The organism is Nocardia sp. NPDC055050 (genome assembly GCF_053608345.1).
The window spans coordinates 1-56,581 of the sequence record NZ_JBSGVG010000006.1 but is presented as its reverse complement, the minus strand read 5'-3'; the positions used below and the strand labels follow the sequence as shown (position 1 = coordinate 56,581).

Genomic DNA, 56,581 nt, shown 5'->3' with positions numbered 1-56,581 from the left:
GGCGCGCGGGATGTGTATTCGCCGAGGACGAGGCCGCGCTGCTGATCGAGGCGGCCGACGGCGATCCTGGACGCCTCGATGCGTTGGTCGGACAGCGGGTCTCGGGGACCCCGCTCGAATATCTGCTCGGCTGGGTGGAATTCCGGGGGCAGCGGGTGGGGGTGCGTCCTGGCGTTTTCGTACCGCGTCAGCGCACGGCGTTCCTGGTGGAACAGGCGGTCGACGGCGTGGCGCCGGACACGACGCGAGCCTGCGTGGTCGACCTGTGTTGTGGCTGTGGGGCACTGGGGCTGAGCGCGGCGACCGAGCTCACCGCACGTGGATGCGACGTCGAGCTCGTCGCCGCTGATATCGACCCCGTCGCCGTCGCCTGCGCGCGCGAAAATCTCGCGCCGATCAGCGCGCCGGTCTTCGGCGGTGATCTGTTCGACGCGCTGCCGGTCGACCTGCGCGGGCGCATCGACATCCTGCTCGCGAACACACCGTACGTGCCGAGTGCCCGAGTCGCGGATCTGCCACCGGAGGCACGCGAGCACGAGCCGCTCGCCGCGCTCGACGGTGGAGCGGACGGGCTCGACGTGTTCCGCCGGGTCGCCGAAGGGGCGGCCACCTGGCTGGCGCCGGGCGGCACGGTATTGGTGGAAACCGGGGCGGGGCAGGTCGACACCGCGTGTTCGGTGCTCACCGCGCACGGTCTCGCGCCACGCGTCGCCGAGTCCGGGGAGCACTACGCCACGGTGGTTCTCGGCACCCGGGATCGCTGATCGCGTGGACACCACGACCGTCGAGACCGGTCAGTAGCCCGTCGACGAGGCCGCGCGCACTGCCGACGGACGCGGCGATGCCCCCGTCGACCGATCGCCTGCGCGACCCGTCGACGGGGGCACCCGTCCCGAATGCCTACTTGCGTCCGGTGAACTGATCCATCGAGTGGTACACGCCCACCGCGTTCAGGTAGAAGTCGCGAACCTTGATCGGCAGTAGACCGGTCAGTGCCCGGTTCATCCGCGAGGTCCACGGGAGCACCACCAGGGCGCCGCCCTTCTTCATCTCCGACCACGAGGTGTCGACGACCTCGTGCTGCTCGAGCATCGGCGTGAACAGAATGCCCTTCGCTCCGTCGAACATGCCGGTGTTGATGTAGGTCGGGCAGACCGTGGTGACCTTCACGTGGTCGTGGCCCGCCTGCTCGAGCTCGAGGCGCACCGAATCCGACCAGCCCAGCGCCGCCCACTTCGACCCCGCGTACACGGCCATGCGCGGATTGGCGACCAGACCGGCCGACGACGCGATATTGAGCACGCGCCCCTCGCCGGCACCGGCCACCATGCCGGGCAGGAACTCCAGGGTGACGTACATGGGGGCCAAGGAGTTGATCGCCATCGTCTTGTCGATGTCGGCGCGGTTCTCGGTTTCCCAGAAGTAGGTGTTGCCACGCACGATGCCCGCGTTGTTGACGAGGATGTCGATGCCGCCGACCTCCTTGCGCACCGCCTCGCCCGCCTCACGGATCGAGTCCTGCGACGACACGTCCACCACGTAGTGGTGCACCTTGCCGCCCGCGGCGGTCAGCTGCGCCGCGGTCTCGCGCAGCGCCAACTCGTTGATATCCCACAGCACCACCGCGTCGGCGCCCTCGGCAACGGCCTTCTCGGCGAACAACTTGCCGAGTCCCATGGCGGCACCGGTGATGAGGACCCGCTTGCCTGCGACCGTTTCCAACTTCATTCTCGCTACCTACCCCTGCTCGTGTTGCTACTTCTGCCGCGTCTACTTCTGACGCAGCGTCTTCATGACTCCGAAAACCACCGTCATCGTCTTGGCCCACATCTGCTCGGACATGCCGGGCAGCGGCGCGATCGGCAGCACTCGCTGGACCGCGATGGTCTGGGTGTCGATGTACTTCAGCAAGCCTTCGGGGCCGTGGCGACGCCCCTGGCCGGAGATGCCGAGACCACCCGAGGGCGCGTCGACGCTGCCCCAGGCGGCGCTGAAGCCCTCGTTCACATTCACCGAGCCGGCGTTGATCCGGGCGGCGATCTCCTTGCCGCGGTTCACGTCCCGGCTCCACACGCTGGCGTTGAGGCCGTAGGCGGTGTCGTTGGCCGCCTCGACGGCGGCTTCGTCGGAGTCGACCTTGTACACCGACACGACGGGGCCGAAGGTCTCTTCGCGGTAGACCGTCATACCGGGCGCCACGTCGGCGAGCACGGTGGGCTCGTAGAAGTACGGGCCGAGATCCGGGCGGGCACGGCCACCGGCGAGCACCTTGGCGCCCTTGGCGACCGCGTCGTCGACGTGCCCGCTGACGGTGTCGAGCTGACGCTGGAAGGTCAGCGAACCCATGTCCCGGCTGTAGTCGAGCTCGCCGCCGAGCGACATGTTCTTGACGTTGCCGACGAATTCCGCGACGAACTGGTCGTACACGGTGGCGTCGACGTAGATGCGCTCCATCGACTCACACAGCTGACCGGCCGACGAGAAGCACGCGCGCACAGCCAGTTTCGCGGCCTTGGAGACATCGGCGTCGGCCAGTACGAGCAGCGGGTTCTTGCCGCCGAGCTCGAGGGAGTAGCCGATCAGGCGCTCGCCGGCCTGCTGGGCGATGGTTCGGCCGGTGGCGCTGGAACCGGTGTAGTCGACGTAGTCGGCGCGCGCGATCACCTCGCCACCGATCTCCCGGCCGCGGCCGAGCACCGCCTGCCACAGACCGCGCGGCAGCCCGGCCCGCTCGGCGGCGTCGATGGCCCACAGCGCGGTGAGCGCGGTCTGGTTGTCGGGGCGCGCGATGACCGCGTTGCCCGCGATCAGAGCGGGCAGCGCGTCGGAGGCCGCCAGCGCGAGGGGGTAGTTCCACGGCGAGATGACCGCGACGACGCCCTTGGGCCGGTTGTGCACCTCGACCGAGGTGAGTACCGGCAGCACGCCGCGCGGCTTGCGGTCGGCGAGCAGTTTGGGCGCGACAGTGGCGTAGTAGCGCGCGTTCAGCGCGACGTCGGCGATCTCGTCGAAGGCATGCGGCCGGGACTTGCCGGTCTCGGTCTGCACGATGTCGAGGATGGTGTCCTGCTCGGCGAGCACGATGTCGTGGAAGCGGCGCACGATCTCGGCACGCTGCTTCACTGCGACCTTGGCCCAGTCGCGCTGCGCGTGCCGGGCGACCGCGAAGGCACGCTCGATATCGGCGACCGAGGACTGCGGCAGGTCGCCGATCTTGTGGCCGGTGGCAGGCGCGAAGACCGCGACCGACGGCGCGCCACCGGCGACGCCGCGCTCGAACAGGGGCTTGACCAGCGCGGCGGGCAGCGCGGTGGGTTCGGCGGTCAGCTCGGGGGCTGTCGTCATTGTCGGCCCTTCTCCTCAACAGATGGATCGCGCGGAACGGGTCGCGCACGTTCAGCTCATTTACTGAACACTAGTGTTAGATTAATGCCAGCGCCCTGGTTCGTGTCAAGCTTTCAGTGTGCGAGGACCGGCTGTGAGGGAGGTGCGATGACCGAGGAAGCGACGACGGTGCGTCGTGGGCGCCCGCCGCAGACCCAGGAGCAGGCCGAGGAAGTCCGCGCCCGGATCATCGAGGCGACCGCCGCGGTGTTCACCCGCAACGGTTCGCGCGGGTTGAGCGTCGCCCAGATCATCGAAGAGGCCGGGCTGGCCAGGCCCACGTTCTACCGCTATTTCGGCAATGCGTCCGAGCCGCTGCACGCGGTGCTCGACGCGTCCAACGACGGCCTCGTCGGCGGCATCCGCGAGGCACTCGCCGGCACCGACGAGCCGGTCCAGCTGGGCATCCGGCTGATCGACGCGTATGTGGACTGGGCGCGCGGGCACGGCCCGATGCTGCGGCCCCTGTTCGCCGAGCTGCACGATCCCGGCTCGGTGGTGTCGGGCTATCGCGAACGCGCCCTCGACGACATTCGCGACCTGGTGCGCAAGACTTTCGGCGAACTCGGGCGGCCGGTCCCCGCACCGCTGGACCTGGACGCGGCGCTGCACGTGTGCGAGTACATCGTCTACCGCCTCACCGCGGGCAGCGAGCCGGGCAGTGATCCCGATCCGGCGCTGGCGTCCGAGGCCAGGGTGACCATGATTCGCGTCCTGCTGGTCACCCTGGGCACCCGCGACGATCTCGCCTACGCGATGGAACTACCCGGCCTGTTCCCTGATCCGTAGCGCTGCGGGGTCCCCGGCCGCGCGTCCCGCGGTGACCAGGGCGAGCGAGAGCAGCGCCGCACCGCACCAGCCGACGAGACCGAGCCGCTCCTCCAGGAACAGCACCGCCAGCAACGTGCCGGTGAGCGGTTCGAGCAGCGCCAGCAGTGCGCCGGTGCCCGCGCCCGCTGCGGTGAGGCCGCGGAAGTAGCGCGTGTACGCGATGGCCGTCGGAAACAGCCCGAGTGCGAGAGCTCCCAGGATGCCGGGCAGATTCGGGTCGATCGCGGTGCTGGTCAGGGCCGCCGGGAGGGCGAGCAGGATCGCGCCCGCGGTGAACCCGGCGCCGGTAGCGGTGACGGGGTCGAGTTCGGGAACCGGAACCGCGGCGATCACCGTGAGCACGGCGAAGGCGGTGGCCGCACCCAGCGCCATGGCCGCGCCCCACAGCGCCCTCGACCCGTCCGCACCGGGTGCGCCGACCAGCAGCGCGAGGCCGGTGAGGGCGAGCGCGATGCCGCAGGCGCGGGTGCGATCGAGAGCTCGCCTGCCGGTGAGGTACTCCGCCAGGGCGACGACGACCGGGGACATCCCGATGGTGATCAGCGTCGCCAGGCTCACCGAGGACAGTGCCACCGCGCCGAAGTAGCAGCCCTGGAACACCGGCGCCAGGACGGCGATCGCGCCGATGCGTCGCCACGCCCGCGCACCACGCGGGATCGCCCGGCGGGTGAGCACGCAGAGTCCCACCAGCAGCAGCCCGCCGACGGCAAGGCGCACGGTGGCGACCGCGATCGGGGACAGACCGGTCGATCGCTGGACGAGGGTGCCGAGCAGGCCGCCGGTCCCCCAGAGGATTCCGGCGACGACGAGATCAGCTGTGCCCGTGCGGGCGGACAGCGAAACAGACATGGATGTGCGCTCCTGCGACAGAAGGTGAGGGGGTCGCGAGAAGCGAGGTGCTGGAGTGAGCAGGCTCGACGGGTCGGCCTGGCGAAACCACGGGCGGCCGATTCGGCCGGGACGCGCTACTGACGAGCGCGGCGGGGCACCTCGCTCAGGAGGCGGGCGGCGGGGTGGAACGGAAGCACTCGTGCACGTCGCGAGTGTACTCCACACAGAATCTCCACATTTGGCGTCGCAACCCTCCACACCCGCTCGCTAGGGTCGCACCATGGACAACAGTGGGGGCGGGACAGGACAGGCGGCACGCCGGATCCTGGTGGTCGACGACGAGGTGACGATCGCCGAGTCCGTGGCCGCGCGGTTGCGGGCCGAAGGGTTCACCGTCGACCTGGCACACGACGGTCCCGCCGCGGTGGCGGCGGCGCTGGCGGGGGAACCCGATCTGGTGGTTCTCGACGTGATGTTGCCGGGGTTCGACGGGCTGGAGGTGTGCCGCCGGATCCAGGCCGAGCGCCACGTGCCCGTCCTCATGCTCACCGCGCGCACCGACGAGACCGACCAGCTCATCGGGCTCGGCGTCGGCGCCGACGACTATCTCACCAAGCCGTTCTCGATGCGGGTGCTCGCCGCCCGGGTGCATGCCCTGTTGCGGCGGGTGGATCGGGCCGCCGAGCGCGGCGACACCAGCATCGTCGTCGGCGATCTGCGGATAGACCTCGCCGAACGGCGGGTATGGCGCGGCGACACCGAAGCACGGCTCACCCCCTTGGAATTCGACCTGCTGACCCGGCTCGCGCAACGTCCGAGGGCGGTGCTGGCCAGGGAACGACTACTCGAGGACATCTGGGACTGGTCCGACGCGGCGGGGACGCGCGCGGTGGATTCGCACGTGAAAGCGCTGCGGCGCAAGCTCGGTGCCGATCTCATCCGCACCGTGCACGGTGTAGGATACGCCCTGGACGCGCGATGATTGCCGCCGACCGCGCCACGAAATTGATGGACCGGATCGCCGACGTGCTGCCGCGGCCGCTGGACCGGCTGCGGTCGATCAAGCTCAAGCTGGCCGTGTTGATGTTGTGCTCGGGCGGTGTCGCGTTCGGGTACTTCCGGCTGAAAATCGGCTGGCTGCCGCCGCGTACCACGGTGGCCGCGATCGGGATCGCACTGCTCACCTCGCAGTTCCTCGCCCACGGGATCACCCGGCCGCTGCGCGAGATGACCGCAGCCGCGCGGCGCATGACCCAGGGCGACTACAGCTTTCGCGTGCGGGCCTCTTCGCGTGACGAAGTGGGGCAGCTCGCGACCGCCTTCAACCAGATGGCCGCCGACCTGGCCGCCGCCGACCGGCAACGGCGCGACCTCATCGCCAATGTGTCCCATGAGCTGCGCACGCCGGTGACCGCGCTGCACGCCGTGCTGGAGAATCTGGTCGACGGGGTGAGCGAACCCGACCCGGCGACGCTGCGCACCGCCCTGGCCCAGACCGAACGCCTCGGCCTGCTCGTCTCGGAACTGCTCGACCTGTCCAGCATCGAGGCGGGCGCGTTCACGCTGGATCGCGAAAACCTGCCGCTGGCACCACTCTTGGCGGAGGTGATCGCCGAAGCCGAGGTGATGACCGCCGCGCTCGGTCGTGGTGTCCGGTTCACCACCGCGATCGAACCCGGCTGCGCCACCGTGTTCGCCGACCGGGCCCGTCTGCACCAGGTGCTGTTCAACCTGCTCGACAATGCCGCCCGGCACGGCCCGTCCGGCGGCGAGGTCCGGGTCTGGGCGTCGACCCACCCCGAGGGGACCGTCCTCGAGATCCAGGACGACGGCCCCGGCATCCCGCAAGCCGAGCGCGCCACCGTCTTCGACCGTTTCACCCGTGGCGGGCGCACCGACGGCGGCGGCACCGGCCTCGGCCTGGCCATCGCCCGCTGGGTGATCGACCTGCACGGCGGCACCATCGCCGTCGCCGACCCCGGCTCCCGCATCCGCGTCGTCCTCCCCACGGACTGACCTCTACGTCGAAACCACCTACCCGGCACTTCGGTCCCGGGACGCATCCGCACACCTCCAGGAGGGGAACCTATGTCCGACAAGCCGATACCCGAGGCGCCGACGCCCGATCAGGGCACTGCCGAGAACCAGCACACCGCGACACAAGCCGCCGACAAGACCGGCGCCGACAAGACCACAACCGCGACCGACCCGGCGAGCGAGGCAGTCGCGAGCGGCGTGCCCGACTCCGGCAGCACCGCAGACCCCCAGGTGGGCGGCGATGCGACAGGCGCCGGTACTCAGGCGACAGCTGTGCTCACCAAGACCTCGCCGGACCCGGCCGCGCCGCCCGCGCCGCCCGTCTCGGTCTCGTTCGCGAAATTGCTGGCCGCACCGCCCGGGACCGCCGACCTACGAACCGCAGCGTGGCCGAGTCTGCCACCGCCCATTCCCCCTGTCCCCCCACGCTGGCAGCGGGTAGCGCGCCCACCCGGTGTCCTCCCGGCCGCGGCACTCGCCGGAATCATCGGCGCCACGGTGATCCCGCTCGACCGTCCCGGCATCGGCTGGCTGATCGCGGGAACCGCCATCGCCGGAGCTCTCTGCGTCGTCGACTATCGCGCCCGGTCCGGCGGTCCGTCATCCGAGCCCACCTCGGATTCCGCACCGACGGCCGAAACATCACCCGCGCCGGCTCCGTCCACGCCGGTGCCGTCTGCGACCGACGAAGTCAGCACGAATGCCGCTGAGCCACTATCACTTTCAGATGCCGGTGCACTCGCACCGTCCGACGCCGACGACGTCGTGGCAGCCTCCCGCGCTGTCTCGATCGGCGATCGGGCCTGGTGGGCGGCAGCCGCGATCGTGCTGCTGGGAGTGGGAACGGTGCGGGCGGCGGGCTGGCTGTTCGTGCTGTGTGTGCTCGCGGCGTGTGTCGCCGGGTCGCTGGCGGTGCTGGGACGACGCAGTGTGCGTGGCATCGCGCACGACATGTTCGCGGTGCCGTTGGCGTCGTTCGGGGCGGTGCCGTGGGCGTTCTCGGGGCTGCGGGAGTCGCGATCGGTGGGGACCTCGAGTGTCCGCCGGTACGGGATCTCGGTGGCCGCGACGGCGGCGTTGCTGGTGGTGTTCGTGCCGCTGCTCGGTGGGGCGGACGCGACCTTCGCCAAGCTGCTGAACGGGTTCGTCCCGACCGTGGACGGCCCGGCGATGTGGCAGTGGATCTTCTTGTTCGCTGTCGTCACGGTAGGTGTGCTCGGAGCGCTGTATGTGCTTGCCGGGCCACCTTCGCGCGCCACGGATTCGGTGCGGCCGCAGCGACTGTGGTCACGCAGTGAGTGGATGCTGCCGGTCGGGGCACTGACCGTGTTGTTCGCGGTATTCGTCGGCGCGCAGTTCGTCGCGCTGTTCGGTGGCGACGATTACGTGCAGCGCACCGCTGGTCTGACCTATGCCGAATACGCTCGCAGCGGTTTCTGGCAGTTGTCGGCGGTGAGCATTCTGACGCTGGCCGTGATCCTGGCGATACTGCACTGGTCGGTGCGGGAAACCGCTGCCGACCGCCGGTCGCTGCGCGTCCTGCTGAGCGCGGTGAGCGTGCTGGCGCTGGTGATCGTGTGCTCCGCGCTGGGCCGGATGTGGACCTACCAGCAGGCTTACGGATTCACCGTGCTGCGCCTGCTGGTGACTACCTGCGAGCTATGGGTCGGCCTCGTCTACGTTCTCGTGCTGGCCGCCATTGCACGACTGCGCTGGAGCTGGGTGCCGCACGCCGCGATCGGCACGGCGCTGGCCACCCTCATCGCCCTCGCGGTGATCAACCCGGAATATCTTGTCGCCGAACGTAATATCGACCGCTGGCAGACCAGCGGCCGCCTGGACGCGGACTACCTGAGCAGTCTCTCCCCCGACATCCTTCCCGCCCTCGATCCGCTGCCCGCACACCTGCGGACACAGATCGAAACCCCCGTTCTCGACGACCTCGAGCCCGACCACTGGTGGTCCTGGAACTGGTCTCGCAGCGCAGCCCGCTGACCACCGCAGGCGCGGTCGCCCGTGACGGGCGACCGCGCGTCATCACTCACTACCCCTGCGGCGCAACAGTTCTGGACAGTCCGCTGGCTCGCAGGACCCGGCGGCCGATCGCGGCGCGGATGGCGTCCTCGGTACCGATGACGCGGACGTGGGAGCGCGCCCTGGTGATGGCCGTGTAGAGGAGTTCCCTGGTGAGCAGCGTGGATTCGGGTTCCGGCAGCACGACCGAGACGGTGTCGTACTGACTGCCCTGGCTACGGTGGATGGTCATGGCGAAAACCGTGACGACAGCGGGGAATTGGGTGGGGTGAACCAGGTAGGGCTCGCTGCCGCGCTGGAGCGCGGCGCGCAGCGAGCCGTCGGGGCGGCGGATGATGACGCCGGTGTCACCGTTGTAGATGCGCGCTTCGTGGTCGTTGGCGGTGACCAGCAGCGGCTGGCCGGGGTACCAGACCGATTGCGGCCCTTCGGGTCCCGCGCCGCCTGCCGCGGCCCACTCGGCTGCCATGCGGTCCCAGCGTTCCACACCGAACGGACCCTGGCGGTGGGCGCAGAGCAGGCGATGCGACTCGAGGGCAGTCAGCGCGCCGATCGCATCACCCGCCTCGGCGGCGGCCGTGACGGCGAGGGCAGCAGTCGTGACGTCCGCCCGCACCGCGCGAACATCGTCGGGGCCGCACAGTGACACATCGTCGCCGCCCGCACGCAGAATCGCCAGCGCCGCATCGGCATCACCCGCGCGAACGGCGACCGCCAGATCGGCGATGTGGCCGCCGAATCGCCGTCCCCTGGTCAACCGGACGATCCCGCCCTGCAACCGCCGCTGTTCGAGTGCCGTCAGCGAGTGTGCCTGCGTCGCGGGTGGATCGGCCGGCGATCCTTCGGGCGTCCCGGGTACCACATCGCCGTGGAGGCCGAGCACCTCGCGCAGCGCGGGATTGGGGGCGCCGCTCACCGGCCCGGCCACGAGGTCGGCCAGCACGGCGCCCGCGTCGACCGAGGCGAGCTGGTCGGGGTCGCCGACGAGCACGAGGCGAGTATCCGGGCGCAGCGCGGAGAACAGGTGGCTCATCATCGTCAGCGACACCATCGAGGTCTCGTCGACCACCACGACGTCGTAGGGCAGACGGTTGTGCTCGTGGTGGCGGAAGCGGGTGGTGCGGCCCCGCTGCCAGCCCAGCAGGCGGTGCAGGGTCGAGGCGGTGAGCTCGGGCAGGCCGAGGACGGCGGCTTGTTCGCGAACCGCTTCCTGCAGGCGGGCCGCCGCTTTACCCGTGGGGGCCGCGAGCGCGATCCGCAAGGCGGGCAGTTTCGGCGAGGCGGCGCGATGGGCGGTGAGCAGGGCCAGGATCCGGGCGATGGTGTGGGTTTTGCCGGTGCCGGGTCCACCGGCGACGACGGTGGTCCAGTGGGTCGCGGCGAGGGCAGCGGCCAGACGTTGCCGGTCGGGACCCGCGCCGAGCGGGTCGGCGAAGAGCCGATCCAGTTGTGCGCGTACCAGTTCGGTCTCGATGACAGGGTGGTCGGCACTGCGCTCGGTGAGCACTCGTCGCAGGGTCTGCTCCTGCTGGTAGTACCGGTCGAGGTAGAGCAGCGCGCCACCCTCGGGATCGGCTTCGACGATCCGCAACGGGCGCAGCGGACCGGACTGCCCACCGCAGATCAGCGGACTGCGACGCAGGGCCGTGAGCACCCGCTCGGTGTCCGGCCACGGCAGGGTCGCTGGGTCGATTCCCGTGACGCTGTCACGGGTTTCGTCGGCATCGATGCCGATCTCGCGCATCCGGGCCAACTCGAGACACACCGATCCCGAGCGCACCGCGCGCACGGCCAGCGCCGCCGCGAACAACACGTCCTCGCTGTCCTCGCGCCCCATACGACCCAACCGCACCGCCACGTGCACGTCCGCCGCCGACAGAACCCCTGCCTCGTTGAAGACCCGCAACAACCCGGTCCCCCGCTGCGCCACCTGGATAGATGTCATGATCGCCCCGCCAGTAGGTCCGACAGCGCGACGACGAGTTCCGCCGAAGGATGCCAATCGAAGACACCGTGTCCCGGTGGGGTCGCCGCGCCGATCATGCCCCGCACGAACAGGTATCTGGCGCCGCCGAGATGGCGAGCGGGGTCGTAACCGGGCAGCCGCCAGCGCAGATACCGGTGCAGCGCCACGGCATACAGCAGCGCTTGCAGTGGATAGTGCGAGCGGATCATCTCCGCGACCATGTGGTCGCGGCGATAGTGCTCGACGGTGAGGTCGCCGGTCCCGAGCCGGTTGGTCTTGTAGTCGATGATCAGATAGCGCAGCTCACCCGTCTCATCGGGCACCCGCAGCACCGCGTCGATACTGCCGGTGAGATAGCCGCGCAGCACCGTATCCGGTAGTGCGGCAACATGATCGGCGTAACCGGCGAGATCGTCGTCGGCGGGCAGGTGGGTACGCAGCAGCGCGGCTACGGCGTGCATCCCGGCCGAGCGCGGTCCGGGTGAATCACCACCGCCGAGCGGGAGCTCGAATTCCAGTTCGTTGAGCCGGTCACGGGTCGCGATCGCGGCCAGGGACCCGAAATCGGCCGGGGTACGCAGAACTTCGAGCAGCGCGGTCGCGAGCAGATCGACATCGAGCTCGGCCATCGTGTGCTCTACCGCCTCGACACAGCGCTGGTGGACCTCGGCGGCGAGATCGGGCACCGAGGTGTCGACCGTTTCGAGAACGCCGTGGACCAGTGTGCCGAACTCGGCGCCGTAGGGCAGGTCGTTCATCAGCGACGGGTCGGCTGTGCTGCCGGTCAGGGCGTCGATCGGCGCCTCGGTCGGCTCGTCGTCCGGGCCGGGACCGTCCTCGGGTTCCTCGTCGGCCACGCGAGGGGCGTCGTGCGCGCCCGCGGTGAGCGCCGAATACGACGTGCGCCGCCACTGCTGGTCGAGCGCGCGCGTGAACCCCGCGGCCGCCAGCTCGCCGGTCGGTAGCTCGGAGCGCACCCGCCGGGGCGCCACATCCTCGGGACGGTCGACCACGGTCACCGAGATCACCTCCGATGCGGACGCGGCCCATTCGGAAATCCGTTGCGCCGCAGCGGTGTCGGCGGGAATCTCGGCCCGGCGCGGTACCTGCGCCGATCCCGGGCGCCTGCCCAGCATCATCCGGTGCAGCGGCGCGGCGCCGGTGGTCACCGCGGGCGCCCACCACGCGACGATCTGGCACATCGCCCGGGTCAGCGCCACATACAGCAGCCGCAGTTCCTCCCCCGATTCCTCGGCCTCACACCGCAACTGGCGCTCGCCGTACCCGGGCGCCTCCTTACCGCCGATATCGAGCACCCTGGTGCCGTTGTCGTCGTGGAACAGCAGCGTCGCCGGATACGGATTCTTGGCGCTGTCCCAGGTGAAAGGCAGGTAGACGATCGGAAACTCGAGGCCTTTGCTGGCATGCACGGTGGCGATCTGCACGGCCGCCGCGTCTCGATCGAGGCGGCGACTGCGGCCGCTGACGCTACCGGCCTCCGGCTCGCGCACACGGTCGGCGAGCCAGCGGGTGAGCGCGGTCAGGCCGAGCCCCTCGGCCAGTGCCACCTCGTCGAGCAGCTGCGCGAGATGGCGCAGGTCGGTGAGTTCGCGTTCGCCGTTGTCCACCGCCAGCAGGCGGGGCGCGAGGTCGGTCTCGGTGGCGAGCTTGTCGAACACAGCGGCGAATCCGGCGCGCGCGAACAAGCGCGCGGCGTCACGCAACTGGGTGGACACCCGGCCGACGAGATCCGCACCGCCCGCGTCGATCTCGGCGGCGCTCACCCCGAGGATCGGTGTGCACGCGGCCAGCCGCACCCGGTCACCACGATGCGGTTGTTCCAGGGCCCGCAGCACCCACAGCCAATCGGTCGCGGCGACGGTCGCGAAGACACTGGTGCCACCGGCGAGGACGGAGGCCACCCCGACCCGGTCCAGCGCCGCGCGCACCACATCGATCTGGGAGCGGGTGCGCACCAGTACCGCGATATCGCCCGGCCCGATCGGCCTGCGCACCCGGCCGTCGCCGACCTCGCGCAGCGATTGATCCCCGCCGCGTACAGGTTTGGCGTCGATGGTGGTACCGGATTCGAGCAGGGTGACGATATCGGCGGCCAGGTCGTCAGCCACCTTGGCCCGCTGCCTGCCCACCGACGGGAACCCCGACCGATTGCGCGGACCGGCCCCCGTCCGTGGGAGCACCCGGAGTCGCAGCGGGGCGATGACGTCCAGCTCACCGTGCAGACGGGTCATCGGCCGCGTCGGCGTGACCGGGTAGACGCTGATCTCGGGATGACCCAATTCCGCACCGCCACACAGGTGGTCGATGGCGCGCAGCAATCCGGCGTCGCTGCGCCAGTTGCGGGTGAGCTCGCTGCGTCGATCGGCCAGCGCCACGGCGTCGAGGTAGCTGAGCACTTCGGCGCCGCGGAAGGCGTAGATGGCCTGTTTCGGGTCGCCGACCAGGACGAGGGTGGCGTGTTGATGGAAGGCCAGGCGCAAAATGTCCCACTGCAACGGATCGGTGTCCTGGAACTCGTCGACCAGCGCGACCCGGTAGCGCTGCCTGATCCGGGCGCGGGCGCGCGGCCCGTGGTCGGCGTCGGCCAGCACGTCGTGCAGCAGGACCAGCAGATCGTCGAAATCACGCAGTCCCGCACGGCGTTTGCGTCGTTCGGTCTCGACCCGCACGGCACTCGCGAAGGCGACCCGCTCCCCCGCCGCACCGTCGGTGCGCGGGGCGAGGTCGGCGTGCCGGTCGTGGACCGCCGCCAGTGCCAGGGTGTGGGCATCACGCAGGGTGAACGGGGCGCGGTCGCGGGCGTAGCGGGCCAGATACAGGTCGTCGGCGACGGTGCCGACCAGTTCGTCCACCGATTCGACCAGCCGAGCGCCGGGATCGTGTTCGCCGGCCAGGCCGAGTTCGTCGAGCATCCGCTGGCAGAACGAGTGGGTGGTGGCGATGGTGCCCGCGTCGAAATCGGCCAGGGCGGTGAGCAATCGGTGCCTGCGCGAGCGCACCGTGGCGGGGTCGGTGTCGGCCAGCGCGCGGACGAGCTCGTCCTGATGGTGCCGTGCGGTATCGGGCTCGGCCAGGGCGGTCGCCACCGTGACGAAACGGTCCCTGGTGCGTTCGCGCAATTCCTGGGTAGCGGCGCGGCTGAACGTGACGAGGAGCAGTTCGGTGATCGCGATGCCCGCCTCGGCGACATAGCGGACCGCGAGCCCGACGATCGCGTGCGTTTTGCCGGTGCCCGCGCTGGCCTCGAGCACCGTGGTGCCCTGCGGCAGCGGACCGGTGGCATCGAAGGCGGTCGGCGCCGAGACGGTTCCCGTCACGGCTGTCCCTGACTTTCGGCGGCGAGCAGCGGCGCCCACCAGCGGCGCGCGACGGCACCGAAGTGGGTGCTCTCCGGCTCGCCCGGCCGGCTGGTTTCGGTGGCGAGACCGGCGAATCGGGGTGCGCGGCCCCAGACGTAGCGCAGGTAGCGGTCGGTGTGGTCGCCGAACTTGTCGGGGCCGTTGGGGCCACCGTCGAAGGCGTGTTCGGCGGCGAGCAGGGCGTCGGCGACGCTGTCCCCGCGGAAGCGGCGCTCGGCGTAGGCCGCGGTGGCGGCGGGCGCGCAGGGCAGCGGTTCGCACAGCCCCTCGTCGCGCAACCGGACCAGATCACGCAGGATCGCCAGTGCCGCAGGCGCTTCGGGTGCGGTGATCACCGATCTGGCCACCGGCCTGCTGCGGAATTGCCCCCGCCCCGTGCTGATCGCCTGCCACGAGCGGTCTTCGGTGGCGGCGAGGGCGAGCAGCGACACCCAGGACGCGAGCCGGTGTTTCGGCGCGAGCCGCGAGTAGGTGGTACGCACCAGCGTTTCGCCGCGAACCTCGGGCACGGTGCCCGCGAGGGTGCGGCCGTTGCCGAGGTCGACGGCGATGTCGACGGCGCGCGGGGGCGCCTCGTAATCGGGCAGCGCGGTCCGCACGAGGGTGTCGACGGTGCCCTCCACTTCGTCGAGCACCCTGGCCCCGAAACCGAAGGGGGGCAGGGTGCCCCGGCGCCATTCGGCGGCCCGCAGCCCGGCCGGGTCGGCGCCGGTGAGGCGCGCCGTCAGCATGCGCTCGCCGAGGTCCCACTTGGCCAGGCCGTCGAGTTCGATCGGGAGCTGATCGGCGATGTCCTCGGATTCCTCGGGTACCCGCAGGCCGAGCCGCTGCCACAGGAACGCGCGCACCGGGTGTTCGGCGAACGAGATCAGTTCCGCCAGTGCGACATCCGCGACGGCAGCAGGTGGCAGCGCCGCCGTGAGCAGCGGGGGACGCGGCCGGGACGGGCGCGCGGCGGCGCGGGCACCGGCCAAGGCGACGGTGTCGAAGCTGCGCGGCTTCTCGGGGGCGAAATTGCGCCGGTCGAAAGCCTGCAGGGGATGGCGAATGTGGACGGTGTCCATGGCCGCCGGACCCACATGGGTGGCGAGCACGTCGAGCAGCTCGGCGACGGGGACAGCGGGCGGACGAGCGGCACCGGTGACCGGGTCCGCACCGGTGTGCAGGATCAGCAGCCTGTCCCCCGCGGCCATGATGGCGTCGAGGAGGAGTTGCCGGTCTTCGCTGCGCGCATCGCGTTCGCCGACCAGCGGGTTCCGGGCCAGCAGATCGTCACCGTCGACGCTGCCGGGACGCGGGAAGACATCATCGTCGAGGCCGAGCAGTACCACCACACGGTGGGGCACCGACCGCATCGGCACGAGCGTGCACACGGTGAGTTCGCCGGTGCGGAAGTTCGCGCGGCCGGGGCCGCCCGCCAGGCGGCTGGTCAGCAGGACCGCCACGTCGGCGAGGCGCAGCGGGGTATCGCCCGCGTGTTCGGTGGCGGCCACGATCTCACGGCGCGCTTCGGTGCGGATCCAGGCGTGCGCGGTGGGCACGTCGGTGAGCAGCTCGACCGCGCGCAGCAGCACCGCGGTCCATTCGGCGGCGGGGCGCGGGCCGCGCAGGTCGCGCAGGCACACCGCGAGGCGGTCGATGAACTCGGCGAAGCGGCCGGCGAGGTCGACGTCGTTGGAGTCGACATCATCGAGCGGCAACGCCAGATCGAGCCAGTCGTCGCCGGATTCGTCGGCGGTGACACCGAGCAGGATGCGGTCCACCGCGGCGTTGAGGGTGTTCTGGGCGAAATCGGCGAGCCCGAACGCCTCGCGTTGACGCTGCCCGATCCCCCATCGCGCGCCTGATTCGGCCGCCCACTCGCGCAGCCGTTCGATGTCGTCGTCGTCGAAACCGCAACGGCGGCGGACGGTTTCGCTCGCCGCCAGGTCGAGCACCTGCGTCACCGTGACGCGTCCGTCGGCCAGTTCGAGCAGTTCGATCACCACCGCCAGCATCGGGTTGGTCACCGCCCGCCCGCGATCGGCGAGCCGCACCCGCAACTGATGCGCCGGGTGTTCACCGTCGACCGGCAGATCCACTCCGGACCCGCGCTGGCCGAACGCCGCCCGCACCAGGGGCGCGAACGCCTCCACGTCCGGGCACATGATCAGCACGTCACGCGGCTCGAGCGCCGGATCCGCCGCGAATGTGCTCAGCAGCAGATCCCGCAGCACTTCCACCTGCCGCGCCGGGCCGTGGCACGCGTGGATCTCGACGCTGCCGTCCGGCACCGCGCCGATCCCGGGGACGCGGTCCGCGCGAACAGCGGTCTGCACGGCACCGAGCAGGGTGGGCGCGGCCATCTCGCCGGCGAGATGGATATCGCTGTCCAGCACCGGGTTCAGGCGCTGCTCCAATTCCCGCACATCCCGGGCCAGCCCCGAGAGCAGCGGGTGGGACACCAGATCCGCGGTGTGGTCGTCCGCGCGCGGACGGACGACCGCGTCGTTCGCACGGCGATCAGCGCGCACGGCGTTGTCGCCCGGGTCGGCCGCGCCGTCGCCTCCGACAGCCCATTCGCCGAGGCGACCCTGCGCGGGTACGGGCGCGGCCTCGTTCACCGCGATGCCGACGGCTACCCGGCCGAGCGCGGCCCACATCGCCGGACTCGGGTGCGCCGACCAGAGGTGAACTTCGCGGTGGGCGGCGAGCGCGGTGACCACGGCCAGCTGATCGGCGGGCAGACGGGTGAGCCCGAACAGGGAGAGCCGCTCGGGCAGGTCGATCGAGGCGGGTTCGGCGCGCAGGTGGGCGCAGGCGTCGGCGAGCCGTTCGGCCGGACTCGGGGCGCCCACGGCGGTGCGCAGGGCGCGCCACAACCGCGGTTGCCAGGCGAGGTCGTCGGGCACCGGTCCGCCCGCGCCGTCGGTGTCCGCGCCCGCAGCCCAGTCGAGCAGGACCTGCGGGCGTTGCGCGGCATAGGAGTCGAAGAGGGACGCGAGGTGGGCGGCCGTGGAGTAGCGCCTACCGAGACGGTGATCGGTACCGGGCAGGCCGAGATGCCGAGCCAGGACGGCCGCCCAGGGCTGGTCGGCGACCTCGTCGATCACCCGCAGCAGCGTCCACACCAGTCGCTGACCCGCCCACGGATCGTCGGTGGGCGCGACCCCACTCGCACCGGCCAGCACCTCGGCCACCAGGGCCGCAGGCGCGGGAAACGCGATATTCGCGGCCACCCCGTCGCCGGCGCCGGCGACTCCGAGCACACCCGACAACCGTTGCGCCAGCCAGCGCTCCACCCCCTTGGCCGGGACCGCGACCACTTCTGTGGCGAAAGGATCGGCGGGAATCTCACCCAGCAAACGCCCCAGTCCGTCGGCCAGCGCGTCGGCGCGTTCGGCGCGATGGAGGTGCAACGGCATCCGTTGTTTATACGCCCAGCGACCGACCCGCAATCGCGCGGCCCCGCGACCACCACTGCACCGGGCTAGTGAAATACGCCACACCGCAAGATGTCCCGGCCCCGCCTGCGGCACCCTCGGCGCCGGGCGTGGGATCGTGGCGGTTCGGGTGGGACAGTACGGCCGCGGGCGAAAGGCTGGTTTCGTTTCATGATCGCGCAGGTGTTTCCCCTGGTTCCCGGTGGCGGCTTCATCGTCCGTCGAGTGGGCGCGCGCTGGGAGCTGATCAATTCCCGGCGCTACGGGCCTGATCAGGTGCTGCATTCGTGGCCGCTGGACCGGCACGGCGAAGCGTTCGAGCACTGCCATCGCCTCAACGGCTGCACCATCGCCACTCCGCACGCCGCACATCACTGACAGCAATTGCGCTGTGCCGCAACAACCCTGAGAGACGGCAACCGTGCGTCTCGGCAGCGTTGTCGCGCCTGATGCCGGATTTGGGGTGAAGTAGTGCATTGCGGCGCCCGGTGTGCGAGTGTGGTCCATCGTGCGTGACCGTTCCCCCTCCACCCGTGTCGTTTCCCGAGTCGCAGCAACTGCCTGCCTCCTCGCCGCCGCGGCCGCCCTCACTCCGGGCGTCCCTGTTCTCACCGGCCCGGCTCATGCCGCGCCGCCCGCGCTGACCCAGGTGTCGGTGCCTGGATTCGACGCCGACCTGAGCTCCCGGATCGCCCGGGCCGACGCCTATCTCGCCGGCCGTCCCGGTGTGGTCGGCTACGTGCTGCGTGACCGCAAGACCGGTGGCATCTACGCCAACGAACACGCCGAGAACCAGGTCTGGACCGCATCCACGATCAAGCTGGCCATCGCCGCCGACCTGCTCAACCGGGCCCGCGTCGGCGCCATCGGCCTGTCCCCCGACGACCGCTTCAACATCGAAGCGATGCTGGCCACCTCCAACGACCACGCCACCGACGTGCTGTGGCAGAAGTACATCGGCTTCGACCGGATGGCCTACAACAACGCGTTCCGCGCCTACGGCATGGTCAGCCTGATCCCGCAGCCGACCACGACCGCGCTGTTCCCGGACTGGTCGTTCCAGAAGTGCACGGCCGCCGACCTGGATCGGCTGATGAACACCATCCTCGACACCATGCACCCCGACGATCTCGCCTACCTGCTCGACCGGATGCGCTCGGTCGACTCCAATCAGCACTGGGGCGTGTGGGGCGCGGGTGCCTCGATGCGGCCCGGCCTGAAGAACGGCTGGTCGGCCGAAGCCGACGGCTGGGTGGTCAACTCGGTCGGCGTCGCGGGCGCCGGTGAGCGGTACACCCTGTCGATCATGAACGCGCTCGGCGGAGCAGGCGGATACACCGACGGCGCCGAGACCGACACCCGGGTCGCCGAGATCCTTCTCGCAGGTCGCTGACTCGGCGCATCCCGTATTGTCGATCGTGTCGTTTCGATGAGATACCGCGTCACACGCCGCGATCGGGTTCTTGTTGCGACGTCACAACCGGAGCCGACTACGGTTACCCCTGTCATTACCACCGCGGGGCCCACCCCAGTCTGTCGAGGAGCGCGACGATGAGCACTGAGTCTGTCGGGAAGCGGCACCACGTAGTGGTGATCGGTTCCGGGTTCGGCGGTTTGTTCGGCACCCGGCACCTGCGCCGAGCCGATGTCGACGTCACGCTCATCTCGAAAACGTCGACCCACCTGTTCCAGCCGCTGCTGTACCAGGTGGCCACCGGCATCCTCTCGACCGGCGAGATCGCCCCGGCCACGCGGCTGGTGCTGCGCAAGCAGAAGAACGCGCAGGTGCTGCTCGGTGACGTCGTCGACGTGGACCTGGCGAACAAGAAGGTCACCTCGCGACTACTCAACCGCGACACCGAAACCACCTACGACAGCCTGATCGTCGCCACCGGCGCCCAGCAGTCGTACTTCGGCAACGACCACTTCGCCACTTACGCGCCCGGCATGAAGACCATCGACGACGCGCTCGAGTTGCGCGCGCGCATCCTCGGCTCCTTCGAACAGGCGGAGCTGGCCACCACCCAGGAAGAGCGTGACCGGCTGATGACGTTCATCGTCGTCGGCGCGGGCCCGACCGGGGTGGAGCTGGCGGGGCAGATCGCCGAGCTCGCCGACCGGACCCTCGACGGCACCTTCCGCACCATCGATCCCCGCGACGCGCGCGTCATCCTGCTCGAGGGCGCCGGCGCGGTGCTCGGCCCGATGGGTCCCAAGCTGGGCGCCAAGGCGGCCAAGCGGCTCGAGAAGATGGGTGTGGAGATCCAGCTCAACGCCATGGTGACCGATGTCGACGCGCACGGCGTGATCGTGAAGGACGCCGACGGCAGCACCCGCCGCATCGAGGCCGTGTGCAAGGTGTGGTCGGCGGGCGTGCAGGCCAGTCCGCTGGGCAAGATGATCGCCGAGCGATCCGAGGGCACCGAGGTGGACCGGGCGGGGCGCGTCATCGTGGAGCCCGACCTCACCGTCAAGGGCCATCCGAACGTGTTCGTGGTCGGCGACCTGATGTCGGTGCCCGGTGTGCCGGGGCAGGCACAGGGGGCCATCCAGGGTTCGACCTACGCGGCCAAGGCGATCAAGGCCGGGCTGCACGGTCAGACGCCGCAGGAGCGCAAGCCGTTCAAGTACTTCAACAAGGGCTCGATGGCCACGATCTCGCGGTTCGACGCCGTCTGCCAGATCGGCAAGCTCGAGTTCAGCGGGTTCCTCGCCTGGCTCGCCTGGCTGGCCCTGCACCTGTATTACCTGGTCGGCTACCGCAGCCGAATCGTCACGGTGATCGGCTGGTTCGTGTCGTTCCTCGGCCGCAACCGCGGTCAGATGGCGGCGACCGAGCAGTGGATCTTCGCGCGGCTCGCGATCGAGGAGGTCAACGCCGATCAGGCGGAGGCCAAGGAACTCGCGGCCGACGTGGGCGCGCCGCCCGCCACCGCCGAACCGCTCACCGCGGAGCAGCGCAAGATCGGCTGACACAGCTCTACGAAGGCCGGGTGGTTCCGTCGAACCACCCGGCCTTTCTCGTGCCAGTTGCCTTTCCCCCGACCGCTGTTGCGGGTTGCCGACGTTTCGGACCCATCCGAGTCGGGCACCGGTCCGAATGTCGGAGGTCATATGTGTGACCAATCCCCAGGATGAAAGGTGATCTATGGCGACGGGGAAACACAGGGCGCCGAACTTGCAGCGACAGAAGGTAGGTTCGGTCGTCGCAGCCGGAGCGGTACCCCTGGTCATGGCCCTGATCGGCACGGGCACCGCGAATGCCGATCCCGCGCAGGCGGCGGTGACCCAGCCCGAGCATCAGGCCGGACCGGAGTTCGACGCGGTGGCGCCCAACGCCACCCCGTACGTGGGGCAGCCGATGCCCGCGAACACCCGCAGCTCGCTGCAGTGGTCGCGGACGGGGCCGGAAATGGATTACCTGTCCCCGGTGGGACCGCTGCACGCACCGACCGCGGTCGCGCCGGTACCGCCGATCCTGCCGCCGCCGGGCCAGTTCCGCTTCGGTGACCAGCAGGTTCCGGTGCCGGACTTCGTGCCGGTGGACACCTCGATCCAGATCAACGACGCCGCGGCCAACACCGAGGCGAACCTGGCGACGTTCCTCGACTCGGTCGGGCTCGAGCGCAGCCGCTCGGACCGGATCGCGTCCGAGACCCTCGGTTCGGCGGCCAGGGGTGCGGCGGTCGGTTCCACCGTGGCGATCCCGTTCGCGATGATGGCGAGCACGGGTGGCGCGTTGGCGGGGCTCGTCGCCGGAATCCCGTTCGTGCCGATCGGTTTGGTCGCGGGTCCGATCCTGGGCGGCATGGCCGCGTACATGGCCGTGTCGATCCCCGTCACGGTCGTCGGCGCCGGTATCGGTGCGGCGGTGGGTGCGGCGAGCGGTTTCCTCGCGCCGCCGCGGGGGATGGCCCCCGAGGCCGCCGACAGCGACGCCGGGCTCGTCAACGCTTGATCGAATTCCCAGCGGTGGGAGTCGGGCTCTTGCTGCCCGGCTCCCACCGCCTTTTCGTGAGCTATCCGGGCGCGAACGCGAGCGCGCGCAGGCGGCTGCTCGTGCGGGTGGCGAGCGAGCCGCCCGCGGCCAGCGGGAGCCGAACCTCGTCCACGCTGCCCGACCAGGCAGGACGATGGTCCGGGTAGACCAATTCGCTGTCGAGCGCACGGGCCCCGCTCAGCCGATCGTCGGTCGACGAACCCGCTCCGAGCTCGAGCCGGTGCCGAAGCAACGGCACCTCGCCCAGGTCGGCCAGCAGATCACCGCGCCACCCACCGCCGTCCTCGCCGCTGCGGCCCACCTGCACCCGTTCCCGCAGCCGCAGCCGCGCGTCGGGCGCCACCTGGACCGTGGTCACCACATGATGGTGTGCGCCACCGGCCACGATCGTGGGTTCCGGATCGAAATCCAGTTCGGCGCCTTCGCCGATGTCGAAACGCCAGTGCGCGTGCGACACCATGGTGCCCGTGCCCGGCAGGGCGATCGTCGCCGCCACCGAACGAACCACCAGCCGCGCGCCGGCCCGCACGACGATGGTGATGTCGAGTTCGTCCCCGCCGAGCGGGGTCGCCGCGGTACCGATCAGGTGCACGGTGTCGATACCGGTGTGCCGCCCGGCCAGGCCGCCGATCGCGTCGATGCGGGGCAGCCTGCCCGGTGCGGCGACGATGCTCAGTTCAGTGCGCAACGCCGGTGGCCGCGTCCTGGTCGGCGGCGACCCGCAGCTGCTCGCGCACCCAGGCCAGGACCGGGGTGGCGGCCGGGTCGTCGGTCAGCGAGACCAGGGCGGTGGGGCGGCCGTCGCGGACCTTGGCGGCGTCGCGCTCCATCACACCGAGGTCGGCGCCGACCAGCGGGGCGAGGTCGGTCTTGTTCACCACGAGCAGGTCGGAGAAGGTGACGCCGGGGCCGCCCTTGCGCGGCACCTTGTCGCCGCCTGCCACGTCGACGACGAAGATCTGCACATCGATCAGACCGGACGAGAAGGTGGCCGTGAGATTGTCGCCGCCGGATTCCACCAGGATCAGGTCCAGCGGCGGATTGGCCGCGACGAGATCGTCGATGGCGTCGAGGTTGGCGGTGATGTCGTCGCGGATGGCGGTGTGCGGGCAGCCACCGGTCTGTACGGCGGTGATCCGCTCATCGGGCAGCACGGCGTGGCGGCGCAGGAAGTCCGCGTCCTCGGTGGTGTAGATGTCGTTGGTCAGCACCGCGAGGGACAGCTCGTCGCGCAGCTGCCTGCACAGGGCCGCCACCAGCGCGGTCTTGCCGGAGCCGACGGGTCCACCGATGCCGATGCGCAGCGCTTCACCGGCCGTGCGGTTGCGCTTGGGCCGGTCGTGGCTGTGATCGTGCGGTTCGCCATCGATCAGATGGGGAGGCATGGGGGCTCCATTCTTCTCGGAATCACGGGGGTCAGGACGCGAACAACGGCATGTCGCGATGGAGGTGACGTTCGGCGAGCGCGTCCTGCAGCGGATCGGACAGGGCGGCGAGGCCGACGGCGGCCTCGGCGGCGATCCGGTCGCACAGCGGCGCCAGGCGCACGGTGCTCGCGGCGATGGCCGCGGGATCGAGGGCGAGCAGTCGTTGCGCGGCGGTGGCGGCGCCGGTGAGCGTCGTGTAGACGACCACGCCCGCCAGCTGTTCGGTGCTCGCTCCGCTCGCGGCGCCGACCATGCCGAACACCGTCGACAGGTGCGGGCGCGGGCCTACCGCGGCCCAATCATGGTGCGGCCACAGCTGTTTGGCCAGGCGGAGCAGCCCACGGCCTTGCGCGCGCGACGCCGTTCGCGCGGCGGGTGACGGCGTACGAGCGTCGGCTTCGAGCTCGGCGCGTTCGGGCGTGAGCACCCCGCCGCACACCGCGGCGGCCAGCGATGCCGTGACCAGTCCCGAGGTGGAGATCCGGCGCCGCAGATACCGCTCCACGCTCGCGTTGTCGCGCAGCAACCCCGACGACACCGCTTCCTCGACGCCGCCGGAGTGCACGTGTCCACCGATGGGCAGGCGCGAATCGGCCAGGGCGAGCAAGGTCGCCAGTCCTGTCGCACCCTCGTTTCGCATCCGCCGATCCTATGCAACGAACCTGGACGTCTGCCCGGTGAGGGCGATCAGCAGGGCACACCGTGGCGGTCATCACCCCGGCCGGTGGTCGTGCTCGCCGATCAGCCGCGGGTGCTTCAGCGCGCCTCGGTGGCCGCCGAGCCGGTGCGGGCAGAGCGCCAGGCCAGTACCGCCATCGCGATCAGCAGCAGTGCGCCGCCCGCGGTCGCGACGTGCATGCCGCTGACGAAGGATTCGCGGGCCGCGTGGATCAGCCCGTCGTCGCCGGCGGACTCCAGGAGAGTGTCGCCCAGGGTCTCGCCGAAGTCGCCGCCGGAACGGAACACCAGCGCGGCCACCGAGCCGAGCAGGGCGAGACCGAGCGCGTTGCCGAGTTCGAAACTCGTTTCGGAGATCCCGACCGCCGAACCCGCCCGCTCGGCGGGCACCGCCGACACCGCGACATCCGACACCAGGGTGAACGAGAAGCCGTACCCGATACCGGCGATCACCGAGCCCGCGATGTACCAGCCGAGGCCGCCGTCGACACCGACGCCGAGCAACATCAGGTTGCCGATCGCCGACAGCAGCAGCGCGAGGGTGAACGTCGCCCGCACGCCGAGCCGCAGCCCCAGGCGCGCGCCGCTCATCGAGCACACGAACACCGCGATCGCCATCGGAATGCCGAGCAGCGCGGCGGCCAGCGGGTCACGCCCGGTGACCGACTGCAGGTAGATGCTGGTCAGGTAGCTCAGCGCGGCGAGCGACATCATGCCCGCCATGCTGGCCCCGATCGCCACCCGGAACAGCGGCCGCGTGAACAACGACAGGTCGAGTAGCGGTTCCGCGAGATGACGCTGCCTGCGCACGAACAGCACGAGCAGCCCGACGCCGATCATCGCGATCACCAGCGACACCGCGTCCAGGCCTTCGGCGGCGATGTGTTTGATGCCGTAGATCAACGGCAGGATGCCGCCGATCGACAGCGCGACGCTGGGCAGATCGATCGGCCCCAGGGCCGCGGAGCGATGTTCGGGCAGCAGGATCGGCCCGAAGATCAGCAGGATCGCCAGGACCGGGATGTTGATCAGGAATACCGAACCCCACCAGAAGTGGTGCAGCAGGACGCCGCCGATGATCGGCCCGACCGCCGAACCACCGGCGAAGAACGCGGTCCAGATCCCGATCGCGGTGGCCCGTTGCCGGGTGTCGGGGAACAGGGTGGAGATCAGCGCCAGGCTCGACGGCAGCAGCGTCGCCCCGCCGATGCCCATGAGTACGCGGGCCGCGATGAGGATCGGCGCGGTGGGGGCGAACGCGGCGAGCACCGACGCGACGCCGAAGATGGCGGCGCCGGCGAGCAGGATGTTGCGTCGGCCGATCCGGTCGCCGAGGTTGCCCATGGTGATGAGCAGACCGGCGAGCATGAACCCGTAGATGTCGAGGATCCAGAGTTGTTGCGACGCGGTGGGATCCAGGTCGGCCGTGAGGGTCGGCATGGCAAGGAAGAGCACCGAGATGTCCATCGACACCAGCAGCACCGGCAGCAGCAGCACGCCCAATCCGAGCCATGCGCGGCGTCCACCGGCGACTGCGGTGGGCACCGCCGGTTCCAGCTTCGTCATTCCGACATCCTTCCGAGGTTGTGCGTACGCCGTACGCGCGAGCTGGGTACAGTGTACGCATGAAGCTTGTATTACGAAAACGAGTCATGGGATGACCGAGACGAAGCTCACCCGCACCGCGATCGTCGACGCCGCGATCGCCCTCGCCGACGCCGACGGACTCGACGCGGTATCGATGCGCCGCATCGCCGACCGCCTCGATGTGGGCACCATGTCGCTGTACCGGCACGTGGCGAACAAGGACGAACTCATCGCGGCCATGACCGACGAGATCGCCGCCCGGCACCCCTACCCCGATCCCGCCGGTCGCGGGTGGACGTGGCGCGACCGGGTGCGCATCGCCGCGGAGATCGATTGGGAGCTCTATCAGCAGCATCCGTGGGTGCTGCTCACTTTCGCGGTCCCCCGCTACAGCTTCGGCCCGCAAGGCCTCAACAGCCTGGCATGGCTGGTCGAAGGCCTGCGCGAACTCGACGTGACCGCCCGCGAGGCCACCACGATGGGATTCTCCGTCTGGAACTACATCTCCGGCGCCAGCTTGCCGGTGGTCGGCGGCGCACTGCTCGCCGAGAAGCGCACCGCCACCGACGACACCAACGGACTGCGCGATCTCCTCGAGGGCACACCCTCCTTCCCCGTCCCGCCGGCGCTGGCCGAGCTCGAGGGCGCCGGGGTGAGCGACCTGACCTCCGAGGACCTGCTGTTCCTCGGCCTCGAAGCGCTGTGCGACGGTTTCGCCGCACGGGCCGCCCGTCGCGCTTGACCTCGAGCACCGTTCAGGTTGAACACTGACGTCATGAATGCGATTCAGCTCCACGAGTTCGGTCCCGCCGAGAACCTGCGCTACGCGTCGATGCCGGATCCGGCACCGGGTCCGGGTCAGGTCCGCATCGACGTGGCGGCCTGCGGGGTCCACCTCGTCGACACCGCGTTACGCCGTGGTGAGCCGGGCCCGTACCCGGTACCCGAGCTACCGACGGTCCCCGGCCGCGAGGTCGCCGGAGTCGTGGACCGTGTCGGCGACGGTGTCGACGGTGCCCTGCTCGGTACGCGTGTCGTCGCCCACCTGGGCACCGCACCCGGCGGCTATGCCGAGCTCGCGGTCACCGAAGCCGAACGCCTCCTTGCCGTTGCGGACGGCGTGAGCTTCAGCGCCGCCGTCGCGATGGTCGGCACCGGTCGCACGGCGCTGGGCATTCTCCAGTTCACCGAACTCGATGCCGACAGCATCGCGGTGGTGACCGCGGCGGCCGGCGGGATCGGCACCCTGCTGGTCCAGTACGCCGTCGCCGCGGGCGCCACAGTGGTCGGGCTCGCGGGTGGACCGGACAAGGTGGCGATGGCGCGAGCCAACGGCGCCGATATCGCAGTCGACTACACACTGCCGGATTGGCCGGCGAAGGTACGCGCCCAGCTGGGCGGCCGAGCCGCGACCGTCGTGTTCGACGGCGTCGGCGGGCCGGTCGCCGAAGCCGCCGTAGACCTGCTCGGCCCCGGCGGCGCCCACCTGGTTTTCGGCTGGTCGGCGGGCGCTCCGGCACAGGTGGACACCGCCGCGCGCGGCATCACCTCCGAAACCGTGCTCGGCCCGCCGATGATCCAGCGGGCGGGCGGTGACCTGCGGGTCCTGTCCGAACGCGCCCTGGCCGGCGCGGGCACCGGCTTGTTCCGTCCCGCAGTGACCGAATTCCCACTGGCCGAGGCCGCCACCGCCCACCACGCTCTCGAATCCCGCTCCACCACAGGCAAAGTCGTGTTGATCCCCTGACAGGTCGAGATCATCGGGCTCCGGCGGTGGTGATCCGGCCGGAATCTCCGGTACCCGGGCCTGATGATCAACCGACCAGCTCACCGGTCGTCGGGCGCGTCCCCGAATGTCGGACGACGGGGCGAGGGTCGGTGGTGAAGACTGGACCTATGACCGACGCGCAGCCGCCCGCCGATCGTCGCCTCGCCGCTCAGTCGCTGGCCGCGAACGATCCGACCGGATGGTTCGAACCGCTCTACGCCGAGGCCGCCGCGGGGACCTCGGTGGTTCCGTGGGATCGCGACGTCCCCAATCCCCTGCTGGTCGACTGGCTCCGCACCGCCACCCTGCCTCAGGGAGCGCGGGCCGTGGTGATCGGCTGCGGATACGGTATCGACGCCGAATTCGTTGCCTCCCAAGGTATCCGAACCACGGCCTTCGACATCTCCCCCACCGCGATCCGTGGCGCCCGTGCCCGATTCCCGCATTCCCCCGTCACCTACAAGGTTGCCGACCTCCTCCACCCGCCGCCGACCTGGCTCCACGCCTTCGACCTGGTCGTCGAGTCGATCACCGTTCAATCCCTGCCCCTGGACGTTCGCACCCACGCCATCACCGGTATCCGAGACCTCCTCGCACCCGGCGCGACCCTGCTCGTGATCGCCGACATCAGCCAGACCCCCGCGACCGCCGGCCCGCCCTGGCCGCTCACTCGCGCCGACATCGACTCTTTCACCGCCTCCGACCTGACCCCGGTCCGGGTAGAAACCGTCTCTCGTGCCGACGCCTCAGGTCTGCACCGCTGGCGGGCGGAGTTCCACCGCCCGCCGCGCACCGCCGACTGACACCGGGCGACGCCAGGCAGGAGCGGTCCGCGGGGGCGGCCGAACGCAGACCGAGCGTGCGAATCGCGATCAAGACCAGGCCCAAGGCCGCGTACAGCGTGAGAATATCGCCGTCCCCCAGACGGTAGAGCGCCGAATCGGCGCCTCAGACGCCGGGCGCAGCGTTCTGTACGGGGCGACGCCACGTTGGGACGGTCAGGTAGGTCGCGGCGCGGAGCAACCACTCCACCGGGCCGTACGAATGACCGCGCAGCCACCAGGCGCTGAACGCGAGCTGGGCGGCGAAGGTGAGCAGGGCGATCGCGATGACGCCCAGGGGTGCGATGTCATCGGCGAGGGCTAGGCCGTATCCGGTGTAGACGAGCATCAGCACCACGGATTGCCCGATGTAGTTGGTGGCGGCCATGCGCCCGGCCGGGGCGAGCAGGGCGGTGCAGCGGCCCAGGCGTGCGGACTGCGCGGCGAGCAGGACAGCGGCGACATAGGCGAACGTCATGAACGGGTTCACCAGCATTTGCAGGCCGTGGATCACCGCGGGGGCGTGCCACCAGGTCATCGACTCGGCGAAGGTCATCGCCGAGATCGGAACACCGATGCCGAAGCCGATCACGAGTGCGCGAAAGGACCAGCGGCGCAGCGTATCCGGATCCGCGAACAGGTTGCGTTTGCCCGCCGCCATGCCGATCAGGAACATCGCCAGGCTCGGTATGCCCTGACTGAACCAGATCAGCAACAGGAACACCGGCGCGATGGCCGTCTGCGCGGAGAACGTCGATGCGAAGTCCGCGGTGTAGTCGGCCGATATCGCGGGCAGGTCGACGAGCTCGCCGAAGGCGAGAAGACCGGTACTGCCGGGCAGGAAGCTCCACGCCGACCACGTCGCGTACAGCACCACACCGGTGATCACCGCGGTCCGCGGCCGCAATTTGCGCAGCGCGATGAGGGTCAGGCACAGGAACGCGTACAGGGTGAGGATGTCGCCGATCCACAGCAGGTAGACGTGGACGAGTCCGATCGCCATCAGCGCGGCACACCGCCGCAGCAACCGCCGCACCGGCGAGGCCCCCGCCCGCTGGGCCGCCGCGATCTGCAACGTGAACGAGTACCCGAACAGAAACGCGAACAGCAGGTAGAACCGCCCGGCGAACAGCGCGTCGACGGTGGCCCGTACCAGCAGATCGACGGTGCCGCCGAAGCGCAGTACCGGATCCTCGCGCGTGCCTACCACCGACCACAGCGAGGTCGCCACGACCACGTTGGTGATCAGGATCCCGAACAGGGCGAACCCACGCAGGATGTCGACCTCGGCGATCCGCGATCCGGATCGCACTGCGGGCGAGCGTGTTCCGAGCGCGTCTGCCATGCACCGAGGGTACGCACGCCACCCGGTCACATTCGTCCACCGTGCGAGCTATTTTCAGGCCCTGTCGGAGTGACCCGCTCTCAGCCCTGCGAGGTATTGACAGCCGGGTCCGACCATGGGCATCCCTGAGCCACCCACGCCCGTCACGGTGCCACAATGGAGCACGATCACGCTCGGCAGGGACTCGCAACCACCACGGAGGCGGACATGCAGGCAGTTGTCATCGATGAATTCGGCGAACCGAAGGATGTGCTCACCGCACAGCAGGCGCCCACCCCCGAGCCCGGGGCGGGTGAGGTGCGGATCGCGATGTCGCTGTCGCCGATCCACAACCACGATCTGGCGATCATCCGCGGCGTCTACGGCTATCGGCCGCCGCTGCCCGCGATCCCCGGAACCGAGGCGGCCGGCGTCGTCGACGCGGTCGGCCCCGGTGTCGACGCACTTCAGGTCGGTCAGCGGGTGGCGATCGCCGGCGTCCGTGGCGCCTGGGCGGATTCCTTCGTCGCCCGCGCCGAACAAGCGGTGCCGATGCCGGATTCCGTGCCCGACGAGACCGCCTGCCAGCTGCTCGCCATGCCGCTGAGCGCCCTGATGCTGCTCGACGATCTCCAGGTGCGGGCCGGTGAGTGGATCGTCGTTAACGCCGCCAACGGCGCGGTCGGTCGCCTGCTCAACCTGTTCGCGAAGGAACGCGGAGTGCGGGTGCTGAGCCTGGTCCGCGGCCAGTCGTCGGTGCAGGCGCTGGAAAAGCTCGGCTACGGTCCCGTGCTCGACACCGAATCGGTGGGCTGGCTCGCCACGGGGGCCGACATCACCGGTGGCGAACCGATCGTGCGCGCCGTCGACCAGGTCAGCGGTCCAGCCGCGGGTGATCTGATGGCGCTGCTCGCCCCGCGCGGTGAACTGATCTCCTTCGGCGCGCTGTCAGGCAAACCGCTGATCATCGACACCGGCGCCGTCATCTTCAAACAGGCTGTGGTGAAAGGATTCTGGGGCCAGCAGCGCAGTTCCGACATCGACCGGGCCGACTACGTGCGGTTGATCACCGAACTCGTCACCCTCGCCGCCGACGGCACCCTGCGACTGGATGTCCAGGCCGATTTCGCGCTCGCGCAGGCCGCCGAGGCCGCGGTGGTGTCCGAAACTCCCGGCCGCAACGGCAAAGTGGTCCTGCACGCCGGAACTCGCTGAACGCTCGGCCGGGCGGGTGAACGCGCCACTCGCCCGGCCGAACTCTTTCCGGACTCCCAACAGCAGGCGAAATTTCCGCGATGGGCTGTTCCCGCGCGCCGTCAGCGGGCAGGATTCGCCGCAGGAGCAGCGGCGACGCCGCGCCGCTGCCGAGCAGAGGACTGAGCCGATGACCGCAGCACAGGCCCCCAATCCCGACTTCGCACAGCTGGTCCCCAGCGTCGTGCTGTCCATGCCCGCCGCCGCGCACCTGGGTTTCCACTTCAGCCGGGTCGAGCCCGGCGACGTCGAGATCGTGCAACCACACCGGCGCGAACTCACCCAGCACGACGGCTATTTCCAGGGCGGCGTTCTCGGCTCGCTCGCCGATTTCGCCGCCGGCTCGGCCGCGGGCACGCTGCTGCCCGCAGGCTGGGTGAACATGACCATCGACTACACCGTGAAGATTCTCGCGCCCGCCAAAGGGCCGAACGTGGTCGCCCGCGGCCGGGTGATCAAGCCGGGCGCACTGCTCACGATCGCCGCCGCCGACGTGTTCTCGGTGGAGGAATCCGGCGAAATCCTGTGTGCCACTGCGCTGGTGACGATGCGCAACGTTCGCCTCGCGGCGGCCTGAGCACCGGCGGCGAGCGACCCCATGCCGATCATCACTCTCGACGATGTTCCGATCTCCTATACCGACACCGGCGCTCCCTCGGGCACACCCGACGCCGCCACCGTGGTCTTCGGCCACGGATTGTTGTTCGGTGGCTGGATGTTTCGCGCCCAGCTCGAGGCCCTGCAAGGCGACTACCGGTGCGTCACCCTCGACTGGCGCGGTCAGGGCGATACCCCACCCACGGCCGGCGGCTATGACATGGACACTCTCGCTGCCGACGCGGTGGGGGTGATCCGCGCTCTCGACGCGGGCCCCGTGCACTGGGTCGGACTGTCCATGGGCGGCTTCGTCGGCCAACGACTGGCCGCCAGGCACGGCGAACTCCTGCGATCGCTCACGCTTCTCGACACCAGCGCTCAGGCCGAGGATCCCGCCAAGATCGGCGAATACCACCGGCTGGCCCTGGCGCTGCGCTGGCTCGGCATCCGCCCCATCGCCGGCCGGGTGGCCACGCACCTGTTCGGCCCCTCGTTTCGGGCTTCCGGCACCGGCAAGGAAGTCGTCCGCGAGTGGTCGCGTCGCCTGGCCGGAATCGATCGTATCGGCACCCGCAACGCCGTCCACGGTGTGACCGAACGCGGCGCCGTCGACGGCGAACTCGCGGCGATCACCGTCCCCACCCAGATCATCGTCGGCGCGGACGACGCCGCCACCCCGCTCCCGCATGCCCGCCAGATCGCCGCGCTCATCCCGCATGCCCGGCTCCACACGATCCCCGCGTGCGGTCACTCGAGTTCCCTCGAACAACCGGAGGCCGTCACCGAACTCCTTCGGGATTTCCTGGCATCGGTCGAGTCGAGCACCTCGACGACGGAGCCACGCACCACCTGATCGCGAATTCGTTTTCGTCACAGGGCTTTCCGTGCTTCCGGTGTGTACGGTCGATGCGCGTTCGGCCCGGCGCGGGTACCGTCGATTCGATGGCCGACCTCACCGCTTCCGCCCCTGTCGAGTCCATCGGCGCCGACTTCTTCGACGATCCGCACGCGCAGTACCGCCGGTGGCGCGCCGAGGGCCCCGTCCATCGGGTTCGCTTCCCCGACGATGTCGTGCGCTGGGTGGTCGTCGGCTATCCCGAAGCCAAGATCGCGCTCGCCGACCCGCGCTTGGGCAAGGACGCCGTGCAGATCAACGCGATCCTGCACACCAAGCGCGACACCACGGCGACGGACCCGAATATCGTCGCGCTCCTGAGCCATATGCTCGGCACCGACCCGCCCGCGCACACCCGCCTGCGCAAGCTCGTGAACAAGGCTTTCACCAGCCGCCAGGTCGCCCTGCTGCGACCACGTATCGAGCAGATCACCGCGTCGCTGCTGGATGCCATGGGTGATCGCGACGAGGTCGATCTGATGAACGATTTCGCCAATCCCCTTCCGGTGACGGTGATCTGCGAGCTGCTCGGTGTCGCGTTCGAGGATCGCGCGGATTTCCAAGCCTGGACCAAGGCCCTGGTCACGGTGGTGGGCGAGGGCGAGCAGGACGAGCGTCCCGCCGCGTCGGCCGCGATGGTCGGTTATCTCGCGAAGCTGGTGCGCACCAAGCAGTCCGCACCCGCCGAGGATCTGCTGTCCCAACTGGTCCTCGCGGACGAGGAGGGCGATCGGCTCACCGATCAGGAACTGGTGTCGATGGCGTTCCTGCTGCTGGTCGCGGGCCACGAGACCACGGTGAACCTCATCGGCAACGGCGTCCTCGCCCTGCTCCGCAACCCCGAGCAGTGGCAGGCCCTGCGCGCCGACCCCACCGGTGTCCCCGCCGCGATCGAGGAATTCCTGCGCTTCGACGGCCCCGTCGACATGGCCACCGCCCGCTATACCGCGGAACCGGTCACACTGGGCGACACCGAGATCCCCGCAGGCGAGATCGTCTACGTCGCCCTCTCGGCCGCCAACCGCGACCCCGCCCGCTTCGCCGCCCCCGACACCCTCGCCACCGACACTCCCACCGCCGGCCACCTCGCCTTCGGCCACGGCATCCACTTCTGCGTCGGCGCCCCCTTGGCCCGCGTAGAAGCCGAAATCGCCTTCACCGCACTCCTGCACCGCTACCCCGACCTGACCCTCGCCCCCACCGCCGACCTCCGCTGGCAAACCAGCACACTCATCCGGGGCCTACTCGAGCTACCGGTCCGGCTGCGCTGAGGCCGCTGACCGCCACCACGATGTAGATCGGCGCCCCGGTGGGGCTTTCCACCATCGGCCGATCACCCGGTGACAGCGTCGCCGAACCCCGCCAACGACTGACGACCACGACGAGCACCGATGGTGCGGTTCGTGGGTCGGTGGGGTCGAGATGATTGGACCGATCGACGTTCACTATCGCCCCGGCGCGGGGGCCGTGGCGGGCTCGACACTGGGCCCATGGCACGACTGCAGATCGAAGCGGTGTCGAAGAAGTTCGATGCCGAGTACGCGGTGCGCGAGGTGAGTCTCGACATCGCCGATGGTGAGTTCATGGTGTTGCTGGGGCCCAGTGGCTGCGGCAAGTCCACGTTGTTGCGGATGATCGCGGGGCTGGAGGAGCCGAGCGAGGGGCGGATTCTGGTGGGCGACGTCGACGTGACGGACGCGGCGCCACAGCGGCGGGATCTGGCGATGGTGTTCCAGAGTTACGCGCTGTATCCGCATCTTTCGGTGGCGCGCAATATCGGGTTCCCGTTGCGGGCCCGGCGCAGGCCACGGGCGGAGATCGCGCAGCGGGTCGCCGAGGTGTCGGCGACGCTGGAGATCTCGGCGCTGCTGGAGCGACGCCCGGTCGCCCTGTCCGGCGGACAGCGGCAACGAGTCGCGCTGGCACGCGCCATGGTGCGCGATCCCGGCGCGTTCCTGATGGACGAACCGCTGTCGAACCTCGACGCGAAACTGCGCAGCGCGACCCGCGCCGAACTGATCGCGCTGCACCAGCGCCTCGGCGCGACCTTCCTCTACGTCACCCACGATCAGGTCGAGGCGATGACGATGGCGACGCGCATCGCGCTGCTCAACCAGGGCCGCATCGAACAGTGCGGCACCCCGGAGGAGCTCTACGACCGCCCGCGCTCGACCTTCGTCGCCGGCTTCCTCGGCTCGCCGCCGATGAACCTGTTCCCCGCCGTCGTCACCGCGAGCGACGGCCATATGACGGTGATGGCCGACGGCATCGATGCCGCCCTGGACATTGCCGAGGATTCCGGCGACGCCACCGCCGTCGTCGCCGGAATCCGCCCGGAACGCCTGCGGATCGACGACACCTCGACCGATGTCCGCGGGCGGGTACGGATGGTCGAGAACCTCGGCAGCGAAGAACTCGTGCACCTCGAGTCCGGCCTCTGCGTGCGCGCGGCGCGACCGGCCGGTGTCCGGGTGGGCGAGGACATCGCCTGCCGCGTCGACCCCGCCGACATCCACCTGTTCGACCCCGATACCGGCCTGCGGCTGACGTGGCAAGCGCCCAGCTCCCCCGCGGAACCGGCCGTCGACGCGGCCGCGATCCCCGTCCCCTGATTTCGGCACCACCCCGATGACAAGGATAGAACCACGATGAAACGCACACTGCCCGCGCTGGGCGTGGTGTTCACCGCCGCCCTCGCCCTCACCGGTTGCGGCCTCGGCACCACCGGGTCCACCGACGCCACCACTACCGCGCAGATTCCCGAACTGGCTGCTGACCAACAGGTTTCGATCGTTTTCGAGTCCTACAGCTACGGTGTGGCGGGCGCCTGGACCGACACCTTCAACGCCCTGATCGCCGACTTCGGCGCCAAGCACCCCAATATCAAGGTCACCGCGCAGAAGCCGCAGGGCAACAGCCCCAACCCGGCCACCGACACCGTCTCCAGCATCCAGAACCAGATGGTGGCGGGCACCCCGCCCGACGTCGCCCAGCTCGGCTTCTCCGACCTGGACTTCACCATCCACCAGCTCAAGGCCAAGCCGCTGGACCAGCTGGTCGGCGCACCGGAAGTGAAGCAGAACTTCGACGGCGCCCGCCACGCGTACGCGCCCCGCGCCCGCACCCTCGACGACTGGGACGGCCACACCTACGGCGTTCCGTTCGTCTTCTCCACGCCCGTCCTGTATCTGAACGCGTCGCTGTTCGCCGAGGCCGGTCTCGATCCCGCCAAGCCGCCCACCACCTGGGACGAGGTCACCACCGCCGCGAAAGCGATCGCCGACCGCACCGGCAAGGGCGGGGTCTACATCGACTGCCTGACCAAGACCGCCAAGGACTGGTGCTTCCAGTCGCTGGTGCGCTCCAACGGCGGCCGCGTGATCTCCGAGGATCGCAACACTCTCACCTTCGCCGACGCGCCCGCCGTCGAGGTCACCAAGATGGCGCAGAACCTCGTGAACAGCGGCAGCATGCCCAAGCTCAATCAGAAGCAGGGCTACGAGGCGTTCGGTCGCGGCGAGATCGGCATGATGCTCGAAACCAGCGCGTTGCAAAGCGTTTTCGTCACCGGGTCCAAGGGCAAGTGGGACCTGCGTTCGGCGCCGATGCCCGGTTTCGGCAGCAAAGCCGCCGTCCCGACGAATTCCGGTGCGGGCCTGCACATCCTGTCCAACGACCCCGCGAAACAGCGGGCCGCGTGGGAACTGATCAAGCACCTGACCAGCGAGGATTCCTACAAGAAGATCGCGCAGAACATCGGCTACCTGCCGCTGCGGACCGGCCTGCTCGAGGAAGCGGGTGGGCTGAAGGAATGGGCCGACCAGAACCCGCTGCTGCGCCCGAATGTCGCGCAGCTGGCGAACATGGAGCCGTGGGTGTCGATGCCGGGCAACAACTATCTGCAGATGCGCGACGGCATGATGGACGCCGTCGAGGCCGTCGTGTTCCAGGGCGCCGACCCGCAGTCGACGCTCACCGCCGCCCGCACTGCGGGCACCGAACTCATGCCGAAGTCATGAGCGGGCTGACGATCGTCCAGATCACCGACACCCACCTGCGGCCCGAGGGCGAACTGCTCCACGGTGTCGACACCGCCGCCAATCTGACCGCGGTGCTCGACCGGCTGCGCGAATTCGGGCAGCGCGTCGACGTGCTGATCTTCTCCGGTGATCTCAGCGACAACGGTTCGCCCGAGGCCTACCGGCGGTTGCGGGCCGCGGTCGAGCCCGTCGCGGCCGATCTCGGCGCCGAGATCGTCTACGCGATGGGCAATCACGACGAACGCACCGCCTTCGGCATCGAACTGCTCGGCCGCGACACCGTGGACCCGGATCTCCCACACGACCAGAGTGTCGAGATCGCGGGCGTGCGGATCATCGTGCTGGACAGCACCACACCGTTCCAGCACGACGGCAAGCTCGAGCCGGAGCAGCTGACCTGGCTGGCCGAGCAGCTGCGCACCCCCGCCCCGCACGGCACCGTGCTGGTGGTGCACCATCCGCCGCTGCGTTCCCCGCTGGCCACCCTGGACTTCCTCCGGCTCAAGGACGCCGAGCAGCTGGCCGAGGTCGTGGCGGGCACCGATGTCCGGATGATCCTGTGCGGACACAACCACCTCACCGGCGCCTCGGCGCTGGCCGGGATTCCGGTGTGGATCGGTCCCGCGACGGCCTACCGGGTGGACCCCATGGCACCGGCGGGCAGGCACCGCGGCTTCGTCGGATTCGGATTCAGCCGCGTCGACGTCACGGAGTCGACAGTGCTGGCCACCGCGATCGACGCCGCTCCGGCGCCGAAGGTCTATGACCGGCCGGAGTCGGAGATGCTCGAGCAGATCGCGGCGATCGTCGCCGCGCGGGCGGCGGTGCGGTAGATGTTCGTCATCGATGCGCCGGCGTCGCCGGTACCGCCGGTCGCGGCGACACCGGTGCGCCGGCGCCTCACCCGCCGCCATGTGGCCCGGTTCGTCGCGCCCTACCTCTATCTGAGCCCGGCGCTGTTCCTACTGGTGGTGTGGACCTATCAACCGCTGGTGCAGGCCCTGCAGCTGTCCACCTACTCGTGGAACCTGCTGCCGACCGCGCCGATGACACCGGTGGGCACCACGAATTACGAACGGCTGCTGGACCTTCCGGCGTTCTGGGGCGCCCTCGGTCGCACCGGGACACTGATCCTGGGCCTGTTGCCGTTCACGGTGGTGCTGCCGGTCGTGATCGCGATGGCGAGCAGACGGGTCACCGGTCGGGCACGCACGATCTATCAGGCACTGGTGTTCGCGCCGTTCCTGGTCGCGCCGGTCGCGGCGGCGGCGGTGTGGCGCTGGTTGCTGCATCCGGGGACGGGCTTCCTCGCCCAGGTGACCGGTTCGGACCGCAACTGGGTGTACGAGACCGCGACCGCGCAGGGCGTGATCATCGCGATCACCGCCTGGCACCTGATCGGCTTCGCGGTGCTCGTGGTGTGGGCGGGCCTGGCCGGAATCAGCGGTGACTACGACGAAGCGGCCAGGGTCGACGGCGCCTCCCCCGGTCAGATCCGGCGCTGGATCACCCTGCCGCTGCTCTCGCCCACCGTGCTGTTCCTCGTCCTCACAACCGTGTTGCTCAGTCCCACACTGACTTTCCCGCTCATCGACTCGATGACCCAGGGCGGTCCCGCGCAGGCCACCACCAATATCTACTACCTGCTCTGGGATTACGCCTTCCACAGTTTCGACGCCGGTTTGAGCGCCGCGGCCGGTGTGCTGCTGTTCTTCGGCTTCGGTCTGGTGGCCGCGCTGCTGGTCTGGATCTCGGAAAAGGTTGCTGTCCATGACGATTGAACGACTGCGCGGGGCGGGCAGCCACCTGCTGCTCGCCGCCACGGCGCTGGTGTGCGTGTTCCCGATCTACTGGCTGTTCGCGACGTCGCTGCGCAGACCCGAGGACGTCACCTCGCTGTCGCCGATCCCGTGGCCCCTGTCGACGGCCAACTATCTCGACGCGGCGCAGAAGGTCGACATCGCCGGTCTGATCGCCAACACGTTCTTCGTCGCGGTGCTCTCGGCGGCGGGCCAGCTGCTCATCGCGTTGCTGGCGTCGTACGCGTTCGCCATCTACACCTTCCCGCTGCAGAAGCTGCTGTATCTGGCGTTCGTCGGGGTGTGGCTGGTGCCGTTCCAGGTGACGATGCTGCCCAACTACATCCTGCTCAACCAGCTGGGCCTGATCAACACCCTGATCGGCGTCGTGCTGCCGACGCTGTGCTCGGCGCTGGCGGTGCTGCTGTTGCGCCAGCACATGTCGGCGTTCCCGAAAGAGCTCATCGCCGCCGCGAAGATCGACGGGCGCTCGTCGTGGTCGATCCTGTGGACCGTGGTGGTCCCGAACCTGCGACCCGCGCTCGCCGCGCTCGGCATCCTGCTGTTCATCAACGCGTGGAACGAGTACTTCTGGCCCGCGGTCGTGCTGCGTCAGTCCAACAGTGTGCTGCAGCTGGGACTGCGTAGTTTCATGGGCACCGAAGGCGATCAGTGGGGGCCGATGATGGCGCTGGCGGGTCTGGCCTGCCTGCCGGTGCTGCTGCTGTATCTGGTGCTGCAGCGCCACATCGTCAATGCGTTCGTGCGGTCGGGACTGAAATGAACGACGACTTCACGCCGTCAAGACCTGGTCGTCGGCCAGGGCAGGTGCCGTGGACGCGAGGCAATCCAGAAACATCGCCACCGCCGGATTCTGTTCGTCGGCCCGCCACACCACGTGCAGATCCAGGGTCGGGACCGGATCGACCAGTTTCACCGCCACCGGGTCGGTGTCCGAGGACCCCATACCCGCCGACACCGCCCGTGGCAGCGAGGCGAATCCGACCAGTGGGCGCACCGAGACGATGTGGGCGGTGGCGCCCGGATCGTCGGCGATCTGGGTGATGTTCAGCGAGATCCGGGTCTGCGCGGCCGACCGCAGGATCGCGTCGTACATCGCCGGACACTGTTCACGGGCGAACAGCACGCAGTCCTGGTCCCGCAGTTCGGCGAACGGCACGTGCGAGCGGTGGGCCCAGCGGTGCTGCCGGCCGACCACCGCCACCAGCGGAATCCGGTGCAGCAGCCGCCGATACCGGAAGTCGGCGGTGCTGGGGTGGCCGTAGACCATGGCCAGGTCGAGGGATCCGTCGGCCAGGGCGGCCAGCTGCGGCCCGGTTCGCTTCTCCCACAGCGACACCGAGATGCCGGGGTGGCGGTCGGTGAGCTGGGCCAGCGCGTCGGGCAGGATGTGCTTGCTGGCGGGCAGGTTGTAGCCGACGTTCAGGCTACCGGCGCGACCGGCGGCGGTCGCCTTCGCGGCCTGGGCGGCCCGGTCGAGCTGGGCGATGATCTGGCGGGCCTGCAGCTCGAACTCCCGGCCCGCCGGCGTCAGCCGCACCTCGTGTGAATTGCGCGCGACCAGCTGCACTTCCAGGGATTTCTCCAGCTTCTGCAACTGAGCGCTCAGGCTCGGCTGCGTCAGATGCAGGCGCTGCGCCGCCCGTCCGAAATGCAGTTCCTCGGCGAGCGCGATGAACGAGACGAGATGACGGAATTCCATGATGGCGGCTCCTGAAGTCGAACAGTCCCACGCTAGCGGCAGCGAACAACCTCCCGATGAATCCCGGACGCCCGGCAATGACCCTGCGCATTGCCGGGCGGTGAAGATCAGGAATTCGGGCCGTTCACCACGGCGTAGGCGAATCCGTCCCACCCTTTCGCGCCGACGGTCTGGATGACGGTCGCGTCGACACTCGGTTCGGCGGCGAGCAATTCGATCAGGTCGCGGCTCGCTCGGGCATTGGGATCCTCGGTCTGCTCGTCGGCCACCGCGCCCGCGCGCACCACGTTGTCGACGATGATCACCGAGCCCGGGTGGGTCAGGCGCAGCGCCCACTGCACGTAGTTGGAGTTGTTGACCTTGTCGGCGTCGATGAAGACCAGGTCGAACGGTTCGGTCAGATCCTCGGCGACACCGGGCAGGGTGTCGAGGGCCGCGCCCACCAGAATCTCGACGCGCTCCCCCACGCCGGCGCGGTCGAGGTTCTCGCGCGCGACCTTGGCGTGGCGGGGTTCGAATTCGAGGGTGACGACGAGACCGCCGTCACCGACCGCGCGCGCCAGCCACTCGGTGCTGTATCCGCCGAGGGTGCCGATCTCGAGGACCCGGCGCGCTTTCGCGGTGCGGGCCAACAGGTTCAGCAGTTTGCCCTGGGGCGGGGAGACGTCGATGGCGGGCAGCCCCGCGTCGGCGTTGGCGGTGAGTGCGGGCGCTCCCTCGTCACCGACGAGCGTGGTGACGAGGTAGCTGTCGACATCGGCCCAATCGTTGATCGTCATAGACGCAGTCTGCCACCGAGCGGGGGTCGGCACCGGCTCCTCGGCCGCTACTTCGCGGTCTCGACCTCGGTCACGCCCTGGATGATCTTCACCGCGCTCTGCGCCAGCATCTTCGTATCGATCAGCGCCTGTGCCAGTTTCACCAGCATCTGCGAGACCGTCACCGTGGCCAGCGAGATGTCGAGCAGCGCCCTGGCGATGAGCGCGGGGGTGGCAGTTCCGGCGGAGGCGATGAGCAGCGCGGTCATCTCGGCGAGCATGCCGGCGAGATTGCTCAGGATCTCGACCACGATCTCGCGCACTGTCTCGACGATGCCCTTCATCGCCGCGTTGCACTCCGACAGCACCTCGGCGACGGCTGCCTTCTCGGCGATCTTGCCGGTCAGCTCGGTCGCCTTGGCCACGTAGGCTTCGGCCGCGGCACCTGCCCATTCACCGATTCCGGTGTCGAGCGCGGTCGCCCACTCCTGCGCGGTGGTCGTCAGACTCTCGGCGATCGCCTTCCACGAATCCGAATACGCCTGGACCATATCCGGGCTGCCGGTGATCGATTCCAGTGATTTGCGCACCGGTTCGACGTGTTCGAGCATCCAGCTCATCAGTTGCGAACCGAGGAAGTTGAACGGGTCGAACTTCGCCAGCGTGGAGGTGCCCTTGATCGCCTTGCCGAACATCGTCGCCGCCGACGCCCAATCACCCGCGGTACCGGCCGCTTTGGAGATGGCGTCGACCTTGGTCATGATCGACCCGTCGCCGGTCATCGCGTTGTAGAGGCCGAGGCCGTTCTCCCAGGTGTCACCCTGGAGTGTGCCCTTCATGATGCCCGCGTCGGGTTCCTCCCCACCCGTCGGCCGGCCCACATTGCTGAACAGGAAGTTGTTCTCCTGGTAATAGGTGTCCCGATAGTCGACGCCGTCTTGGAGCAGGTCGTTCTCGGGAGCTTCGCCGTCGTCGAAGGTGCTCACCGTGCCGGGCAGGACGGTGTGCTCGTTGAGGAACGTGCCCGCCGCGTTGGGTCCGTCGGCCATGGTCAGACGTTCCTTTCGATCTCGGCGGTCTTGCCCGTGAGATCGCCCGCCCGGGTGGTGTCACACGTTTCGAAGGTGTCGGCGGCGGTGCGGAGTTTGCCCGGCATCTCCGCGGCCAGGGTGTCGAGCTGCGCCAGTGCCTCGGTGATGTCGTCGTGGAGCGAGTTGAGGGTGCTCACCGCGTACGGCTTCACGAGCAGGCCGTAGCCGTCGTCGGCGTGGGCGAGATAGTTCGCCGCCTCGAGCGCCTTGGCGACCCCGCCGGACACGCCGTCCACCGAGCAGGCCTGTGACCTGATCGCCTCCAGATTCACATTCACCAGACTGGTCACGCAGAATCCCTCCTCCGGCGAACTCGGTCGAGTCCGCAGCTCTCGATCTAGTTGGACGCGCCCCAGCCCCGTTCGGTTCCCTCGAATGTGTGCCGGGTTGTAGCGGTGGCTACTGCAACCAGGATTTGCGCTGGTAGAACATGTCCTCGTCGGACGGCTCCTCGGGCGCGACAACCCGATCACGGTCGGGTTTGCGAGTGGCGGGAGCCTCGGGCGCGGCCGGCCACGATGCGGCGGGGGCGGCCGGAGCGGCGGGCGGCGACGACGGCGGGACGGGCGCCGACGCGGTCGGGTCCAGGTCGGGGAACCGGTCGCTGTACTGGCCGACGATCGCCTCCCCGGCCTCGTCGGTGCCGACCGTGTCATGGACCAGGCCGGTGACCTGGTCACGCAGGCGCGCCTGGGCGCGATGCGTGCAGGCCATGAGCTCGGCCGCCACGGCGGTGGGATCCATGCCGCGCACGGCGGCCGCCAAAGTGATCGCGGTGGTCGAACCGTTGGCGTCCACGGTGACGCTGATCCGGCCGTCGGCCGAGGTATCGGTGACGCTCACCGCGGTCATCTTGGCGTGCAGCTCCTGGTAGCGCTGCGCCTTCTGTTCCAGGTCCTCCGCCCAGCGCGACAGGTCCGCGGCGGCGTTGTTCAGGTCGTCCATGCTGTGTTCCCCTCCCGCCGGGGTCCCCGGCGCTGTGCGGCGGAAGGCGTGCCGAAACCCGCCCCGCTCGGATCGCGACGAGCCTAATGGACACAGCCGCGACAGCGTTCATCAGCCCGGCACGGACGCAGCGAAGACGGCGGTCAGAAAAGGAAGTAGCGCTGGGCCATCGGGAGTTCGGTGGCGGGTTCCTCTGCCCAGACTTCGCCGTCGATGCGGACAGTGAAGGTATCGGGGTCTACTTCGATGTGGGGCATGGCGTCGTTGTGGGGCATGTCGGCCTTGGTGACGCGGCGAGCGTTCTTCACCGGCACCAGCTTTCGGCGCACGTTCAGACGGTTCGCGAGGCCGTCGTCGATGGCCTGTTCGGAGACGAAGTGCAGGGAGGTCGCCGCGGCGGCCGGGGCCGCGGCGCCGAACATGGGGCGTGGAAGCACGGGCTGCGGGGTGGGGATGGAGGCGTTGGCGTCGCCCATCGCGGCCCAGGCGATCATGCCGCCCTTGAGGACCGCGTGCGGCCGGACACCGAAGAACGCCGGTTCCCACAGCACCAGGTCGGCGAGCTTACCGACCTCGATCGAGCCGATCTCGTCGTCGAGTCCGTGCGAAACCGCCGGGCAGATCGTGTATTTGGCGATGTAGCGCTGCACGCGGGCGTTGTCGGCCGCGCCGTCACCGGGCAGGGCGCCACGGCGGCGTTTCATCACGTGCGCGGTCTGCCAGGTGCGCATCACCACTTCACCGATCCGGCCCATCGCCTGGGAGTCCGAGCCGATCATGGAGATGGCGCCCAGATCGTGCAGGAGGTCTTCGGCGGCGATGGTGGACGGGCGGATCCGCGATTCGGCGAAGGCCAGGTCCTCGGGGATCGACGGGCTCAGGTGATGACACACCATCAGCATGTCGAGGTGCTCGTCGAGGGTGTTGACGGTGTGCGGCCGGGTGGGGTTGGTGGAGCTGGGCAGCACATTGAGATGGGAAGCGACAGTGATGATGTCGGGCGCGTGGCCGCCACCCGCGCCCTCGGTGTGGTAGGCGTGGATGCCGCGGCCCGCGATGGCGGCGAGGGTGTCCTCGACGAAACCGGCCTCGTTCAGCGTGTCCGAGTGCAGTGCCACCTGCACGCCCGCCGCGTCGGCGACGGTGAGGCAGGCATCGATCGCGGCCGGGGTGGAGCCCCAGTCCTCGTGCAGTTTGAAACCCGATGCGCCGCCACGCAATTGCTCCCACATCGATTCCTGGCTCACCGTGTTGCCCTTGCCGAGCAGCACGATGTTCATCGGCCAGTGGTCCAGGGATTCCAGCATCCGCGCCAGGTGCCAGGAGCCCGGTGTCACGGTGGTGGCCTTGGAACCCTCGGCGGGGCCGGTGCCGCCGCCGATGAGCGTGGTGATGCCGCCACCGAGCGCCTCGTCCATCAGCTGCGGACAGATGAAGTGGACGTGGCAGTCGATGGCGCCCGCGGTGAGAATGCGGCCGTTGCCCGCGATGATCTCGGTCGACGGGCCGACAACGAGATCGCGGTGCACGCCCGACATCGTGTCGGGGTTGCCCGCCTTGCCGATACCGCAGATCCGGCCGTCGCGAATGCCCACGTCGGCCTTGATGATGCCCCAGTGGTCGATGATCACGACACCGGTGATGACGGTGTCGGGGGCGCCGTCGGCGCGGGTCGCGCGTGACTGACCCATCGACTCGCGCAGCACCTTGCCGCCGCCGAACACCGCTTCCTCACCGGCGAGTCCCGGTCCGCCACTGCGGTCTTCGGTGATCTCGACGATCAGGTCGGTGTCGGCCAGGCGAATACGGTCGCCGGCGGTCGGCCCGAACAGTTCGGCGTAGCGGGCGCGGCTCAGTTCGGTCATCGGCTCTCTCCCGGACGTCGCGGCGAGAGGCTTGCCGCGCGATGGTTGTCGGTCACCTCAGGCATCCAGGTGCCCGGGCGGGTTCGTGCTGATGCCGTATACCTCGCGGGTACCACCGAGCGGAACCAGCGAAATCCACTGCGGCAGACCGGGTTCGAATCGAACGGCGGTGCCTGCCGGGATATCGAGCCGGTGCCCGTGGGCGGCTTCGCGATCGAACTCCAGCGCGGCGTTGGACTGCGGGAAGTGCACGTGGCTGCCCACCTGAACGGGGCGGTCGCCGGTATTGACCACCTCGAGCTCGACGCGTACCGCGCCCGCGTTCAGTTCGATCGTGCCCTCGGCACAGAGGTATTCGCCGGGAATCATGGGTCTCGCCTATCCGATCGGGTGGTGCACGGTGACGAGCTTGGTGCCATCGGGAAACGTCGCCTCGACCTGCACGTCGTGAATCATCTCCGGCACCCCCTCCATCACATCCTCGCGGGTGAGCACCGATCGCCCCGACGACATCAGTTCCGCCACGGTCCGCCCGTCCCGTGCTCCCTCGAGCACGTGATCGGTGATCAACGCGATCGACTCCGGATGGTTCAGCTTCAACCCCCGCGCCTGCCTGCGGCGCGCCAGCTCGGCCGCATAGCTCAGCAGCAGCCGTTCCTGCTCGTGCGGCGACAGGCGCATACGTTCTCTCCTCGGCGGGTCGTGGTCGGTGAGCGACATTCTGGCACGTCGCCCGGCTGCGCGGCGACCGCCGCCGAGCGCGACCGGGGACGACCCCGAGGCGATTAACGAGATGTTAACGATGGGTCCGGGATCGGCCCGGGAACAGCCAACTCACCGGCCGAGCGGCGGGTGCGCCTGTGCCACGGATCGCCGCGCCACGAATATCACTGGAGCACACCACGACGCGCCCGTACCGTCACACCCATGAACGAGTGGACCGGCCTGCTCAACGTGGTCGACGTGGAAGCCACCTGCTGGGCGGGCGACCCGCCCGCCGGACAGGTCAACGAGATCATCGAGATCGGGATCACGGTGGTCGATCTCGCCACCCGGACCAGGGTGAGCAAACACGACATCATCGTGCGCCCGACCAGGTCCACGGTGAGCGATTTCTGTACCGAGCTCACCACCCTCACCCAGCAGCAGGTCGACAAGGGTGTCGAGTTCGGTGAGGCGTGCCGCCGGCTGGCCGACGAGTTCGCGGCAGGCGAGCGGCCGTGGGCGAGTTGGGGCGATTACGACCGCAAACAGTTCCGCGCCCAGTGCGCGACCACCGGCGTCGACTACCCCTTCGGCCCCGAGCACACCAACGCCAAACAAGTCTTCACCGAGTCCTACGACCTGCGACGACGCCCCGGCATGGACCACGCGCTCCGGATCGCCGACATCCCCCTCGAAGGCACCCATCACCGCGGTGACGACGACGCGTGGAACATCAGCGCGCTGGTCGTCGAGGTACTCGGCCGCGGCGGTTGGCGGATCACCACCATCGACCGATCCGAGGGCTACAGCCTCCGGAACTCGCGGATCACAGCCGAGCCAGCACTCTCACCGTTTCGTCGAAAAGCTTGATAGCCGCCGCGGAGTCGAAGGCAGGCCCCGCGGTGTCGAGCCGTGCGCCCTGCACGATCGCGACCAGTGGCTCCGTCGGCGGTTCATCCAGGACGCCCAGGATCGGACCGACCGCTTGATCGATCGATTGCGCTGTCGCGCGCATCGCCTCGACCCTCACTGCCATCTCCGCGTCATAGTCGCCCGACAGGCCGGTATCGACCACACCGGGGTGCAGCAGGACATAGCGCACGCGCGTCGCGGACGATCGGCGCGCGAACTCGATACCCAGTAGATCGTTGAGCTGTCCACCCTGGGACAGGGCACGCAACCCGTGGTAGTCACGCTCGAAACCCCAATCGTCCCAGCGGATCTCCTCGGTCCCGCTGCCTGGCCCCGCCACGTTCAAGACGACCGGGTCGACCGCGGAGTCGAACAGATCGATCAGTTCGTAGCTCAGCACGAAGCGACTCAGGTAGAACAAGGCGAAGGTGTATTCGAACCCCTCCACCGTGACCAGCCGCTCGGAGCGATAGTGCCGCGCGCACAGCACGAGGGCATCGAGTCGGGTGAAGTGGGCGCGCACGGACTCGATCGCGGTGCGCGTCTCGGCGATCGAACTCAGGTCCGCCCGCACGAAATGCGCACGTCGGTCCGCGCCGATGGCCGCCGCCGCGGCGAGGAGGTCCGCGCCCTTCGCCGGATCGCGCCCGATCACCACGACGGCATCGCCCTTGGCGAGTCGGTCCAGTGCGACCGCCCGCCCCAACCCGTCTGTCCCGCCCGCGACTACAACGTGCTTCACAAAGACCGATGTTATCGATCCCGGTACGCCGATGCCACCGGACTCGTACAGAAAGCTGAACTCACAGGTTCAGACCGGAACGACGCCGAACCCGGCACGGCCGGGGGCTCCCATGGACCGCTAGGCGGCGAGGTTCTGGAGGCGGACCTGGCCGCGGGCGACGGTGCGGCCTTCCGCGTCGGTGATGACGACGACCCAGAGCTGCTGGCTGCGGCCACGGTGGATGGGGGTGGCCTCGCCGGTGAGGACGCCCTCGCGGACCGCACGCAGGAAGTCGGTGTTGTTGTTGACGCCGACGACCGAACCACGCTCGCCGAACCAGACGCCGCCGCCGACGCTCGCGAGAGTTTCGATGATGGTGCAGTAGACGCCACCGTTCTGGATACCCGCGGGCTGATGCAGTTCGGGACGCACCTGCCATTCACCGCGGACCCGGTCGGGGCTGACCTCGGTGTAGCGCAGGCCGATGAGGTCGGTGAAGGTGCCTTCGCTGGCCTTGGTCATCAACTCGGGGGTGACATCGGCCAGGGACAGGGGCGTTTCGCTCATACCGTCCGGTTTACACCATCCGAAACGGCGCTCAACAGCCGGTAAGACGTAGCGGCGGGCTCCGTCTCGAAAACGGAGCCCGCCGCGGCAGGATGGCGGAGTCGACCGCAGCCCTCGGGACCACCGGCTCATCCGTACGCCGAGATCAGCGTAGGTCAGGCTTACCTAAGTCGTCAAGTGCTCGCCGATTTGTCTCATTAATGTCTCATAATTCGTCTCACAATTAGTCTTTGAGATACCGATACACGGTTGCTCGCGAGACGCCGAGCGTGGCGGCGATCTCCGCGGCGCTGCGGTGCTCTACCCGGCTCATCCTGCGCGCCGCGGCTACTCCCGCTTCGTCGAGCAGTGCGGGCCTACCACGGTGCACCGCAGCAGCATTCATGTCGTCGGGGTACAGCAGATCCACCCCGGCCAGCACTTCCGCACGCAGAGCCGTCGGCGATTCGTCCGCGAACAACACCACCGGGTCGCTGAGCACGCCCAATGCCTGCACGGCGCGCACGCGATCGGACAGCGTCGGATTCGGTCCCGCTACCAGCACATTCGCGGCCAATACCAAGTCGCGGAACCGTTCGAAGATGCTGCCCGACGCGGCGAGCGCGAGATCGTTGACGTTGAGGCGCAGCAGATATCGATGCTCGATGTAGACCTCGAGAATGCCTTCGAGCGCCTGCCTGCGGGCGACCCGCGGATCGGGGTCGGCCGCTGCGGCCAAGGCGGCGGCGAGGGCGACGAGCAGCGGCTCGGCCAGTCCGGCGAGAATGTCGTACTTGCTCGGAAAGTGGTAGAGGACACCAGCCTTGGAGATGTCGAGCTGGTCGGCGATCGCCCGCACCGTCGTGCGGTGGTAACCGTGCGCGCTGAACAGATCCATCGCGACGGCAAGAATGCGCTCCCTGGTGCCGACCGCTGCGTCATCACTCATCGGCGCATTCTATCCCTTGACTGACCATCGGTCAGGAGCCTACGGTGAAAACTGACCAACGGTCAGTCACTGAGGAGTCGTCATGTCGACCAATTCCCGCATTCTCATCTCCGGCGCCAGCATCGCCGGGCCCACTCTCGCCTACTGGCTCGTCCGCCAGGGGTTCCGTCCCACCGTCGTCGAACAGGCTCCGGAGCTGCGCGCGGGCGGCAACGGCGTCGATCTGCGCGGCGCCGCGGTCGGTATCGCCGAATCCATGGGGGTGCTGCCCGCGTTGCGCGACCTCGCCACCGATATCCGGGCGCTCACCTTCGTCGATGCCCAGGGACGACGAGTCGCCGGTATGCCGACCAGCACCTTCGACGAGCCCGGCGATATCGAGGTGATGCGCGGCGACCTCGCCCGCGTTCTCTACGACGCCACCGCGCACGATGTCGACTACCGCTTCGGCGACACCGTCGACACCATCACCCAGGACGGCGACACGGTCCAGGTGAGTTTCGCCGGTGGCACCAGCGCGGAATTCGACCTGGTCGTCGGCGCCGACGGATTGCATTCGCGCGTGCGCAATCTCGCGGTGCTGAGCGAGGCCGAGGCGGCGCACCCGCTCGGCATCGGCTTCGCGACCGCCACGGTGGATGTGAGCTTCGGCGCGCGGCGAGAGGTGACGCTGCACAATACGGCGGGCCGCGTCGCCGGGGTGTATCGATCCGGCAATCACCGAGACGCGCAAGCGTTCTTCGCGTTCCGCACATCGCGCGAGTTCGACTTCCCGCGCGACCGGGAATCACAGATCCAGCTGTTGCGCGAGCAATTCGCCACCGCCGGCTGGGAAATCCCCACTCTGCTCGACACCGCCACCGCCGATCCGACGTTCTATCTCGACGCGATGACACAGATCCGGATGCCGACCTGGTCGCACGGCCGCGTCGGCTTGGTCGGCGATGCCGCCTACTGCGCCACCGCGTTCTCGGGTTCGGGCGCCGCCCTCGCCATCGAAGGCGCGCATCTTCTCGCCACCGCCCTCGCCGAGAGCGACGGCCACACCGCTGCCTTCGCTCGCTACGAACACGCCTTCCGCCCGATCGTCCGCACTCGCCAGCGCTCGGTCGGCACCGGCAGCGCCATGCTCGTCCCCGCCACGAACACCCGGATCTGGCTGCGCAACCAGCTCACCCGGCTGATGGTGTTGCCACCGTTGGCCGCCCGTGTGTTCCGGGCGGACCCTCCCGCGGCGGCCCCGGTAGATCCGCTGCGGCGCGTGACGCGCCGGTAGCCCGGCCCTGGGCTTGCTCAACACGATCGTAATACTCCATGATCGCTGTACCTCTATGTTTCCGAGGCTTGTGTCGATGGTGAAAGCTCATGTTCTGGGCGTACGACGACCAGGGGTGGGCGCGGCGAGAGAGGCAAGATTTCGTGAGTAGTAGTCGTATTCCCCGATGGGCCGTGCAGGCGGTGATGTGCGCGGCGGTGGTCGGGGCCGCGGTCACAGCACCTGTTCAGGCCGAACCACTGTGGCCCGGCGGGCCCGATGTGCCCGGCGTGCCCGCCATCATTCCCGCCCCGCCGCCGGAGCCCGTGGTGGCTCCGTGCAGCGAGAAAGCCCGTGCGTGCCTGCAGTTGTCGACCAACAACGCGTGGTTGATGGACAACGGCAAGGTCACCTTCGGGCCGAGCCCGATGTCACACGGCCGCCCCGGTTACGAAACGCCGCCCGGAGTCTTCAAGGTGGCCTTCAAGAAGCCGTTCCACTGGAGCACGCTGCACAACGCCCCCATGGAGTACGCGGTCTTCTTCAACGGTGACATCGCCTACCACATCGGACCCACCGAGGAGCAGTCCCACGGCTGCATCCGCCTGACCCCGGAAGGCGCCAAGGCGCATTACGAGTGGCTGGAACCGGGCGACATCGTCGAAGTCGTTCCCTGAGTTCTGCGTCGTGACAAGGGGAGGCCGGTCAGTCGCCGGCCTCCCCTTGTCACGTCACCGACGTGGTCAGGGCGTCGAAGAGCCAGAGTTGGGTGGTGCCGGACGTGGCGGTTTCGCCGGTGAGAGTTGTTGTGAGGTGCCAGTATCGGCGGACTGGGTGGTCTGCGCCCGCGGCGTCGACGAGGAGTTGGCGGCGGAACGACGGGGTGTCGTGGCGGTCGCGGGCGGTGGCGTGGATCGCGACGTAATGGTCCAGTTCAGGGCCGGAGTGGGGTGGGTGGCCCGCGGTGACGAGGGGCGCGACCGCGACGCAGGCATCGGCTACGTCGAACAGGAGGCGCCGTTCGTCGCGGATGCCGGGGGTGCTGCGGTGCCGGATGGTGTCGTACACGGCGGTGGCGATATCCGGATTCGAGGCCACGGCAATCAGTTCCGCGTAGGCGAGGAGGTGTTCGGGGTGGGCGCCGGGTGCCAGTTCGGGGACGTTCATTCTCAGGAAACCGTCGATGGCCGCGGCCGGTAGCGGGGTGAGTTGGCGGCGCCAGAACGTGACGAGGACATCGTGGGCCGCTCGCGGATCGACCACGGCGGCAAGCAGATTCAGGCGTTCGTCATGCCGGTCGGGAGCGGCCGATTCGACGGCGCGCAGGAGCGCCCGACGACGATTCAACGCGTCGAGTTCGTCGTCGACGGCGACGCGTTCGGCCGCGATCACCTCGGCGAGCGAGCGAGTGCCGTCGAGCACGTCCTCGATCGCCGCCAGTCCGATGCCGAAGGAGCGCAGCCGGCGTAGCAGCACCAGCCGGTCGACCGCGCCGGGTTCGAACACTCGGTGGCCGGTGGGGGTGCGCGCCGCGTCCAGCAGGCCCGCGTCGCAGTAGTACCGGACCGTTCGCACCGCGACGCCGGTCCTGGTGGCGAGCTCGCCGATCGTCAGATATGTGATGTGAGTCACTTTCGCTGGCACCTCCACCTCGGTGGAACTCCTACGGTACCGAGGACGCCCACGCGAAGGAGAACCGACGATGACCCGACCGGACACGAGGAACGACACGATCTGGCAGGCGGTGGCCGACGAACGCACCACCCTGGTCGAATTGCTGCGCGGCCTGCCCGCATCGGCGTGGGACACCGCGTCCCTGTGCGAGGGGTGGCGGATTCGGGATGTTGTGGCGCACCTGGTGCTGGCCACCCGCGTCACGGTCGCGGCCTTGCTGGTGAACCTGATCCGCGCGCGCGGCAACACCGACCGCCTCATCCATGACACCGCTGTCCGCCACGCCGACCGGACACCGACCGCCGAGTTGCTCGCCGAACTGCGCGCCACGATCGACTCCAGGGCCATCCCGATCGGCACCACACCGGTCGATCGGCTGATGGATCTGCTGGTGCACGGGCAGGACATCGCCGTCCCGCTCGGCATCGACCGGGTGATGCCACCTGCGCCAGCGCAACTCGCACTGGACCGGGTATGGACGATGGGCGCCCCTTTCCACGCGCAGAATCGGCTGGCCGGATACTCGTTGCGAGCCACCGACAGCTCCTGGACCGCGGGCAACGGCGCACCGATCACCGGCACGGCGGCAGAACTACTGATGGTGGTCACCGGCCGCACCTCCCCCGATGAACGAGTCGACCGGCGGTAACCGCCGACGCGCAACTCCGGAATCCCCGACAGATTTCACGTAATACTCTGCAGGGCAATGGATACAGCGATCCGCAGCACCCGGCGAACTGGGGCTGCGGATCGCTCTCGGTCGACGAGATCGCGCGACCGTCAGACAGCGACGGTGGGTCGCTCGGCGACACCGCCTGCCGCCGAAACCTCCTTTGTCTCCACATTTTCCGGCACCGAGGTCGCCCCGGCCGGGATCCGGCGCAGCAACGCCACCGCCAGCACCGCACCGGCGGCCGAGAGCACAGCAGCGGTCCACGCGGCGGCGTTCAGTCCGTTGGTGAACGCTTCCCGAGCAGCCAGTACGAGCGAATCGGCGAGGTCGGCGGGCAGCGACTCGGCCGAACTCAGCGCTGCCGGAAGGGTTTCCGAGGCGGCTCCCTCCGCCTCGGACATGTCGGCGCGGTAGATGGCCGCGCCCACGCTGCCGAGCAGCGCGACGCCCAATGCCACGCCCAGGTCGCTGGCGGTGCTGTTCACGGCCGAGGCCGCGCCTGCCTTCTCCGCCGGGGCCGCACCGATGACCAGGCCCGGGATCAGTGCCATCGCCGGGGCGATGCCCGGGTAGAGGACGTAGAAACCCACGATGAGCAGCGGTAGCCCGGCAACACTATCGACCTGGGTGAGCACCAGGTAGCCGACCGCCGAGACCGCCAGGCCCGCGGCGATGAGAGAGGCGGGACGAATGCGGCGAGCGAGCGCGGGGGTGACGGTGGAAACGATGACCAGGCCGATGGCGGCGGGCAGAATCCACAGCCCCGCCTGCAGCGGCGACTGGGCCGCGACCAACTGCAAGTACTGGGTGAACAGCAGGTATACCCCGCCCAGGGCGACGGCGGCCAGCATGTACACGCCGAGCGACCCACTGAACGTGCGATTCGCGAACAGTCGCACGTCGAGCAGCGGATCGGCCAGGCGCAGCTGCCTGCGGACGAAGACCACCGCGAACACCACACCGGCGAGCAGCGTGAGCAGCGATTCGGCGGCGAATCCGGTCTCGGCCAGCTTCTTCACGCCGTAGACGAACGGCAGCAGCGCGGCCAGCGACAACGCGACACTGATCGGATCGAGTCGACCCGCGCTCGGCGCACGGTATTCGGGAATCAGCACCGGTACCGCGGCAACGACGACCAGCATGACCGGCACACCGATGAGCATCGACGCACCCCACCACAGCGAAGCGAGCATCAGACCACCCAGCAGCGGCCCGAGCGCCACACCCGCCGACACCGACGCGGCCCAGAGACCGATGGCGGTGGCGCGCTGCCTGTCGTCCCGGAACATGGTCGTGATCAGCGACAACGTGGCGGGCATGACGGCGGCCGCACCGAAGCCCATCACCGCTCGGGCGGCGATCAGCAGTTCCGGGCCCGGCGCGAACGCGGCCAGGATCGAGGCGGCGCCGAACAGCACGGCCCCGGCCAGCAGCAGTCGGCGACGGCCGAGCCGGTCACCGAGGGTGCCCATGGTGACGAGGAAACCGGCCATCACGAAACCGTAGATGTCGTTGATCCACAGCAGCTCACCGCTGCTCGGCGACAGATCGGCGGCGATATACGGGGTAGCGAGGAACAACACGGTCATGGTCAGGAACAACAGGACTGTCGGCAGGAGCAGGACCGCGAGTCCCAGCCATTGGCGGGTACCTGCCCGCTCGGGGACATCGGTGAACTCGGACATCAGGAGTTTCCCTTCGAGGACGATTCGAACTGCGACCGACAGTGCCGGGCCGTGCTGCAGGAACCCTTCGGGTCGACTCCAGACGACCTCGAGCGGTTACGTGAGGCGATGATCGAGGCGCGGCGGGGCTCGCCGTGCGTGGTCGGCTCGGCGGCCGGGCCGTTTAGGGTGGGTGACATGCGTTTCGGAGTGCTCGGTCCCTTGGCGGTCTGGACCGACGAGGGACGATCCGTGCGGGTTCCAGAGCTCAAGGTGCGGGTTCTGCTCGGCGCGCTGCTGGTCGAACCGGGCCGGATAGTGCCTACCGACCGGCTCGTCGAGCATCTGTGGGATACGGCCCTGCCCGCCAACCCCGCTGGTTCGTTGCAGACGCGAGCCTCACAGTTGCGCCGGGTTCTCGGCGACGCCGAGGCGGGCGGGCGCGAGCTGCTGGTCTCGCGCTCCCCCGGCTACCTGCTCGAGGTCGCCGACGGCTCGGTGGACTCCCAGACCTTCCAGCGTGTGCTCCATCGGGCGCGTGCCACCGACGACACCGCCACTCGGGCAACACTTCTCACCGAAGCACTGGCGTTGTGGCGGGGCGAGGTCCTGGCCGACCTCGCCGATCACGAGTTCGCGCGGATCCCGGTGCTGCGGTGGGAGGAACAGCGCCTCACCGCGGTCGAGGAACTCGCGCAGACCCGGATCACCCTCGGCGAGCACGATCAGGTCGCCGACGAACTCGGCGAACTCACCGAGCTCCATCCGCTGCGGGAACGGTTGCGCTCGGCCCACATGCTGGCGCTGTACCGATCGGAGCGGCACGGCGAAGCCCTGGAAACCTACCGTCGGCTGCGCGAACACCTCGCCGAAGAGCTCGGACTCGATCCCAGTCCCGAGCTCACCGCATTGCATCGTGCTGTGCTGGAACAGGATCCGGCTCTCGGCGCGCCCGCGCGGCCCGCACCCGCGACACCGGTGACACCACGCCGGAACCTGCCCGTCGCGCCCACCTCCCTGATCGGGCGCGCGGACGATCTCGCCGCGGTCGAGGCGCTGGTCACTGCCGAACGACTGGTGACGCTCACCGGGCCGGGCGGTGTCGGCAAGACCCGCCTGGCACTGGCCACCGCGGCCGCGCATCCGGCGCGCGACGGCGTGCTGTTCGTCGAGCTCGCCGGACTGTGCCTGGGCACCGACACCGACAGCGCGCTGACGACGATCACCGAAGTCGTGGCGGGCGCCTTCGATGTCCGTGACGATTCGGCCGGTTCGAGCCCGTTCCCCGCGCCCGGCAACGGCACTCAGCTCGACCATCTCGCCGAGGCGGTGCGGGCCAAGCAGGTGCTGCTGGTGCTGGACAACGGCGAGCACGTCGCCGACGCGGCCGCCACGGTGGTGTCACGCCTGCTCGCCGCCGCACCGGAGCTGCGGGTGCTGGTCACCAGTCAGGTGCCACTGAATATCGCGGGCGAGCACATCCGGCCGGTGGCGCCGCTGGCCCTGCCCACCGCACCCGCTGCCGGACCGGGGTCGCGCGAGGTGGAAACCTCACCTGCCGCACAGCTTTTCGTCGAACGGGCCCGCTCGCGCGCGCCCGGCTTCGCCGTCACCGACGACAATGCGGCGGCGATCGCGACGATCGTCGCCCATCTCGACGGCCTGCCGCTGGCACTGGAACTGGCGGCGACGCGGGTCCGCGCGCTCGGGGTGCACGTGCTCGCCGAACGGATCGAGGACCGTTTCACACTGTTGTCGTCCGGCTATCGGGACGCACCCGATCGCCAGCGCACCCTGCGCGCGGTGATCGACTGGAGCTGGGAACTGCTCGACGAGCCAGAACGTGCTGTGCTGCGGCGGCTTTCGGCCCACGCCGACGGCGCCACGCTGGAATCGGCCGAGGCCGTCTGCGCCGGTGGCGACATCGCGGTCGCCGAGGTCGCGGAGCTGCTCGCTCGTGTGGTCGAGCGCTCCCTGATCATCACCCCCGCCACCGATACCCGCCCGCGCTACCGGCTGCTGAAGTCGGTCGCCGCCTACGGTGCCGACCGGTTGCGCGACAGCGGCGAGGAATCCGACACGCGAGGGCGCCATCTCGCCTACTACCTCGCGTTCGCCGAACTGGCCGACCGGCACCTACGCACCGGTGACCAGCGCCGCTGGCTGTCTCGGCTCGACGCGGAGTCGGCCGACCTGCGACGGGCACTCGAGACCGCCCGTGCCGCGGGCAGGTCCGAGGACGCGCTGCGGTTGGTCAACGCCCTCGCCTGGTACTGGGTGATGCGCGGACGCCTCGCCGAGGGCATCCGGTCGCTCGGCATCGCTCTCGCGGTATCCGGCGAGACCGAGCCCGCCACACGCCGGGTTGCCCTGTTGTGGCGCGGCGCTCTCGAGATCGGCGCCGGCCGTACGGTCGATTCTCTGCCGGCCCTCGCTGCGCGACCCACGCCCGCCGAACTGCGTGCCCGCTGGTACCTCGCGCACGTCTACTCCGGATTCGCCGCCCACCAGGGCATGGACGACGCGGCCCACCTGCGAGATGCCTTCGCCGACAACGCCGATGACTGGGGCATCGCGGCGGCCTCGGTGTCGCTGGCGCGCGACGCCTTCGCCCGCGGCGACCTGATCGGCCTGAGCGAGCACGCCGAGCGGAGCCGGGAGCTGTTCGCGAAGGTGGGCGATCGCTGGGGTCAGGCCATCGCCGGATTCCTGCTCGGCAGCCACGCCGAGGTGACCGGCGACCTCGACACCGCCCGTGACCACCACCGCGGCGCGCTGGCCACTGCCGAGGAACTCGGCCTGTGGACCGAAGTCGGCGAGCGGCTCACCTCGCTCGGCCGGATCGCGCTGCTGCGCGGTGAGCTCGACCGCAGCGCCGAACTGCACGAACGGGCCCGTCGGATGGCAGTCGACCAGGGACACCTCGTCGGGGAAGAATCCGCGGTACTCGGGCTCGGTCTGGTCGCGGCCCGCCGCGGGCGCCAGGGGGCGGGGCCCGACTACCCCGGGAACGAGGGGGTCA

Annotated in this window: 50 protein-coding genes (1 of these 50 cut by a window edge); 26 read left to right on the top strand and 24 right to left on the bottom strand. The window is 69.4% G+C overall.

Translation table 11 applies throughout. The features are described 5' to 3' along the window. On the top strand, positions 1 to 764 hold the 3' portion of the coding sequence (locus tag ACWGCN_RS08410; RefSeq protein WP_378988330.1) for a putative protein N(5)-glutamine methyltransferase. The gene continues 40 nt to the left of window position 1, outside the view; only the last 764 of its 804 coding nucleotides appear in the window; its start codon lies beyond the left edge, outside the window; its stop codon occupies positions 762 to 764. Positions 765 to 900: 136 nt separating this feature from the next. On the opposite strand, the gene ACWGCN_RS08405 is transcribed toward ACWGCN_RS08410, so the two are convergent. Both ACWGCN_RS08405 and ACWGCN_RS08400 read right to left on the bottom strand, forming a co-directional pair. Further along, positions 901 to 1,728 (bottom strand): SDR family NAD(P)-dependent oxidoreductase, encoded by an 828-nt coding sequence (locus tag ACWGCN_RS08405; protein ID WP_378627296.1) that lies wholly within the window; start codon positions 1,726 to 1,728, stop codon positions 901 to 903. A gap of 42 nt (positions 1,729 to 1,770) precedes the next feature. Then, positions 1,771 to 3,345 carry a succinic semialdehyde dehydrogenase gene (locus tag ACWGCN_RS08400; RefSeq protein ID WP_379311977.1) on the bottom strand — a complete coding sequence of 525 codons (1,575 nt, stop codon included), beginning with the start codon at positions 3,343 to 3,345 and terminating at the stop codon, positions 1,771 to 1,773. 147 nt (positions 3,346 to 3,492) lie between these two features. Between ACWGCN_RS08400 and ACWGCN_RS08395 the strand changes: the two genes are divergently transcribed. After that, entirely contained in the window at positions 3,493 to 4,173 is a 681-nt protein-coding gene (locus ACWGCN_RS08395) for a TetR/AcrR family transcriptional regulator (RefSeq protein WP_378988336.1), read from the top strand. On the opposite strand, the gene ACWGCN_RS08390 is transcribed toward ACWGCN_RS08395, so the two are convergent. Further along, positions 4,147 to 5,064 carry a DMT family transporter gene (locus ACWGCN_RS08390; RefSeq protein WP_452460104.1) on the bottom strand — a complete coding sequence of 306 codons (918 nt, stop codon included), beginning with the start codon at positions 5,062 to 5,064 and terminating at the stop codon, positions 4,147 to 4,149. The genes ACWGCN_RS08395 and ACWGCN_RS08390 overlap by 27 nt on opposite strands. Before the next feature lie 262 nt (positions 5,065 to 5,326). On the opposite strand from ACWGCN_RS08390, the gene ACWGCN_RS08385 reads away from it, so the two are divergent. From ACWGCN_RS08385 to ACWGCN_RS08375, 3 genes are all read left to right on the top strand, one after another. Beyond that, positions 5,327 to 6,028 carry a response regulator gene (locus ACWGCN_RS08385; protein ID WP_378656277.1) on the top strand — a complete coding sequence of 234 codons (702 nt, stop codon included), beginning with the start codon at positions 5,327 to 5,329 and terminating at the stop codon, positions 6,026 to 6,028. Beyond that, the gene (locus ACWGCN_RS08380) at positions 6,025 to 7,062 is read left to right on the top strand and encodes a HAMP domain-containing sensor histidine kinase (RefSeq protein ID WP_452460105.1); all 1,038 of its coding nucleotides are present in this window, start codon (positions 6,025 to 6,027) and stop codon (positions 7,060 to 7,062) included. The genes ACWGCN_RS08385 and ACWGCN_RS08380 overlap by 4 nt, the downstream gene beginning before the upstream one ends. Positions 7,063 to 7,134: 72 nt before the next feature. Then, positions 7,135 to 9,078, top strand: a complete 1,944-nt coding sequence (locus ACWGCN_RS08375) for a DUF4153 domain-containing protein (protein WP_452460106.1) — start codon at positions 7,135 to 7,137, stop codon at positions 9,076 to 9,078. 49 nt (positions 9,079 to 9,127) lie between these two features. Here the strand turns inward: ACWGCN_RS08375 and recD are convergent, their stop codons facing one another. From recD to recC, 3 genes are read right to left on the bottom strand one after another with little or no spacing between them, the layout of a single operon-like run. Then, on the bottom strand, positions 9,128 to 11,062 hold the full coding sequence (gene recD, locus ACWGCN_RS08370; RefSeq protein WP_452460247.1) for an exodeoxyribonuclease V subunit alpha: 1,935 nt from the start codon (positions 11,060 to 11,062) through the stop codon (positions 9,128 to 9,130). Further along, complete coding sequence (locus ACWGCN_RS08365) at positions 11,059 to 14,421, bottom strand: UvrD-helicase domain-containing protein (RefSeq protein WP_452460246.1); 3,363 nt, start codon at positions 14,419 to 14,421, stop codon at positions 11,059 to 11,061. Before ACWGCN_RS08365 ends, recD begins: the two co-directional genes overlap by 4 nt. Beyond that, positions 14,418 to 17,867 (bottom strand): exodeoxyribonuclease V subunit gamma, encoded by a 3,450-nt coding sequence (recC, locus tag ACWGCN_RS08360; protein WP_452460245.1) that lies wholly within the window; start codon positions 17,865 to 17,867, stop codon positions 14,418 to 14,420. The genes ACWGCN_RS08365 and recC overlap by 4 nt, the downstream gene beginning before the upstream one ends. 189 nt (positions 17,868 to 18,056) lie before the next feature. Here recC and ACWGCN_RS08355 point away from each other — a divergent pair, with 189 nt between their 5' ends. From ACWGCN_RS08355 to ACWGCN_RS08340, 4 genes are all read left to right on the top strand, one after another. Next, positions 18,057 to 18,263 (top strand): hypothetical protein, encoded by a 207-nt coding sequence (locus ACWGCN_RS08355; protein ID WP_378627280.1) that lies wholly within the window; start codon positions 18,057 to 18,059, stop codon positions 18,261 to 18,263. 130 nt (positions 18,264 to 18,393) lie between these two features. Continuing rightward, positions 18,394 to 19,278: a serine hydrolase gene (locus ACWGCN_RS08350; protein WP_378988357.1), complete on the top strand. Its 885-nt coding sequence runs from the start codon at positions 18,394 to 18,396 to the stop codon at positions 19,276 to 19,278. Between the two features lie 158 nt (positions 19,279 to 19,436). After that, a complete protein-coding gene (locus ACWGCN_RS08345) occupies positions 19,437 to 20,858 on the top strand; it encodes an NAD(P)/FAD-dependent oxidoreductase (protein WP_378988360.1) in 1,422 nt (473 codons plus the stop codon). Between the two features lie 259 nt (positions 20,859 to 21,117). After that, positions 21,118 to 21,843 carry a hypothetical protein gene (locus ACWGCN_RS08340; RefSeq protein WP_452528996.1) on the top strand — a complete coding sequence of 242 codons (726 nt, stop codon included), beginning with the start codon at positions 21,118 to 21,120 and terminating at the stop codon, positions 21,841 to 21,843. A gap of 61 nt (positions 21,844 to 21,904) precedes the next feature. Here the strand turns inward: ACWGCN_RS08340 and ACWGCN_RS08335 are convergent, their stop codons facing one another. The 4 genes from ACWGCN_RS08335 to ACWGCN_RS08320 form a co-directional block, all read right to left on the bottom strand. Then, positions 21,905 to 22,573, bottom strand: a complete 669-nt coding sequence (locus tag ACWGCN_RS08335; protein ID WP_449965663.1) for an urease accessory protein UreD — start codon at positions 22,571 to 22,573, stop codon at positions 21,905 to 21,907. Continuing rightward, positions 22,563 to 23,270: an urease accessory protein UreG gene (ureG, locus tag ACWGCN_RS08330; RefSeq protein WP_378988366.1), complete on the bottom strand. Its 708-nt coding sequence runs from the start codon at positions 23,268 to 23,270 to the stop codon at positions 22,563 to 22,565. The genes ACWGCN_RS08335 and ureG overlap by 11 nt, the downstream gene beginning before the upstream one ends. Positions 23,271 to 23,301: 31 nt before the next feature. Further along, positions 23,302 to 23,952, bottom strand: coding sequence for an urease accessory protein UreF (locus tag ACWGCN_RS08325; RefSeq protein WP_452460454.1), 651 nt, complete (start codon positions 23,950 to 23,952; stop codon positions 23,302 to 23,304). A 116-nt stretch (positions 23,953 to 24,068) separates the two neighbouring features. Then, on the bottom strand, positions 24,069 to 25,556 hold the full coding sequence (locus ACWGCN_RS08320; protein ID WP_387443159.1) for an MFS transporter: 1,488 nt from the start codon (positions 25,554 to 25,556) through the stop codon (positions 24,069 to 24,071). A 91-nt stretch (positions 25,557 to 25,647) separates the two neighbouring features. Here ACWGCN_RS08320 and ACWGCN_RS08315 point away from each other — a divergent pair, with 91 nt between their 5' ends. The 3 genes from ACWGCN_RS08315 to ACWGCN_RS08305 all read left to right on the top strand — a co-directional run bounded on the left by ACWGCN_RS08315 (position 25,648) and on the right by ACWGCN_RS08305 (position 28,148). After that, positions 25,648 to 26,319: a TetR/AcrR family transcriptional regulator gene (locus ACWGCN_RS08315; RefSeq protein WP_452460453.1), complete on the top strand. Its 672-nt coding sequence runs from the start codon at positions 25,648 to 25,650 to the stop codon at positions 26,317 to 26,319. Positions 26,320 to 26,352: 33 nt separating this feature from the next. Beyond that, a complete protein-coding gene (locus ACWGCN_RS08310) occupies positions 26,353 to 27,324 on the top strand; it encodes a zinc-binding dehydrogenase (protein WP_452528995.1) in 972 nt (323 codons plus the stop codon). 149 nt (positions 27,325 to 27,473) lie between these two features. Next, entirely contained in the window at positions 27,474 to 28,148 is a 675-nt protein-coding gene (locus tag ACWGCN_RS08305) for a class I SAM-dependent methyltransferase (RefSeq protein ID WP_378988376.1), read from the top strand. Positions 28,149 to 28,293: 145 nt separating this feature from the next. On the opposite strand, the gene ACWGCN_RS08300 is transcribed toward ACWGCN_RS08305, so the two are convergent. Further along, positions 28,294 to 29,511 carry a DUF418 domain-containing protein gene (locus ACWGCN_RS08300; RefSeq protein WP_452459921.1) on the bottom strand — a complete coding sequence of 406 codons (1,218 nt, stop codon included), beginning with the start codon at positions 29,509 to 29,511 and terminating at the stop codon, positions 28,294 to 28,296. Positions 29,512 to 29,718: 207 nt separating this feature from the next. On the opposite strand from ACWGCN_RS08300, the gene ACWGCN_RS08295 reads away from it, so the two are divergent. The 9 genes from ACWGCN_RS08295 to ACWGCN_RS08255 all read left to right on the top strand — a co-directional run bounded on the left by ACWGCN_RS08295 (position 29,719) and on the right by ACWGCN_RS08255 (position 38,859). Continuing rightward, the gene (locus tag ACWGCN_RS08295) at positions 29,719 to 30,705 is read left to right on the top strand and encodes a zinc-binding dehydrogenase (protein ID WP_378988380.1); all 987 of its coding nucleotides are present in this window, start codon (positions 29,719 to 29,721) and stop codon (positions 30,703 to 30,705) included. Between the two features lie 169 nt (positions 30,706 to 30,874). Continuing rightward, positions 30,875 to 31,321: a PaaI family thioesterase gene (locus tag ACWGCN_RS08290; RefSeq protein ID WP_378988382.1), complete on the top strand. Its 447-nt coding sequence runs from the start codon at positions 30,875 to 30,877 to the stop codon at positions 31,319 to 31,321. 21 nt (positions 31,322 to 31,342) lie between these two features. After that, positions 31,343 to 32,194 (top strand): alpha/beta fold hydrolase, encoded by an 852-nt coding sequence (locus tag ACWGCN_RS08285; protein WP_452459920.1) that lies wholly within the window; start codon positions 31,343 to 31,345, stop codon positions 32,192 to 32,194. Between the two features lie 89 nt (positions 32,195 to 32,283). Beyond that, positions 32,284 to 33,507, top strand: coding sequence for a cytochrome P450 family protein (locus ACWGCN_RS08280; RefSeq protein WP_452449399.1), 1,224 nt, complete (start codon positions 32,284 to 32,286; stop codon positions 33,505 to 33,507). A 219-nt stretch (positions 33,508 to 33,726) separates the two neighbouring features. Then, positions 33,727 to 34,848, top strand: a complete 1,122-nt coding sequence (locus tag ACWGCN_RS08275; RefSeq protein ID WP_452459919.1) for an ABC transporter ATP-binding protein — start codon at positions 33,727 to 33,729, stop codon at positions 34,846 to 34,848. Between the two features lie 36 nt (positions 34,849 to 34,884). Next, positions 34,885 to 36,255: an ABC transporter substrate-binding protein gene (locus tag ACWGCN_RS08270; protein WP_378988390.1), complete on the top strand. Its 1,371-nt coding sequence runs from the start codon at positions 34,885 to 34,887 to the stop codon at positions 36,253 to 36,255. Continuing rightward, entirely contained in the window at positions 36,252 to 37,109 is an 858-nt protein-coding gene (locus ACWGCN_RS08265; RefSeq protein ID WP_452459918.1) for a metallophosphoesterase, read from the top strand. The genes ACWGCN_RS08270 and ACWGCN_RS08265 overlap by 4 nt, the downstream gene beginning before the upstream one ends. Beyond that, positions 37,110 to 38,057 carry a carbohydrate ABC transporter permease gene (locus ACWGCN_RS08260; protein ID WP_452459917.1) on the top strand — a complete coding sequence of 316 codons (948 nt, stop codon included), beginning with the start codon at positions 37,110 to 37,112 and terminating at the stop codon, positions 38,055 to 38,057. Beyond that, positions 38,047 to 38,859 carry a carbohydrate ABC transporter permease gene (locus ACWGCN_RS08255; protein WP_378988397.1) on the top strand — a complete coding sequence of 271 codons (813 nt, stop codon included), beginning with the start codon at positions 38,047 to 38,049 and terminating at the stop codon, positions 38,857 to 38,859. The genes ACWGCN_RS08260 and ACWGCN_RS08255 overlap by 11 nt, the downstream gene beginning before the upstream one ends. A 9-nt stretch (positions 38,860 to 38,868) precedes the next feature. Here ACWGCN_RS08255 and ACWGCN_RS08250 read toward each other — a convergent pair whose 3' ends face one another. The 8 genes from ACWGCN_RS08250 to ACWGCN_RS08215 form a co-directional block, all read right to left on the bottom strand. Beyond that, positions 38,869 to 39,798, bottom strand: a complete 930-nt coding sequence (locus ACWGCN_RS08250; protein WP_378988399.1) for a LysR family transcriptional regulator — start codon at positions 39,796 to 39,798, stop codon at positions 38,869 to 38,871. 107 nt (positions 39,799 to 39,905) lie between these two features. Then, positions 39,906 to 40,577 carry an O-methyltransferase gene (locus ACWGCN_RS08245; RefSeq protein WP_378656229.1) on the bottom strand — a complete coding sequence of 224 codons (672 nt, stop codon included), beginning with the start codon at positions 40,575 to 40,577 and terminating at the stop codon, positions 39,906 to 39,908. A gap of 47 nt (positions 40,578 to 40,624) precedes the next feature. Then, entirely contained in the window at positions 40,625 to 41,605 is a 981-nt protein-coding gene (locus tag ACWGCN_RS08240; protein WP_378988401.1) for a hypothetical protein, read from the bottom strand. A gap of 2 nt (positions 41,606 to 41,607) precedes the next feature. After that, the gene (locus ACWGCN_RS08235) at positions 41,608 to 41,937 is read right to left on the bottom strand and encodes a type VII secretion target (protein ID WP_378988403.1); all 330 of its coding nucleotides are present in this window, start codon (positions 41,935 to 41,937) and stop codon (positions 41,608 to 41,610) included. A 109-nt stretch (positions 41,938 to 42,046) separates the two neighbouring features. Further along, positions 42,047 to 42,592, bottom strand: coding sequence for a YbaB/EbfC family nucleoid-associated protein (locus ACWGCN_RS08230; RefSeq protein ID WP_378988405.1), 546 nt, complete (start codon positions 42,590 to 42,592; stop codon positions 42,047 to 42,049). A 143-nt stretch (positions 42,593 to 42,735) separates the two neighbouring features. After that, positions 42,736 to 44,457 (bottom strand): urease subunit alpha, encoded by a 1,722-nt coding sequence (locus tag ACWGCN_RS08225; RefSeq protein WP_378988407.1) that lies wholly within the window; start codon positions 44,455 to 44,457, stop codon positions 42,736 to 42,738. 57 nt (positions 44,458 to 44,514) lie between these two features. Continuing rightward, positions 44,515 to 44,826, bottom strand: coding sequence for an urease subunit beta (locus ACWGCN_RS08220; RefSeq protein ID WP_452459916.1), 312 nt, complete (start codon positions 44,824 to 44,826; stop codon positions 44,515 to 44,517). Positions 44,827 to 44,835: 9 nt separating this feature from the next. Beyond that, a complete protein-coding gene (locus ACWGCN_RS08215; protein WP_101467224.1) occupies positions 44,836 to 45,138 on the bottom strand; it encodes an urease subunit gamma in 303 nt (100 codons plus the stop codon). A gap of 246 nt (positions 45,139 to 45,384) precedes the next feature. On the opposite strand from ACWGCN_RS08215, the gene ACWGCN_RS08210 reads away from it, so the two are divergent. Further along, positions 45,385 to 46,032, top strand: a complete 648-nt coding sequence (locus ACWGCN_RS08210) for an exonuclease domain-containing protein (RefSeq protein ID WP_452459915.1) — start codon at positions 45,385 to 45,387, stop codon at positions 46,030 to 46,032. On the opposite strand, the gene ACWGCN_RS08205 is transcribed toward ACWGCN_RS08210, so the two are convergent. From ACWGCN_RS08205 to ACWGCN_RS08195, 3 genes are all read right to left on the bottom strand, one after another. Next, positions 45,989 to 46,816 carry an SDR family NAD(P)-dependent oxidoreductase gene (locus ACWGCN_RS08205; protein ID WP_452459913.1) on the bottom strand — a complete coding sequence of 276 codons (828 nt, stop codon included), beginning with the start codon at positions 46,814 to 46,816 and terminating at the stop codon, positions 45,989 to 45,991. The genes ACWGCN_RS08210 and ACWGCN_RS08205 overlap by 44 nt on opposite strands. A 120-nt stretch (positions 46,817 to 46,936) precedes the next feature. Then, complete coding sequence (locus ACWGCN_RS08200) at positions 46,937 to 47,320, bottom strand: PaaI family thioesterase (RefSeq protein ID WP_452459923.1); 384 nt, start codon at positions 47,318 to 47,320, stop codon at positions 46,937 to 46,939. Positions 47,321 to 47,588: 268 nt separating this feature from the next. Further along, positions 47,589 to 48,293, bottom strand: a complete 705-nt coding sequence (locus tag ACWGCN_RS08195; RefSeq protein WP_378988415.1) for a TetR family transcriptional regulator — start codon at positions 48,291 to 48,293, stop codon at positions 47,589 to 47,591. An 82-nt stretch (positions 48,294 to 48,375) separates the two neighbouring features. Between ACWGCN_RS08195 and ACWGCN_RS08190 the strand changes: the two genes are divergently transcribed. Further along, the gene (locus ACWGCN_RS08190) at positions 48,376 to 49,569 is read left to right on the top strand and encodes an FAD-dependent monooxygenase (RefSeq protein ID WP_452460328.1); all 1,194 of its coding nucleotides are present in this window, start codon (positions 48,376 to 48,378) and stop codon (positions 49,567 to 49,569) included. Positions 49,570 to 49,712: 143 nt separating this feature from the next. Further along, positions 49,713 to 50,225 (top strand): L,D-transpeptidase, encoded by a 513-nt coding sequence (locus ACWGCN_RS08185; RefSeq protein WP_387443125.1) that lies wholly within the window; start codon positions 49,713 to 49,715, stop codon positions 50,223 to 50,225. 49 nt (positions 50,226 to 50,274) lie between these two features. Here the strand turns inward: ACWGCN_RS08185 and ACWGCN_RS08180 are convergent, their stop codons facing one another. Continuing rightward, positions 50,275 to 51,180: a MerR family transcriptional regulator gene (locus ACWGCN_RS08180; protein WP_452460327.1), complete on the bottom strand. Its 906-nt coding sequence runs from the start codon at positions 51,178 to 51,180 to the stop codon at positions 50,275 to 50,277. A gap of 70 nt (positions 51,181 to 51,250) precedes the next feature. Here ACWGCN_RS08180 and ACWGCN_RS08175 point away from each other — a divergent pair, with 70 nt between their 5' ends. Continuing rightward, positions 51,251 to 51,871, top strand: a complete 621-nt coding sequence (locus ACWGCN_RS08175) for a maleylpyruvate isomerase family mycothiol-dependent enzyme (RefSeq protein ID WP_449965720.1) — start codon at positions 51,251 to 51,253, stop codon at positions 51,869 to 51,871. A 131-nt stretch (positions 51,872 to 52,002) separates the two neighbouring features. On the opposite strand, the gene ACWGCN_RS08170 is transcribed toward ACWGCN_RS08175, so the two are convergent. Beyond that, positions 52,003 to 53,580, bottom strand: coding sequence for an MFS transporter (locus ACWGCN_RS08170; protein WP_452460326.1), 1,578 nt, complete (start codon positions 53,578 to 53,580; stop codon positions 52,003 to 52,005). A gap of 177 nt (positions 53,581 to 53,757) precedes the next feature. Here ACWGCN_RS08170 and ACWGCN_RS08165 point away from each other — a divergent pair. Next, positions 53,758 to 56,581: BTAD domain-containing putative transcriptional regulator (locus ACWGCN_RS08165; protein WP_452528992.1), on the top strand; the 2,824-nt coding region annotated here is incomplete at its 3' end.

What these genes read in the sequence shown, in the direction of transcription:
- ureG (WP_378988366.1), bottom strand. Translation starts at nt 23,270, where the DNA reads ATGCCTCCCCATCTGATCGATGGCGAACCGCACGATCACAGCCACGAC.
- ACWGCN_RS08320 (WP_387443159.1), bottom strand. Translation starts at nt 25,556, where the DNA reads ATGACGAAGCTGGAACCGGCGGTGCCCACCGCAGTCGCCGGTGGACGC.
- ACWGCN_RS08260 (WP_452459917.1), top strand. Translation starts at nt 37,110, where the DNA reads ATGTTCGTCATCGATGCGCCGGCGTCGCCGGTACCGCCGGTCGCGGCG.
- ACWGCN_RS08295 (WP_378988380.1), top strand. Translation starts at nt 29,719, where the DNA reads ATGCAGGCAGTTGTCATCGATGAATTCGGCGAACCGAAGGATGTGCTC.
- ACWGCN_RS08305 (WP_378988376.1), top strand. Translation starts at nt 27,474, where the DNA reads ATGACCGACGCGCAGCCGCCCGCCGATCGTCGCCTCGCCGCTCAGTCG.
- ACWGCN_RS08310 (WP_452528995.1), top strand. Translation starts at nt 26,353, where the DNA reads ATGAATGCGATTCAGCTCCACGAGTTCGGTCCCGCCGAGAACCTGCGC.
- ACWGCN_RS08270 (WP_378988390.1), top strand. Translation starts at nt 34,885, where the DNA reads ATGAAACGCACACTGCCCGCGCTGGGCGTGGTGTTCACCGCCGCCCTC.
- ACWGCN_RS08225 (WP_378988407.1), bottom strand. Translation starts at nt 44,457, where the DNA reads ATGACCGAACTGAGCCGCGCCCGCTACGCCGAACTGTTCGGGCCGACC.
- ACWGCN_RS08170 (WP_452460326.1), bottom strand. Translation starts at nt 53,580, where the DNA reads ATGTCCGAGTTCACCGATGTCCCCGAGCGGGCAGGTACCCGCCAATGG.
- ACWGCN_RS08220 (WP_452459916.1), bottom strand. Translation starts at nt 44,826, where the DNA reads ATGATTCCCGGCGAATACCTCTGTGCCGAGGGCACGATCGAACTGAAC.
- ACWGCN_RS08345 (WP_378988360.1), top strand. Translation starts at nt 19,437, where the DNA reads ATGAGCACTGAGTCTGTCGGGAAGCGGCACCACGTAGTGGTGATCGGT.
- ACWGCN_RS08245 (WP_378656229.1), bottom strand. Translation starts at nt 40,577, where the DNA reads ATGACGATCAACGATTGGGCCGATGTCGACAGCTACCTCGTCACCACG.
- ACWGCN_RS08340 (WP_452528996.1), top strand. Translation starts at nt 21,118, where the DNA reads ATGGCCCTGATCGGCACGGGCACCGCGAATGCCGATCCCGCGCAGGCG.
- recD (WP_452460247.1), bottom strand. Translation starts at nt 11,062, where the DNA reads ATGACATCTATCCAGGTGGCGCAGCGGGGGACCGGGTTGTTGCGGGTC.
- ACWGCN_RS08380 (WP_452460105.1), top strand. Translation starts at nt 6,025, where the DNA reads ATGATTGCCGCCGACCGCGCCACGAAATTGATGGACCGGATCGCCGAC.
- ACWGCN_RS08240 (WP_378988401.1), bottom strand. Translation starts at nt 41,605, where the DNA reads ATGGCCGACGGACCCAACGCGGCGGGCACGTTCCTCAACGAGCACACC.
- ACWGCN_RS08275 (WP_452459919.1), top strand. Translation starts at nt 33,727, where the DNA reads ATGGCACGACTGCAGATCGAAGCGGTGTCGAAGAAGTTCGATGCCGAG.
- ACWGCN_RS08190 (WP_452460328.1), top strand. Translation starts at nt 48,376, where the DNA reads ATGTCGACCAATTCCCGCATTCTCATCTCCGGCGCCAGCATCGCCGGG.
- recC (WP_452460245.1), bottom strand. Translation starts at nt 17,867, where the DNA reads ATGCCGTTGCACCTCCATCGCGCCGAACGCGCCGACGCGCTGGCCGAC.
- ACWGCN_RS08325 (WP_452460454.1), bottom strand. Translation starts at nt 23,952, where the DNA reads ATGCGAAACGAGGGTGCGACAGGACTGGCGACCTTGCTCGCCCTGGCC.
- ACWGCN_RS08175 (WP_449965720.1), top strand. Translation starts at nt 51,251, where the DNA reads ATGACCCGACCGGACACGAGGAACGACACGATCTGGCAGGCGGTGGCC.
- ACWGCN_RS08390 (WP_452460104.1), bottom strand. Translation starts at nt 5,064, where the DNA reads ATGTCTGTTTCGCTGTCCGCCCGCACGGGCACAGCTGATCTCGTCGTC.
- ACWGCN_RS08290 (WP_378988382.1), top strand. Translation starts at nt 30,875, where the DNA reads ATGACCGCAGCACAGGCCCCCAATCCCGACTTCGCACAGCTGGTCCCC.
- ACWGCN_RS08375 (WP_452460106.1), top strand. Translation starts at nt 7,135, where the DNA reads ATGTCCGACAAGCCGATACCCGAGGCGCCGACGCCCGATCAGGGCACT.
- ACWGCN_RS08315 (WP_452460453.1), top strand. Translation starts at nt 25,648, where the DNA reads ATGACCGAGACGAAGCTCACCCGCACCGCGATCGTCGACGCCGCGATC.
- ACWGCN_RS08215 (WP_101467224.1), bottom strand. Translation starts at nt 45,138, where the DNA reads ATGCGCCTGTCGCCGCACGAGCAGGAACGGCTGCTGCTGAGCTATGCG.
- ACWGCN_RS08395 (WP_378988336.1), top strand. Translation starts at nt 3,493, where the DNA reads ATGACCGAGGAAGCGACGACGGTGCGTCGTGGGCGCCCGCCGCAGACC.
- ACWGCN_RS08280 (WP_452449399.1), top strand. Translation starts at nt 32,284, where the DNA reads ATGGCCGACCTCACCGCTTCCGCCCCTGTCGAGTCCATCGGCGCCGAC.
- ACWGCN_RS08210 (WP_452459915.1), top strand. Translation starts at nt 45,385, where the DNA reads ATGAACGAGTGGACCGGCCTGCTCAACGTGGTCGACGTGGAAGCCACC.
- ACWGCN_RS08355 (WP_378627280.1), top strand. Translation starts at nt 18,057, where the DNA reads ATGATCGCGCAGGTGTTTCCCCTGGTTCCCGGTGGCGGCTTCATCGTC.
- ACWGCN_RS08255 (WP_378988397.1), top strand. Translation starts at nt 38,047, where the DNA reads ATGACGATTGAACGACTGCGCGGGGCGGGCAGCCACCTGCTGCTCGCC.
- ACWGCN_RS08400 (WP_379311977.1), bottom strand. Translation starts at nt 3,345, where the DNA reads ATGACGACAGCCCCCGAGCTGACCGCCGAACCCACCGCGCTGCCCGCC.
- ACWGCN_RS08385 (WP_378656277.1), top strand. Translation starts at nt 5,327, where the DNA reads ATGGACAACAGTGGGGGCGGGACAGGACAGGCGGCACGCCGGATCCTG.
- ACWGCN_RS08230 (WP_378988405.1), bottom strand. Translation starts at nt 42,592, where the DNA reads ATGGACGACCTGAACAACGCCGCCGCGGACCTGTCGCGCTGGGCGGAG.
- ACWGCN_RS08285 (WP_452459920.1), top strand. Translation starts at nt 31,343, where the DNA reads ATGCCGATCATCACTCTCGACGATGTTCCGATCTCCTATACCGACACC.
- ACWGCN_RS08195 (WP_378988415.1), bottom strand. Translation starts at nt 48,293, where the DNA reads ATGAGTGATGACGCAGCGGTCGGCACCAGGGAGCGCATTCTTGCCGTC.
- ACWGCN_RS08265 (WP_452459918.1), top strand. Translation starts at nt 36,252, where the DNA reads ATGAGCGGGCTGACGATCGTCCAGATCACCGACACCCACCTGCGGCCC.
- ACWGCN_RS08405 (WP_378627296.1), bottom strand. Translation starts at nt 1,728, where the DNA reads ATGAAGTTGGAAACGGTCGCAGGCAAGCGGGTCCTCATCACCGGTGCC.
- ACWGCN_RS08200 (WP_452459923.1), bottom strand. Translation starts at nt 47,320, where the DNA reads ATGACCAAGGCCAGCGAAGGCACCTTCACCGACCTCATCGGCCTGCGC.
- ACWGCN_RS08250 (WP_378988399.1), bottom strand. Translation starts at nt 39,798, where the DNA reads ATGGAATTCCGTCATCTCGTCTCGTTCATCGCGCTCGCCGAGGAACTG.
- ACWGCN_RS08300 (WP_452459921.1), bottom strand. Translation starts at nt 29,511, where the DNA reads ATGGCAGACGCGCTCGGAACACGCTCGCCCGCAGTGCGATCCGGATCG.